This window comes from Aeromonas sp. R5-4, from assembly GCF_040908215.1.
Lineage (GTDB): Bacteria > Pseudomonadota > Gammaproteobacteria > Enterobacterales > Aeromonadaceae > Aeromonas > Aeromonas veronii.
Genome location: NZ_JBFODG010000014.1, coordinates 56,223 through 113,893 on the forward strand (window position 1 = coordinate 56,223; position 57,671 = coordinate 113,893).

Sequence of the window (57,671 nt, forward strand, 5' to 3'; positions counted from 1 at the left end):
CCGCTATCGCTCACCGGCACCGGCCAGCAAGGGGCTGCCAATCTCACCTTGCGGGCACTGGCCACTCCCGAGCTGCTGCCAAGCTGGGGGGAGATCAGCCGTCGGGATGGTGAGCGGGTCAATGTGCTGGAGGCCTATCTGGCGGTCGGCGTATTGCCGCAAACCGTGCTGGAGCAGGTCCAAGAGAGGCTGGCCGCCAAGGCGCTGGCATTGCCGCCGGGCTATCGGCTGGAGTTTGGCGGGGAAGCCGCCAAGCGGGATGAATCGGTGGGAAATCTGATGGCCCATGTCAGCCTGGTCGCCGTGCTGCTGGTGGCCGTGCTGGTGCTCAGCTTCAACTCGTTCCGGCTGGCGGGCATCGTCACCCTGGTGGCGATCCAGTCGGCGGGGCTCGGGCTGCTGTGGGTCTGGCTGCTGGGCTACCCCTTCGGGTTTACGGTGATCATCGCCCTGCTGGGACTGATGGGGCTGGCCATCAACGCCGCCATCGTCATTCTGGCCGAGCTGAGGGCAGACCCGTTGGCACAACAGGGCAATCTGCCGCAGATCCGTGATCTGGTGGCCGGTTGCAGCCGCCACATCATCTCGACCACCATCACCACGGTAGGCGGCTTCATCCCGCTATTGCTGGGGGGCGGCGGCTTCTGGCCACCCTTTGCCATCGCCATCGCCGGTGGCACAGCGCTGGCGACCCTGCTCTCGTTCTACTTTGTGCCGGTGGCCTTTGTGCTGTTCAACCGCCGCCGTCCTGACCCGGTACAGGAGAGCTGCAACGCGCAAGATCAGTTGTCGGGCTGACCCAGCATGGCTTTGAGCCGCTCTTCCAGAGTGGGCTCGGGGGCCTTGAGGGTCGCCATAAAGAGCTGCTCGATACCGGCCTTGTCCTGACTTTTCACGATAAACACCAGTCGGGACTGGGCCTTGCCCTCCGGCCAGTCGCCCAGCGCCTGCAGCGGATAGAGCTGGCCGTGGACACCGTGGATCACCACCGGCTGGCTCTCCCCTTCCAGCTGCAAGATCCCCTTGAGCCGCAGCAGGGCATCGCCATATTGGGCCTGCACCGCATCGATGGCGGCCAGCAAGCGAGAGGGCTTGAGCGGCTCGCCGATACGCAGGGAGAAACTCTCGATGTTGCCGTGCTCGAAGTGGGTGGGCGCAGCTGTGCCCACCTTGGCGGCGAACGGTTGCATCTTCGGCTGCATGGGTGACGCCAGCCCCTGCTTGGGGGATTCGGTGCGCAGCCAGGCCAGCAGCTGGCGCACATCGCGCCCGGCCGCTTCGTTGTAGGCGCCCAACTTCTCCAGCACCGCTGGCGACAGCTCGCCATTGGTCACCTGCTGGATCGGGGCCGCCGGGTTGAGTGCCGCCAGCTGGGCTTCGACCCGCGCCAGCTGCTCGCCATCCACCAGATCGCCCTTGCTCACCACCAGCAGATCCGCCAGCGCCACCTGTTTCACCGCTTCATATTGAGCCGCCAGCTGCTGCTCGATATGGCCAGCATCTACCACGGTGACGGTACCATCGAAGCGGTAGCGCTGGGCGATAAAGCCCTCTTCGCGCAGGGTAAACAGAACGGGGGCTGGGTCAGCCAGACCTGTGGTCTCGATAATCAGCCGCTTGAACGGTTTGATCTTGCGCTGGATGGCCTTCATAAAGAGCCCCTGCAACGCCTCCACCAAAGAGCCCTGCACCGAGCAACAGATGCAGCCGGAGTCGAGCAGCATCACCTGCTCATCCACCTGTTGCACCAGATGGTGATCCAGCCCCACCGAGCCGAACTCGTTGATCAGCACGGCGCACTCACCAAGCTCCGGCTGCTTGACCCAGTGATTGAGCAGAGTTGTCTTGCCGCTACCGAGAAAGCCGGTCAGCAGGGTCACTGGGATACGGGTATCTTGCATATCAGTCATGTCAGATCCTTACCGGTTGGCAAACAGGTCGCTGAGCCAGCGGTTTTCAAAGCGGCCGTGGGGGTCGAGCTCGGCTTTCAACGCCACGAAGTCGTTCCAGCGCGGCAGCAGGGCCGGAAAGTCGTAGAGATCCATCGCCAGATGTTTGCCGAAGTGGGGAATGCCGCCGAGCGGCGCCAGCAGTTGTTGCAGCTCGCGCATCTGCTCCATGGAGCCGTTGACGAAGGTGCCGTCCGCCGCCAGATAGACCAGAAAACCGATCCAGCAGACCGACTGGCCATAAGCGGCGCTGAGCCAGGCTTCGGAGGGGCCGGTGCAGCGCAGGATAAAGGGGTAGTGCAGCACGCCCGGGTTGGCCTGCTGCCAGGCTTGCAGGGTCTCCAGCGCCTCGTTCATCCGATGCAGCGGCACCGCCACCTCGCAGTTGATCTGGGGGGCCGGGATCCCCTTGCAGAGGATCTGGTAGACGTTGCCCACCAGATCGGAGGCATCCTTGAAGCGGCGCACCGTCTCGAAGTGCTCGCCAGCCAGCGCCTCATCCTTGGTGTCTTTCGCCATCTTCTGCAAAGTGGCATCAATGGTGGCATTCATGCGGGCGTCGATATCGCCATCCAGCAGCAGCGGCTCGCTGCCGCCGGCGCGATAGCGGGCAACCTCCTCCTCGGAGGCGGGATCCACCAGCCAGATGTGGCTCTCACCGGTCCAGGCAAACCACCAGCTCTTCACAAAACCGTGCTCGCGGTTGAGCCGTTCGTTGTGCTCCAGCAGGAAGGGGTAATCGGTGGTGAACTTGGTGCAGCGCATAATGCGGTTCGGTACGGTGCGCAGGGTGACGTCGAGCAGGATGCCGAGCATCCCCATCCCCATCACGAAGGCACCGAAGCGCGGATCGGTGCGATCCACCCGGATGATCTCGCCACTGGCCAGCATCACCGTCATCGCCTCTACCGCATCGCACAGGGCTGACTGGTGCAGCCCCTGACCGTGGGTGCCGGTGCTGAGGGCACCGCCCAGGGTCTGGATGCCGATAACGCCCGGGGATGCGGGCAGCATCCGCTCCATGGCGATCAGCTCGGCATAGACGGTATCGAGGGGCGTCCCCGCCTGATAGGTCACGGTATCGTCAGTTTTTGCCAGCTGGCCGCGCAGGTGGAGCAAGTCCACCAGCAGCGCCTGACGGCCCTCGGCATAGACGCTGTGGATGGGTTCGAAGGAGAGGCCGGAGCCGATAAGGCGCAGCTTGCGCTCGGGGTGTTCCCGCAGCAGCATTTGCAACTCGTCGCGGGTTTTCGGGCGCCACACCTGATCCAGCGCCCCGAGGGGATTGGTTCTAGACCAGTTGAACAGCACCTCCCGATTACCGATCGCCTTGATGCTGTGAAATGCCTGGAACTGAACCGTCATACCGCGCCTCATCTTTTACTGACGTCAAAATGAGCGCTGATTCTACCGAAAAGCGAGCCGCAAGGCATGAAAAACAAGCCCCTGCACTCGAGGGGGGATAGGGAGAGAGCACTCCCCTACCCTGCCAGAGGGGAGCGTGGCCGCCCGTCTGTCACCGATAAATCAGGTGGCATTCGGGATGCCTCGCACCCCATCTGGCTGGCGGGTTTGTGCTTCTTCCGGCAGCAGCTCCTCGCAGAACTGGCGCAGCGGCATGGGGCGGGCAAACAGGTATCCCTGTAGATAGTCGACCCCTTTGGCCCTGAGGTAGTCAGCCTGACGCTCGCTCTCCACCCCTTCCGCCACCAGCGCCAGACCGAGGCGAGTAGCCAGATCGATCACGTTATCCACGATATGCTCCGAGAGCGACTCGGTACCGATGCGGGCAATAAAGGATTTGTCGATCTTGAGGTAATCCACATGAAACTGCTGCAGGTAAGCCAGGCTGGAGTGGCCGGTGCCAAAATCGTCGATGGCGAGTTTGACCCCCATCTCGTCCAGCTGGCGGAACAGGGAGAGTGTCTGGGGATCTGACATCAGCAACTCCCGCTCAGTCAGCTCCAGCACCAGTACCACCTTGCCGGGGAGGAAATGCCCGAGGAAGGCGCGACACTCGGCCAGCAGGGCAAAATCGTGGCAATGGGCGGCGCTGATGTTGAAACTGATATGAAACCCATCGGGCAACTGCTCCTGAGAGCGGTTCAACCTGGTCGCCACCTGCTTCATGATATGGGTGGTCATGGGGACGATCAGTCCCGACTCCTCCGCTTGCGGGATAAAGAGATCGGGCCGGATCACCCCTTCATTGACATGCTCCCAGCGCATCAGCACCTCGGCGCCCATCATCTTGCCGTCGTGGCTGGCAATCAGCGGCTGCAGGTAGGGAACAAACTCCCTGGCCCGCAGGGCACGTCGCAACTCATCTGTTGGCGAGCCGGGACGCCCCAGCACCCACCACACCAGCCAGGCCAGCAAAAGCGAGGAAAACGCCAGCCACGACAACGCCACATGCCGCGCGGCCCACAGCGACTTCCAGTAGACCGGCATGGCATAACCGGCATGGATGGTGAAAGGATAATGGGATGAGGTGAGGGCCTGACTGATCCCGCGATGGAGAGTGGGCGCCTCGCTCAGATAGCGGCCAGACTCATTGAGCCAGGCCGATCCCACCTGCAGATAGAGCGCACTGGATTTTCCGCTCATGGAGAGCATGAAGCTGAGCTGGGTACTGTCGATGGCGCTCAAGGCGGCATCCTTGCCCTGTTCGGTGCGCACCACCAGCAGCGGGTGATTTTGCCGCACCCGGTTGCCACTCATCAGCAGCAGCTTGCGGCCGGTGTAGATGGAACCATCATCGGCATCATTGGCCTCACCAAACAGCGAGGTGCAATTGATGATGCCGTTTCGCACCAGATTGACCGAACGCAGGAAGGGCTCGATGGCGACCTTCTTGCGCAGCACCAGCAGGTTGTCGCGACAGGGAGCATTCACCAGAGGCAGCACAGAGCGATTGGCCTGCTCCGCATGATCCAGCATCGACTCCATCAGGGTTCTGGCCTTGTGGGCCGAGGCGCTGGATTCCGCTTTCAGCTCCTGCACATAATTGCTGTGGATGAGCCAAGCTCCCACCAGCAGCGGCAGGGTAAAGACCAGCAAGGCACCGCCGAAGCGTAACCCGGTTCGGGAGAGATCGATCCTGAACAGAAACATAAAGAACCACGCCGCAATTCGTCAGGCCTGCCAACGCAAGCACCCAGTGAACAGATATCCACTTTCCCTCGATAACGATGCCTCATCATTACCGCACATAACCGAACAACATAACCCAAAGCGTTTATAAAACGAACCACCAAACAGGTGGTTGGATCTCTCTAGCAAGGATCGTGCAAACAATCTTCAAAAAAGACCGTGAATAACACACAAATAAATAATGCCGCGTAAATACGCGGCATTATTGGCTTCTTATCGCGCAAATCGCGCAAGAACTCAGTTAAACGGCTTGCTGCAGGATCACCGCATCGGCCTTCTTGGTGTAGGAGGCGATCTCGTTGAAGTTGAGGTAGCGGTAAGTATCTGCCGCAGTGGCATCAAGCGCCTTGGCGTACTGCAGGTACTCCGCCACGGTCGGGATCTTGCCGAGGATGGCGGCAACGGCGGCCAGCTCCGCAGAGGCCAGATAGACGTTGGCACCTTTACCCAGACGGTTCGGGAAGTTACGGGTGGAGGTGGAGACCACCGAGGCCCCTTCCGCAACCCGCGCCTGGTTACCCATGCACAGGGAGCAGCCCGGGATCTCGATGCGGGCACCGACGCGACCAAAGATGCCGTAGTAGCCCTCTTCGGTCAGCTGATCCTTGTCCATCTTGGTGGGCGGGGCGATCCACATGCGGGTCGGCAGCTCGCCCTGATACTTCTCGAGCAGTTTGCCGGCGGCGCGGAAGTGACCGATGTTGGTCATGCAGGAACCGATGAACACCTCGTCGATCTTGTCGCCAGCCACGTCGCTCAGCAGACGGGCGTCGTCCGGATCGTTCGGCGCACAGAGGATCGGCTCCTTGATGGTGGTCAGATCGATCTCGATGATTTCGGCGTACTCGGCATCCTTGTCCGCTTCCATCAGGGTCGGGTTGGCCAGCCACTCTTCCATCCCCTTGATGCGACGGGTGATGGTGCGCGGGTCGCCGTAGCCTTCGGAGAGCATCCATTTCAGCATCACGATGTTGGACTTCAGGTACTCGATGATCGGCTCTTTATCCAGCTTGATGGTGCAACCGGCAGCGGAGCGCTCGGCGCTGGCGTCCGCCAGCTCAAAGGCTTGCTCCACTTTCAGGGTCGGCAAACCTTCGATCTCGAGGATGCGGCCGGAGAAGATGTTCTTCTTGCCCGCTTTCTCGACGGTCAGCAGCCCCTTCTGGATGGCGGCGTAGGGGATGGCATGAACCAGATCACGCAGGGTGATACCCGGTTGCAGCTCGCCCTTGAAGCGCACCAGCACGGACTCAGGCATATCCAGCGGCATCACGCCGGTGGCGGCGGCGAAGGCCACCAGACCGGAGCCCGCCGGGAAGGAGATACCGATGGGGAAACGGGTGTGGGAGTCACCACCGGTACCCACGGTATCCGGCAGCAGCATGCGGTTCAGCCAGGAGTGGATGACGCCGTCACCCGGGCGCAGAGACACACCGCCGCGATTCATGATGAAGTCCGGCAGGGTGTGGTGGGTCTGTACGTCGATGGGCTTCGGATAGGCGGCAGTGTGGCAGAAGGACTGCATGGTCAGATCGGCGGAGAAGCCGAGGCAGGCCAGATCTTTGAGCTCGTCGCGGGTCATCGGGCCCGTGGTGTCCTGAGAGCCGACCGTGGTCATCTTGGGCTCGCAGTAAGTGCCCGGGCGAATGCCCTTCACGCCGCACGCCTTGCCCACCATCTTCTGGGCCAGGGTGAAGCCTTTACCGGTATCGGCCACCGGCTGCGGGCGACGGAATACGGTAGAGAACGGCAGACCCAGCGCTTCGCGGGCCTTGTCAGTGAGGCCGCGACCGATGATCAGCGGAATACGGCCACCGGCGCGCACTTCGTCGATCAGCACGTCGGTTTTCAGTTCAAACTGCGCCAGCACCTGTTCGGTGCCGTGTTTGCAGATCTTGCCGGCAAACGGGTAGATGTCGATCACATCGCCCATTTCCAGCTTGGAGACATCCACTTCGATAGGCAGGGCGCCGGCATCTTCCATGGTGTTGAAGAAGATCGGGGCAATCTTGCCACCCAGACAGACACCGCCAGCGCGCTTGTTCGGCACGAACGGAATGTCGTCGCCCATAAACCAGAGCACCGAGTTGGTGGCGGATTTACGGGAAGAGCCAGTACCGACCACGTCACCCACATAGGCCAGCGGGAAGCCTTTCTCTTTCAGGGCATCGATGGTCTTGATGGGGCCGACGGCGCCATCCTTGTCCGGGCTAATGCCAGGACGGGCGTTTTTCAGCATCGCCAGCGCGTGCAGCGGAATGTCCGGGCGGGACCAGGCGTCCGGTGCCGGCGAGAGGTCGTCGGTGTTGGTTTCGCCGGTCACCTTGAACACGGTGACGGTGATCTTCTCGGCCAGCTCCGGGCGGGAGAGGAACCACTCGGCATCAGCCCAGGATTGCATCACTTGCTTGGCGTGAGCATTGCCCGCCTTGGCCTTCTCCTCCACGTCGTGGAAGGAGTCGAACATCAGCAGGGTGTGGGAGAGCCCCTTGGCGGCAAGCGGCGCCAGAGTGGCGTGATCTAGCAGGTCGATCAGCGGTTGAATGTTGTAACCACCCTGCATGGTGCCCAGCAGCTCAACGGCTTCGGCGGCAGTCAGGATGGGAGAGTGGGCTTCGCCCTTGGCGACGGCGGTGAGGAAACCGGCTTTGACATAGGCCGCTTCATCAACACCGGGGGGAATACGGGAGGACAACAGCTCTTTCAGAAAGTCTTCTTCGCCAGCGGGCGGGTTCTTGAGAAGCGTTACCAGGGCGGCGACCTGCTCTGCATCCAGAGGTTTGGCAACCACGCCCTCGGCGGCACGTTCTGCGACGTGTTTACGGTATGTTTCAAGCACGACTAATTCCTCTTTGGTCTTTTTTTGGGGTTCGCCCACGCTCGCGGCGATCGTCCTTGCGGGACACCCCGTAGGGTGCTCCCCACTATATAAGTTTTAACGACTAATTAAAATCCAAACCCTGTTTACTTATTCACCACAAAATCGTAACCAATTAAACAGATTGGTTTTTTTTGAAAATTAATTGAACGCCATCAACCAGAGTTAACAAATTGGCATCATTTCGGCATTATTCGAACGTACTGCCCAATTGCAGATAGAAGACGTCATTGCCCCCCTCCGCCATGCCATAGCCGAGGAACACAGGGCCGAGGAAGCTCTCCACCCCGACATAAAGCGAACCGGCGGTGAAGGAGCTCTCCAGACTGATATCCTCACCCTTGTTCCAGACCCCGCCCTGCTCCAGAGATCCACCCAGATAGAGCGGCATCTTGAGGGCACCGAAGTCATTGTCTGCCACCCGATAGATGTAGCGCAGGCCGCCAAACAGGCTGTAGCGACCGCTCAACTGGTAGCGCTGGAAACCCGAGAGGCGGAACAGCCCGCCCAGATCCTGAATATGCAGCGGCACCACCTCTTCACTGCCCGAGCCACCCCCTTCGAGGATCAGGTTGAGGCTGTGCCTGTCCCATGACCAGGGCTTGATCATCGAGAGCTGATAATTCCAGCCTTCACTGCGCCCATCTGCCGACTCGAGCCCATCCACACTGACGTGGGAGTGGCCCAGTTTCATGTCCCATTTCATCCCCTGATAGGGGAAATAGAGGCTATCCAGATTGTCGTGTTCAAAGCGGACATAGGGGCCCCACGCCGTGGCATCCATCTCCAGCCCCTTGAAGTTCTTCACATCAATCGTGCCCAGTTGTCCCTCCAGCCCCATCGACAACCGGCTCCAGGGCTGGCGGTTCCAGCCCACCGCCAGATCACCGCTGAAGAAGGAGTATTCGGAGTCGAGATAGCTTATCGAAACCATCTCGGGATCCGGATTGGGGAAAAACAGGCGGCGCAGGGTCTGGTCATAGGCCAGGCTCGCCTCACCATAGAAGGTCTGGGAGGGTTCGAGCGGGGTATAGAAGTCGGTCTTGATATGTTTGGCCGTGCCCAGCGACGCCTCGGTCAGCCACTCGGCACCCCACTCGTTGACGTTGGTGAGGGTATAGGACATGCCGACGTTGTAGTTGGAGGTGTTCTCGAAGTCATCGGTGAAACCGAACTGGAAGTTGAGGTAGCCCGGCCCCCAGTTCTTCTCGCTGGCGTCCACCAGCAGCACATTCTCCCCGTCACGCTCCTCCACCTCGTAGGTGATGCGATCGAACGACTCAAGGGCATAGAGGCGGCGAATGCCCGCTTCCAGACTCTCGTTGGTCTGTACCTTGTCCGGCCGCACTTTCAGCATGGCGCGCACCGTCTCATCCGAGAGGCGCGACTTGTTGATGATCTCCACCTTGTCGATGAAGTAGGCGGGCTGACCGCTACGCTCGGCACGACGGCTCAGCTTCTGGTTGCGATAGGCGTTGTACTGCGCCTTGGTGAGCGACAGCTTATCGAGTTGCAACGACACCTTGTCAGCCGCCGTCTCACCGACCTTGATCCCCTCCGGCATCCGGGCAAAGTCGGCGATCCCCATATCGCCAAACTCGGGGGCAATCAAAATATCCTTCGGTCCCATCAGCGCCTTCTGCTTGTCGGTGCCCACCTGGGTCATGTAGGTGGTGAGCTGGTCGATCATGGCCAACCCTGACTTGAGGGACTCCCGGGTACGCAGCTTGGCACCGATATCCACCGCGATCACCACATCGGCCCCCATCGCCTTGGCGACATCCACCGGCATGTTGTTGACGCTGCCGCCGTCCGCCAGGATGTGCCCCTCCCACTCCACCGGCTTGAGGGCACCGGGAATGGACATGGAGGCCTGCATCGCCTTGGCAAGGCTGCCGTGATCCAGCACAAAGGGGGTGACCGTCTCCATGTCGGTCGCCATGGCGCGATAGGGAATGGGGAGATCATCGAAGCTCTCCTGCACCGGCAGGTTGGAGGTGGCCCCCCGCAGCAGGCTGGCCATGGATTGGCCCTGGAAGAAACCGTCCGGCAGCTGGGTGGTGTCGCCATTCACCCCGATGTCGGTGCGCAGCTGATACTGCTCGTTCTGCTGCTTTTTGCGCAGCGACAGCTCGTCGCGGCCCACCTTGTCCTGATACCCCTTGTTCCAGTCGATGGCCAAAGTGGTGCGCTCCACCTCCTCGGCACTGAGCCCCATGGCATACATCCCCGCCACATAAGAGCCCATGCTGGTGCCGACTATGATGTCGACCGGAATCCGTTTCTGCTCCAGCACCTTGAGGATGCCGATATGGGCAGAACCCTTGGCACCGCCGCCGCTGAGCACCACCGCAATTTTTGGGCGCTCCCCCTGTGCCGCCACAGCCAGCAGCGGCATCGCCGCCAGCATCACCAAAAGCAGACGGGTCCATCCCGCACCTAAGCTACGCATCATATTTTCCATATTATTCAGAGGGTCAGTCACCAAGGATGGCCTCTACTATAAGGGGCCCGGCAGTTAGCGCAACCGTCAATCCGCCTCCCGCGAGTGCAGCATGGCAAAGGGGCAAGCCGCCGCCCCTGTGAGCGCAAACGTAATCCGCAAATAAAGGGCTGCAAGCCTCATGGGTAGCGCCGCGCTGCCGCTAATATGAGGGTCGTCAATCTCAACCTTTTGAGCACCTTTATGCTGGCAACCCTCACTCTTAAACAGAAAATACTGGCCACGGTCACCCTGGCCGTGGTCGTCTCCTGCCTGCTGGTAGGCTACTTCAGTCAACGCTCGGCCCAGCAACTGATCGAAAACCGGATGTTCGAACAGGAGCTCCCCAACCTGACCCAGCGGATCAGCAAGGAGATTGAACAGGATCTCCACGGCATCGCCCAGGCCGCCCGCCAACTGGCCACCGACCGCTTCATCCTCGACTGGGTGGATCGGGGCATGCCCAAAGAGCAGGAGCCAATCCTCATCAACCAGCTCAAGGATGTGGCCAACCAGTATGGTCTGGTGACCGCCTCCTTCGCCGATCGCCAGACCGCCGCCTACTACAACCAGGATGGCTTTCTGCGCAACCTGACCCCCACGCAAGATGCCTGGTTCTATGACTACACCAAGAGCCAGAAGGAGATGACCCTCAGCATCTTCCGCGAGAGCAACGGCGAGGTGAAGCTGTTCGTCAACTTCCAGCAGCTCAACGGGCGCGGGCTGGCCGGCTTTGCCAAATCCCTCGACACCATGGTGACCATGGTCTCCAACTTCCGGCTGGAAGAGAGTGGCATCGTCTTTATGGTCGATGGCAGCGGCAAAGTGAAACTGCACCCCGAGGCCAACCGCATCGAGCGTGACACCCTTGGCAACATTGCCAGCGGAGATACCGGCAGCCTGCTGGCCAAACGCCCCTTTGCCGTTATCAACGCCGAGGTAAATGGTGAGCCCATGGTACTGGCCAGCAGCTATATCCCGCTGCTCGACTGGTATCTGGTGGCCCAGGTGCCAGAAGCCGAGATCTATGCCGAGCTGGATCAGACCCGCAACGAGATCCTGATGATCTCGCTGGTGATTGCGCTGGCTATGGGTCTGATTGGGATGCTGCTGGCAGGCTCGGTCAGCCGCCCGCTTAACGAGTTGGCCCGCCTGTTCAAAGAGCTGGGCAGCGGCGATGGGGATCTCACCCAGCGCCTGAAAGTGGAAGGACGTGACGAACTGAGTCAGGTCGCCACCGGCTTCAACAACTTCGTCGCCAAGATCCACGGCTCCATCGAGCAGGTGGCGGAGAACTCCCGCCAGCTCGCCGCCACCGCCAACGAGGTGGCCAACAAGGCGCAGCTGACCCAGCACAACTGTACTGCCCAACGTGACCGCACTGTGCAGGTGGCCACCGCCATCCACGAAATGGGGGCCACGGTGAGCGAGATCGCCGGTAACGCTTCGCTGGCAGCCGAAGTAGCCAGACAAGCCAACGACCAGGCCGATGCAGGGGCAGTAGTGGTAGCGCAGGCGCGCCACGGCATCGTCGACCTCTCCGGTGAGATTGAGCAGGTGGCAGGGGTTATCGAGTCGCTGGCGAGCCAGACCGACTCCATCGGCAGCATCCTCGAAACCATCCGCAGTATCTCGGAGCAGACCAACCTGCTGGCATTGAACGCCGCCATCGAGGCCGCTCGCGCCGGTGAACAGGGTCGCGGTTTCGCCGTGGTGGCAGATGAAGTGCGCAATCTGGCCAACCGCTCCGCCGCCTCGACTGCCGAGATCCAGGGGATGATCAACCGCTTGCAGGAGCAGAGTGCCCGCGCCGTCAGCGCCATGGCGCAGGGGCGTAACCAGAGTCTGGAGGTGGTGAGCCAGGCCGATGAGGCCAACGCCGCCCTCGGCCAGATCACCGCCCACATTACCCAGATCAACGACATGAATATCCAGGTCGCCACCGCCACCGAGGAGCAGTCGAGCGTGGTCGGCGAGATCAACCGCAACGTGGAAGATATCAACCAGCTCACCATGGAGACCGCCGATATCGCCCACCAGCTGACCGAATCAAGCCGCAGCCTGCAGCAGCTCTCCGGTCAGCTGGACAAGCTGGTTGGCAACTTCCGACTCTGACCCCGACCTTGACCTTGACCTTGACCTAAGCCATCAACAACAGAGAGCGCCGTGGCGCTCTCTGTTGTTTTGGTGGCGACTAATCCGGCATAGCCGTCAGCCCTTGCCATCCCGTTTGCGCTGATACATCAGCTCATCCGCGCGGGTGAGCAGCTCGGCCAGGGAGACACAGCCGTGCCCGTCATAGCAGACAATCCCGGTGCTGCAGGTCAGCGCATAGCCGCAACCACTGTGCTGATTGTGCTCGGCCAAGATGGCATTGAAACGCTCATAGGCCAGTTGCGCCTGCGCCTCCACCACATTGGGCAACAGGACGGCGAACTCATCGCCGCCCATACGGGCAAACACGTCTGCGCCACGAAAAGCCTGCTTGAGCAGAGCGGCAAAGGCGATCAGAGCCCGATCCCCTTCTGCATGCCCCCACCGATCGTTGATCCCCTTGAAGCCATTGAGATCCAGATAGAGCAGCGCCAGTGGCATCTGCAAGCGACTGGCCAGCGAGAGGCTCTTCTCCGCCAGCATCACGAACCCGCGCCGATTGGAGATCAAGGTCAACTCATCAATGGTGGCCAGCTGCACCGCTTCGAGCTCCCGCACCACCATCGCCGCCAGATCCTTGAGCAGCCCCACATCCTCCTCACTCAATTCCCGTGGCACCGTATCGATGATGCAGAGCGTCCCCAGTTTGCAACCGTTGGCGATCCGCAGTGGCTGTCCGGCATAGAAGCGGATGCCGGGCCCCCCCACCACCAGCGGATTGTCGGCAAAGCGGGGATCCTGCGAAGCATCCGGCACGATGAAGGTCTCATTGCCCATGATGGCGTGGCCACAGAACGAAATGTCCCGGGCAGTCTCACGGACCTCCAGACCGATACAGGATTTGAACCACTGGCGATCTTCATCCACCAGACTCACCAGCGCGATGGGGACATTGAACACCCGTCGGGCCATGCGGGTCAGCCGATCAAACCGCTCCTCGGCCTCGGAATCCAGCAAAGAGAGCCGCCGCAGGGTCTCCAACCGCAATACCTCATCGGGTGGAATGGGTGCTTCTAGCATCGTGCCTCTCTCATCAGTGCCAAAACCTATCTTTAGCATATTGGGCTTTGTCGAAGTCGGGGCAGCAAGGAGAAAACAAAAAGCCGCTCATTCGAGCGGCTTTTTAGACAAGCGGGGAAGAAAATTACTTTTTCTTCTTGGCCTTGGCGTTCGGCAGGTCGGTGATGGAGCCTTCGAACACTTCGGCAGCCAGACCCACGGACTCGTGCAGAGTCGGGTGAGCGTGGATGGTCAGCGCGATATCTTCGGCGTCAGCCCCCATCTCTATGGCCAGACCGATTTCACCCAGCAGTTCACCACCGTTGGTACCGACGATGGCACCACCGATGACTCGGCCGCTCTCCTTGTCGAAGATCAGCTTGGTCATACCGTCGGAGCAGTCGGACGCGATGGCGCGACCGGAAGCAGCCCACGGGAAGGTAGCGACTTCGAAGTTCAGGCCCTGTTGCTTGGCTTCCTTCTCGGTCAGACCAACCCAGGCCATCTCTGGCTCGGTGTAGGCGATGGACGGGATCACTTTCGGGTCGAAGTAGTGCTTCTTGCCGGCGATCACTTCAGCGGCAACGTGACCTTCGTGAACACCTTTGTGTGCCAGCATCGGCTGGCCCACGATGTCACCGATGGCGTGGATGTGCGCCACGTTGGTACGCAGCTGCTTGTCCACCTCGATGAAACCGCGTTCGGTCACGGCAACGCCAGCTTTCTCGGCATCCAGCATCTTGCCGTTCGGCACACGGCCTACGGCAACCAGCACGTTGTCGTAACGAACCGGCTCGGCCGGGGCGTGTTTGCCTTCGTAGGAGACGTACAGGCCGTCTTCGCGCGCTTCAACTGCGGTGACCTTGGTCTCCAGCATGATGTTGAATTTCTTGGCCACACGCTTGGTGTAGATCTTGACGATGTCTTTGTCGGCAGCCGGAACCAGCTGGTCGGCAAATTCCACCACATCGATCTCGGAACCCAGAGAGGAGTAAACGGTACCCATCTCCAGACCGATGATGCCGCCACCGATAACCAGCAGTTTGCCGGGAACGGTTTTCAGCTCCAGCGCATCGGTAGAGTCCCATACGCGCGGGTCATCGTGGGGGATGAACGGCAGCTTCACCGGACGGGAACCGGCCGCGATGATGGCGTTGTCGAAGGTCACGGTAGTCTTGCCGTCGGCACCTTCCACTTCCAGGGTGTTCGGGCCGGTAAATTTACCCAAGCCGTTAACAACCTGAACTTTACGCATCTTGGCCATGCCAGCCAGACCGCCGGTCAGCTGGTTGATAACCTTCTCTTTCCACAGACGGATCTTGTCGATGTCGGTCTGCGGTGCACCGAAGACGATGCCGTGCTCGGCCAGCGCCTTGGCTTCTTCAATCACTTTAGCAACGTGCAGCAGCGCCTTGGAGGGGATGCAGCCCACGTTCAGGCAGACGCCACCCAGGGTGGAGTAACGCTCGACGATAATAGTATCCAGACCCAGATCGGCTGCACGGAAAGCAGCGGAATAACCGGCAGGGCCAGCACCCAGTACTACGACCTGGGTTTTGATTTCTTTACTCATCATGACCTCTTTGTCGTTCTTATATCCCCGGACAGCGCAGTCTTATACCGAAACGGGTGGCTGCAGCCGTGAAAAAAACGGGGCAAGTTTACGATCATGTTAATGAAATGAGAAGTAAAAAGGGCAGGCTCTGGGCCCGCCCTCTCACTTACAGGACCAGTCGACGAATGTCGGACAGCACGCCGTTCATGGTGGTGATGAAGCGAGCCCCATCGGCACCATCGATCACGCGGTGGTCGTAGCTCAGAGCCAGCGGCAGCATCAGGCGCGGCGCGAACTCTTTACCGTTCCACTTCGGCTTCATCTCGGACTTGGAAACACCGAGGATGGCCACTTCCGGCGCGTTGACGATCGGGGTAAAGCTGGTACCGCCGATGCCACCCAAGCTGGAGATGGTGAAGCAACCGCCCTGCATGTCGGCAGCGGTCAGCTTGCCGGCACGGGCCTTCTTGGAGATCTCGGCCAGATCGCGAGACAGCTCCATGATGCCCTTCTTGTTAACATCGCGCACCACGGGCACAACCAGACCGTTGGGGGTATCTACCGCCACACCGATGTGGATGTACTTCTTCATGATCAGCTTGCTGCCATCTTCGGACAGGGAGCTGCAGAAGCGCGGGTGAGCTTCCAGCGCCTTGGCGGCGGCTTTCAGGATGAACACCAGCGGGGTGATCTTCACGTCTGCCTTCTGCTTCTCGAGCATCGCGTTCTGCTCTTTGCGGAACGCTTCCAGCTCGGTGGTATCGGCTTCGTCGAACTGGGTGACATGAGGGATCATGACCCAGTTGCGGTGCAGGTTCGGACCGGAGATCTTCTGGATGCGGGTCAGCTCGACCTCTTCCACATCACCGAACTTGCTGAAGTCTACCTTCGGCCACGGCAGTACGCCCAGACCGTTGCCACCGGCTACGCCGGCAGAGGCAGGAGCGGACTCGGCACGCTTGATGGCATCCTTCACGTAGGCTTGCACGTCTTCTTTGACGATACGGCCCTTGCGACCGGAGGCTTTCACCTTGGCCAGGTTGACGCCAAACTCGCGCGCCAGACGGCGTACCGCCGGAGAAGCGTGCACGTAGGCGTCGTTGGCAACAAAATCGGTCGCAGCGGCAGCAGCCTGGGCAACCGGAGCCGGAGCAGCGGCAACAGGGGCTGCAGCGACCGGAGCGGCAGCTTGAGCAACCGGCGCGGCAGCAGGAGCAGCGCCAGCCACTTCGAATACCATGATCAGGGAACCGGTGGAGACCTTGTCACCCGCCTTCACCTTGATCTCTTTGACCACACCGGCGAACGGCGCAGGCACTTCCATGGAGGCCTTGTCACCTTCCACGGCGATCAGGGACTGGTCGGCTTCAACCTTGTCACCCACCGCAACCATGATCTCGGTGACTTCCACTTCGTCGCCACCGATATCCGGTACGTTGACCTCTTTGGCAGCGGCGGCAACCGGGGCAGCAGCCACGGGCGCGGCAGCTTGAGCCGGAGCAGCAACGGCAGCAGGCGCAGCGCCAGCCACTTCAAATACCATCACCAGAGAACCGGTAGAGACCTTGGCGCCAGCGGCAACCTTGATCTCGACCACGCGACCTGCGAACGGAGCCGGCACTTCCATGGAGGCCTTGTCACCTTCCACGGCGATGATGGATTGGTCGGCTTCAACCATGTCGCCCACAGCAACCATGATTTCAGTCACGTCCACTTCGTCATCACCGATGTCCGGTACGTGCACATCTTTGCGCACGGCAGCGGCAGGTGCGGTGGCAGGTGCGGCGGCCGGAGCAGCAGCAACCGGTGCAGCCACTTCAGCAGGGGCGGCAGCGCCTTCGGCTTCGAAGATCATGATCTGGGAGCCGGTGGCAACCTTGTCGCCCACCTTGATCAGGATCTCTTTAACGATACCGGCAGACGGGGCCGGTACTTCCATGGAGGCCTTGTCGCCTTCTACCGCGATGATGGACTGGTCCAGCTCGACCTTGTCACCCACGGCCACCATGATCTCGGTGACTTCAACCTCATCGGCGCCGATATCCGGCACCATAATCTGTTTGGACATTGTGCTTTATCCTCTTGCGTCGATCCGCGTGGCTGGCTGATGCCGCCACGCACATCTCGCGTTAACCGTTTTAAATCCTGGCAAGGTCGCGCCGCATGACGGCGCGACCCTTGATCCACTTACGCGTACAGCGGGTTGACCTTGTCGGCATCGATGCCGTACTTGGCGATGGCGTCGGCCACAACCTGCTTGTCTACCTCGCCGCGCTTGGCCAGTTCGGTCAGAGCAGCAACCACCACGTAGAACTCGTTCACTTCGAAGTGACGACGCAGGTTGGCACGACTGTCGGAACGGCCGTAACCGTCGGTACCCAGCACGCGGTAGTTCTCGGTCGGAACGAAGGCACGAACCTGATCGGCGAAGGACTTCATGTAGTCGGTCGCAGCGATGGTGGCTTCGGAACCCAGTACCTGAGCGATGTAGGGAACACGCGCTTCAGAGGTCGGGTGCAGCATGTTCCAGCGATCCGCGTCCTGACCGTCACGAGCCAGCTCGTTGAAGGAGGTGACGCTGAACACATCGGAACCGATGCCATACTCGCTGGCCAGGATTTGGGCAGCCTTGCGCACGTGACCCAGGATGGAACCACAACCCAGCAGCTGAACTTTCGCCTTGGCGCCGGCGACGGATTCCAGCTTGTAGATACCCTTGCGGATCCCTTCCTCGGCGCCTTCCGGCATGGCCGGCATGGCGTAGTTCTCGTTCAGGGTGGTGATGTAGTAGAACACGTTCTCCGGGTTCTCACCGTACATGCGGCGCAGGCCGTCCTGTACGATCACCGCCACTTCATAGGCGTAGGACGGGTCGTAGGAGATGCAGTTCGGGATGGTGTTCGCCAGGATGTGGCTGTGACCATCTTCGTGCTGCAAACCTTCGCCGTTCAGGGTAGTACGACCGGAGGTCGCACCCAGCAGGAAGCCACGGGCTTGCTGGTCACCGGCTGCCCACGCCATGTCGCCGATCCGCTGGAAGCCGAACATGGAGTAGTAGATGTAGAACGGGATCATTGGGCAGTCGTTGGTGCTGTAAGAGGTCGCAGCTGCCAGCCAGGAGGACATGGCGCCCAGCTCGTTGATACCGTCTTGCAGAACCTGACCCTGCTTGTCTTCCTTGTAGTAGGAGACGATGTCGCGGTCTTGCGGGGTGTACTGCTGACCGTGCGGGCTGTAGATACCGATCTGGCGGAACAGACCTTCCATACCGAAGGTACGGGCTTCGTCAGCCAGGATCGGAACGATGCGCTTGCCGATGGACTTGTCTTTCAGCATCACGTTCAGGGAACGCACGAACGCCATGGTGGTGGAGATTTCGCGCGCCTGCTCACCCAGCAGCGGGCCGAAGGCATCCAGTGCCGGAATTTCCAGCTTGGTGGTGCTTTCGCGCAGACGGGTCGGCACATAGCCTTTCAGGGCAGTGCGACGGTCGTGCAGATATTTGTGCTCGGCAGAACCGGCTTCAATCTTCAGGTACGGCAGATCGGCCAGCTGCTCGTCGGCCACCGGCAGGTTGAAGCGGTCACGCAGGTGACGCACGGAGTCCAGCTCCATCTTCTTGACCTGGTGAGCGATATTCTTGCCTTCGGCCGCTTCACCCATGCCGTAACCCTTGATGGTCTTGGCCAGAATAACGGTCGGCTTGCCCTTGGTCTGGGTCGCCTTGTTGAATGCGGCGAACAGTTTGCGAGGATCGTGACCACCGCGGTTCAGGGCGAAGATCTCCTCGTCGGTCATGTCTTTGACCAGCGCGGCAGTTTCCGGATAACGGTTGAAGAAGTGCTCGCGGATGTAGCCACCGTCGCGGGACTTCATGGTCTGGTAGTCACCGTCCACGGTCTCGTTCATCAGCTGGATCAGCTTGCCGGAAGTGTCTTTCTTCAGCAGCTCATCCCACTTGCGACCCCAGATAACCTTGGTCACGTCCCAACCGGCGCCAGCGAACAGGCCTTCCAGCTCGTTGATGACCTTGCCGTTACCGACAACCGGACCATCCAGACGCTGCAGGTTGCAGTTAACCACGAACACCAGGTTGTCGAGCTTTTCACGCACGGCAACAGTCAGGGCCCCCTTGGCTTCCGGCTCGTCCATCTCGCCGTCACCCAGGAAGGCGTAAACGGTCTGCTCGGAGCAATCCTTGATGCCACGGTCGGTCAGGTACTTCAGGAAGCGAGCCTGATAGATGGCGGCGATGGGGCCCAGACCCATGGAGACGGTCGGGAACTGCCAGAAGTCCGGCATCAGTTTCGGGTGCGGATAGGAAGGGATACCCTTGCCGTCCACTTCCTGACGGAAGTTGTCCAGCTGCTCTTCGGTCAGACGACCTTCAGCAAAGGCGCGAGCATAGATGCCCGGGGAGATGTGACCCTGGAAGTAAACCAGATCGCCACCATCCTTCTCGTTGCGAGCACGGAAGAAGTGGTTGAAGCAGACATCATAGATGGTCGCAGAAGAAGCGAAGGAAGACATGTGACCACCCAGGTCCAGGTCTTTCTTGGACGCGCGCAGCACGATCATCATGGCGTTCCAGCGGATGATGGCGCGAATGCGGCGTTCCATCTCCAGGTCACCCGGGTAGTCCGGCTCGTCGCTGGACGGGATGGTGTTGATGTAATCGCGATTTGCCTTGGCAGCCACGTCCACACCGCTTACGCGGGCTTTCTCGGCCAACTGTTCAAGGATGAACTGAGCGCGTTGCGGACCCTCTTCACGCAGCAGGGATTCCAGAGAGGCAAGCCACTCCAGCGTTTCTATCGGGTCCACATCGTTCTTCAGGATATCAGACATGGCTGGTTCCTATGTTGTTGTGATTGCACGGCATTGCACGGCGAAGGGCGCAAGCATTCGACAATAGAGCCTTGTGGGATTAGTTTTCCTGCTGACGGATCCGACGCATGGATCGCTGGATCCGGCTGTCTTCCCTCTGCATATCCAACAAGGTGTCCTCGATAAAGGCCAGATGCTCATGACAAGCTGTTCTGGCCCGCTCCGGAGCCCCCGAAAGAATAGCCTCGATCAGATTCGCGCGATGGCGACGTATCTTGGCTACCACTCCCGGGCGGCGATTCAAAATCTCGTTATTCTGCAGAATGTTCTGTTCGAGCATCGGGCTCATGGCCCGCAGCAGGTGCAGCAGCACCACGTTGTGGGACGCCTCGGCCACCGCCAGATAGAACTGGGTCACGGCTGCCGACTCGGCCACCAGCGAGCCCAGCTGGCCCGCCTCTTCGATGGTGGTTTGCACCTGACGAATGCGCTCGAAATCAGACCCGGTTCCCCGCAAGGCCGCGTAGTAGGCACAGATGCCTTCCAGCGCGTGGCGAAACTCCAGCAGGTCATACTGGGCTTCCGGGTGGGTACTGAGCAGTTCGAACAGAGGATCGGCGATCCCCTTGCTCAGGGCATTCTGCACATAAGTGCCGCCGCCCTGACGGCGATAAAGCAATCCGCGCGCTTCCAGTCGCTGGATGGCTTCGCGCAAGGAGGGGCGCGATACCTGAAACTGGATGGCGAGTTCCCGCTCGGGAGGCAATTTTTGCCCCGGTTGCAGGCTGCCTTCCAGAATCATCTGTTCCAGCTCGGCGACAATGGAGTCGGCCAACTTGGGTTGCGTAATCTTGCGATAGGGCATGAGGCTACTTTGTTAAATTGGTATTACCAATTTTATGGATGGGGCGAAAATTAGCAGAGGCCTTTTGAAAAGTCCACTCAAAAGATGATCTGAGTCAAGAATCGGCCCCACCACTTAAGAGGTAAAGCAGGTGAAACATGATTTAGCTCATAGAAAATGGTCTGACCAATATTCTTGACCGCGCTCACAAATAACATTTGCGCAACCAGAGACAAAAATGGCCTGCCAGATAGGCAAGCCATTGATTTTAAAATCCAAACTAAATTTGAATATTTACTTTAGCTGTTTAGTAACTGACGGTAGTAATCCCACTGGAAACTGGCACCGGGATCCGTCTTGCGCCCTGGTGCGATATCGCAATGGCCGACAATTTTTTCGTGGGTAATCGCCGGATAGCGCTCCGAGATAGCTCGAGTGAGCCCTGCCAATGCCCGGTATTGAGCCTCGGTATAGGGGGTTTCGTCAGTCCCTTCCAGCTCGATGCCGATGGAGAAGTCATTGCATGCCTCCCTCCCCTGCCAGCTCGAGATACCTGCATGCCAGGCGCGCGCGCCAAACGGCACATACTGCACCAGCTCGCCATCACGGCGGATCAGGCAATGAGCCGAGACTCGCAGCTGATGGATACCGGCAAAATAGGGGTGAGCCTCAGGGTCGAGTCGTCCCATAAAGAGATCGTCGATAAAGGGACCGCCAAACTCCCCCGGCGGCAGGCTGATGCCATGCACCACCAGCAGGGAGATATCGTCCGGCACGGCCCGTTCGTTGTGATGGGGAGAAGGCACCCGGCGCGCCTGCTGGCACCAGCCAGCGGCATCGATAGAGAAACAAGGTTGCGAAGCGAGTTGAGTCATCGGCTACTCGAGTTGGCTGATAAATGGCGAGACAACGAAGATACCTGATAGGCAACCCGACACCAACTCACTGAATCAAAGGGAAATGGTATGTTAGGCTGAGTCATCTTCCGCTCGATATGGATGGGGTATGCAGCACACGGCACGCTGGATGTGGTTACTGGCCTGGCTCTCTTTGATGGGCCTGCTGACCCTCTATTTTCACTCCCGCAACCAACCAAGCGTCACCGCCAGCGGCGAGCTGTTGCTGCGGGCCGACCAGAGCGGCCACTATCGTCTGGAGGGTGCCATCAACGGCCAGCCGGTGCAACTGCTGCTCGATACCGGCGCCACCCGTATCACCATCCCGCAGCAGGTTGCAGAGCGGCTCGGCCTGACCGCTCATGGCAGCAGCCAGGTCAATACCGCCGCGGGGCAGATCCGGGTCGGCAACGGCACCATCGAAACGCTGGCGATGGGGCCATTGACCTTGTACGATCTGGCCATCTTTATCAATCCGGCGGCAGACGGTGACGAAGTGCTGGTTGGCATGAACGCCCTCGGTCGGCTGGAGCTGGTTCAAAAGGAGCGGCAACTGCTGCTCAGACCCTTGCAGGAATAAGGCATGTTTCAACAGGATGTCAGCCGCGCCGTGCGCGCCGCACTACTCGAAGATCTGGGCGATGCCCTCACCACACTGGACCAACCGGACACCAGCGCCGATATCACCGCCCAGCTGATCCCGGCCGATCGGATGGCCACTGCTCGGGTGATCACCCGTGAAGCAGGAGTATTCTGCGGCCAGCCCTGGGTCGACGAGGTGTTCGTACAACTCGGCAGCGAGGTGAAGGTGGAGTGGAAGGTGCAGGATGGGGAAGTGCTCTCCCCCAATCAGGAGCTTTTCCGCCTCCACGGCCCTGCCCGCCTGCTGCTGACCGGCGAGCGCAATGCGCTGAACTTTGTCCAGACCCTATCCGGCGTCGCCACCCTCACCGCCCGCTATGTGGCAGAGCTGGAGGGCACCGACTGCCGTCTGCTCGACACCCGCAAGACCATCCCCGGGCTGCGCACCGCCCAGAAGTACGCGGTCACCTGCGGCGGTGGCAAGAACCACCGCATCGGCCTCTACGACGCTTACCTCATCAAAGAGAACCATATCCTCGCCTGTGGCGGCATTGTCGAGGCAATTAGCGAGGCTCGTCATCTCAATCCGGGCAAACCGGTAGAGGTAGAAGTCGAAACGCTGGCTGAGCTGGAACAGGCGCTGGCGGCAAAGGCCGATATCGTGATGCTGGACAACTTCGACGTGACCATGATGCGGGAAGCGGTCGCCATCAATCAGGGCCGCGCCAAGCTCGAAGTCTCGGGCAATGTCACCCTCGACACTCTGGCCGAGTTTGCGGCCACCGGCGTCGATTTTATCTCGGTCGGGGCGCTCACCAAGCATGTGCGGGCGCTCGATCTCTCCATGCGCTTTATCCAGCAGTGAGATTCACCCCTCAGGCCTGAGCAAATACTCGACCTAACCGGATAAACAACTTGCAAAAGGCGCCATGGGCGCCTTTTCTTTATGCAGGATCCCTCAGCAAAGGAGTGTAATGACGGACCCGCTTCGCCTCATAAAAAAGAGTCGTTAGAAGCCTCTTATTTTATGATTTATATCATGTTTTTGGTAAATCATAGAAAAGTGGTTAACAAAGGCGGCAATCTCTGTTGCCACCCCTCACAGCTCGGATAAGATACTGACGTGCGGATGATTTTCCACCGACACTTCCCAGGAACCAAGGATAAAAGGATATTTTCCATGAACAGCGAAATGAAGAAACAATCGGGTTTTACCCTTATCGAACTGATGATCGTGGTCGCGATCGTGGCCATTCTGGCGGCGGTAGCGCTGCCGGCTTATCAGAGTTACACCCTAAAAGCGAAGGCCACCGAATTAACCACTGCAATGGGACAGGTTAAAACAGAGCTGGAAATATGCTCTCAAACAAGTACTCTTCCATGCAACGCGTCGGGTGCGGCTTCAACATACGTAACGAGTGTAGCTGGCTCAATTACCAGCGCAGGGACAGCCACAGTGACAGGAACCGGCACCGCAGCTCTCAACAACATGGTCTGTTCTCTTTCTGGCACTAGAGACGCTAATAACGGCAAAGTTTCGTGGGGTTCCATCTCTGGGGCAAATTGCTCCTAATTTATGACATCTAGCCCTAATAGCGGCCTGGCGTTAAGCTTGGCCGCCTCTTCACTGATCAGTGAAGAGGACTCCCAGCGCTATCTGAGCCAGGCCAAGGCCCAGCGCAAACCCTTTGTGACATTTCTGATAGAGAACGAGATCCTCGACAGCAAGGCGCTCGCCGACTTTTGCGAGCTGGAGTATGGGGTACCTCTGCTGGATCTTGCCGCCTTCGACTTGGCCGAGATCCCGCAGAAATACCTCAATCAGAAGCTGATTGAGAAACACCACGTCCTGCCCATCTACACCCAGGGCCACACCCTCTATATCGCCATGTCGGATCCGACCAATGTCTCGGCGTTGGAGGACTTTGGCTTCAGCTTCGGTCTTCATACCGAGGCGCTGCTGGTGGAGGAGAACAAGCTCACCGCCGCCATCGGCAAGCTGCTGGAGAGCGAAAATGACGCCCTCGGCATGGAGGATATCGACGAGTCCGAGATTTCGGATCTCGAGGTCTCCGATGATAACAGCCGGCTGGACGAGAGCGTCAATACCGCCGATGACGATGCCCCCATCGTCAAGTACATCAACAAGATTCTGATGGATGCCATCAAGCGCGGCGCCTCCGACCTGCACTTCGAGCCTTACGAGTTCAAGTATCGGGTGCGCTTTCGCATCGATGGCATTCTGCACGAGATCGCCACACCGCCGGTCAATCTCTCCAACCGCTTCTCAGCACGCCTAAAAGTCATGGCGCGACTCGATATCGCCGAGCGGCGGCTGCCACAGGATGGCCGCATCAAGCTGAAGCTGTCGCGCAACAAGTCGATGGATATGCGGGTCAATACCTTGCCCACCATGTGGGGGGAGAAGATCGTGATCCGTCTGCTCGACTCCTCGGCGGCACGCCTCAATATCGAGCAACTCGGCTTTGATGATCGGCAGAAGGCGCAGTACCTGCGCGCCCTCTCCAAGCCACAAGGGATGATCCTGGTGACCGGCCCCACCGGCTCGGGCAAAACGGTCTCGCTCTATACCGGCCTCAATATTCTCAACACCACCGAGGTGAATATCTCCACCGCAGAAGACCCGGTGGAGATCAACCTGCCCGGCGTCAACCAGGTGCAGGTCAACCCCAAGGCGGGGCTCACCTTCGCCAGCGCCCTGCGCTCCTTCTTGCGGCAAGATCCGGATGTGGTGATGGTGGGGGAAATTCGCGATCTCGAAACCGCCGAAATCGCTATCAAGGCGGCCCAGACTGGTCACCTGGTGCTATCCACCCTGCACACAAACTCCGCCGCCGAGACCCTGACCCGGATGATGAACATGGGGGTTCCGGCCTTTAACATCGCCTCCTCGGTGACCCTGATCATGGCCCAGCGGCTGGCCCGTAAACTGTGCGACCACTGCAAGGCACCGGAAGTGGTGCCGGAAGCAGAACTGCTGGAGCTGGGCTTTACGCCGCAGCAACTGGCGGCCGGGCTGCGACTGTTCAAACCGGTCGGCTGCAAGGAGTGTTCCGGCGGCTACAAGGGGCGGGTCGGCATCTACGAAATCATGCTGATGTCGGAGAACATCGCCAAATTGATCATGCAAGGGGCCAACTCCCTGCAAATCGCCGCTATCGCGCAGAAGGAGGGTATGCGCACCCTGCGCACCTCGGGACTGGAGAAGGCCCGGCTCGGGGTCACCAGTCTGGCCGAGGTCAACAGGGTCACCACCAACTGATCCGTATGACGGAACGACCCGCCGGTTTGGTTGGCAGAGCGAATTCGGCGTTCACGAACACGGAATGGATGACAGCCAGAATGACAGAATAATCAGGCATTAAAGTGACCGGGCTGGCGCCAAGAAGGCCCCCCTATCAGTACCCCGCCGGCATCAAGCCAGTCGGACACCTTGACCAGGTTGGTAACGTGCAGAGCCCGGCTCTGACAACCAACCCCATTGCAGGATGCAAAGATGGCAACCCTAACGAAAAAGAACAATGCCCCCAAGAAAGTCTTCGCCTTCCGCTGGCACGGGGTAAACCGCAAGGGGCAGAAGGTCTCCGGCGAGCTGCAGGCCGACAGCATCAACACCGTCAAGGCCGAACTGCGTAAACAGGGGGTCAACGTCACCAAGGTAGCCAAGAAATCCCAGGGGCTCTTCTCCAAGGGCGGTGCCAAGATCAAACCGATGGATATCGCCATCGTCTCACGCCAAATAACTACCATGCTCTCCGCCGGTGTACCGCTGGTGCAGAGCCTGCAGATCATCGCCCGCAGCCACGAGAAAGCCTCGATGCGCGAGCTGATGGGGCAGATTGCCGCCGATGTGGAGACTGGCACCCCCATGTCGGAGGCGCTGCGCCGCCATCCCCTCTACTTTGATGATCTCTATTGCGATCTTGTGGAAGCCGGTGAGCAATCCGGTGCGCTGGAGACCATCTACGACCGTATCGCCACCTATCGGGAAAAGTCGGAAGCGCTCAAATCGAAGATCAAGAAGGCGATGTTCTACCCCACCATGGTCATTCTGGTCGCCATCGTGGTCACCTCCATCCTGCTGCTGTTCGTCATTCCGCAGTTCGAGGATATCTTCAAGAGCTTTGGTGCCGAGTTGCCGGTGTTCACCCAGTTTGTTATCGGCATCTCGCGCTTTATGCAGAACTGGTGGTATGTCTTCTTTGGTGGCACGGCCCTTGGCATCTTCCTTTACGTGCGGGCCTGGCGGGCCTCCCAGAAGGTGAAAGACAATACCGACAAGTTCGTCCTCACCATTCCGGTGGTCGGGATGATCCTGCACAAGGCGGCGATGGCCCGCTTTGCCCGCACCCTGTCGACCACCTTCTCCGCCGGTATCCCGCTGGTAGATGCGCTGATTTCGGCGGCTGGGGCATCGGGTAACTATGTCTATCGCACCGCGGTCATGGCGATCCGCAACGAGGTGGTGGCCGGTATGCAGATCAACGTGGCGATGCGCACCGTCGATCTCTTCCCCGACATGGTGATCCAGATGGTGATGATCGGTGAGGAGTCCGGCGCCATCGATGATATGCTCTCCAAGGTCGCCACCATCTTCGAACAGGAGGTGGATGACTTGGTTGATGGCCTCACCAGCCTGCTGGAACCCCTCATCATGGTGGTGCTCGGGGTGCTGGTCGGCGGTATGGTTATTGCCATGTACCTGCCCATCTTCAAGCTGGGCGACGTGGTAGGCTGATTTATCAGGGCATGGCTCCACAACCATGCCCTCCCCCTCATTTTATGACTGACGGTTGGTTATGACACTTCTTCTCGAGCTGGCTGACAGCTTGCCCTGGCTCTACTTTTCGCTGGTTTTTCTTTTCTCCCTGATGATCGGCAGCTTCCTTAACGTGGTCATCCACCGCTTGCCCATTATGTTGGAGCGGGAGTGGCAGGCCGAGTATCGCGGCTACTTTTCCCCCGATAAGGAGGCCACTGCGCCAGAGCGCTACAACCTGATGGTGCCGCGCTCCGCATGCCCTCACTGTGGTCACGCCATCACTGCGCTGGAGAACATCCCGCTGCTGAGCTGGCTCTGGCTCAAAGGGCGTTGCCGCGACTGCCAGGCCCCCATCTCGGCCCGCTATCCGCTGGTAGAGCTGCTGACAGCCCTGCTCTCGGTGGCCGTTGCCATGGTCATAACACCGGGCTGGGGGACGCTGGCCGCCCTATTGCTGACCTGGGTGCTGGTCGCCCTTACCTTCATCGATCTCGACAAGATGTTGCTGCCCGACCAGCTCACCCTGCCACTGCTGTGGGGCGGGCTGCTGTTCAATCTGGCAAGTGGCTTCGTCCCCTTGGCTGATGCAGTGAGCGGCGCCATGGCGGGCTATCTGGTGCTCTGGAGCCTCTACTGGGCTTTCAAGCTGCTAACCGGCAAGGAGGGGATGGGCTATGGCGACTTCAAGCTGCTGGCGGCGCTGGGCGCATGGCTCGGCTGGCAGGCGCTGCCCATAATTCTGCTGCTCTCATCCCTGGTCGGCGCCGTGATCGGCATCAGTCTGATCGCCTTGCACAAACACCATCAGGGCAAGCCCATTCCCTTCGGCCCCTACCTCGCCATCGCGGGCTGGATCGCCCTGCTGTGGGGCGATACCATCACCCGCTGGTATCTCTCTACCCTGCTTTGAGCAAGAGGCCCCCATGTATGTAGTTGCTATCACAGGTGGTATCGGCAGCGGCAAGACCACTATCGCCAATCAGTTTGCCGCGCTGGGTATCGAGGTGGTGGATGCCGATGTGATCGCCCGCGAAGTGGTCGAGCCGGGCACCCCGGCCCTTGCCGCCATCGCCGACCATTTTGGCCCGAATGTGATTGATTCGAACGGTCAACTCGACCGTCGCGCCCTGCGCGACCGGGTCTTCAGCGACCCGCAGGCCAAGGGGTGGCTCAATGCCCTGCTCCACCCGCTGATTCGCAGCGAAATGCTGCGCCAGTGTGCCGCAGCCAGTTCACCTTACTGCCTGCTGGTGGTGCCACTGCTGGTGGAGAACAAACTCACCGGCCTCGCCAACCGGGTGCTGGTGATCGATGTAGACGAAGCCACCCAGGTTGAGCGCACCTGCCGCCGGGATGGTGTATCGGCCGAGCAGGCCCGAGCCATCATCGCCGCTCAGGCGAGCCGGTCGGAACGTCTCGCTGCGGCGGATGATGTCATCGAAAACCACAATGGTAGCGAAATGGCGATTAAAACGCGGATTTTGGCGCTGCACGAGACATATCTGGCAATTGCCTCTCAACAAGCCCGCTAAGTGTGAGTACACTAGGCCGGTTTATGGCTGGCCAGGATTAGGCATGATTTACGATTTCCCCCTCAATGAAAAAAGCCGGACCTATCTTCGTCTGGAGTCCCTGTTTTCCCAGATCCGCGACAATCTGGAGAGTGAACAATCCTGGGCACATATCGCCTTCTTCAAAGGGCTGTTCGATCTGCAGGAGTTGCTGGAGCGTGGTGACCTGCGCGCCGACCTCATCAAGGATCTGGAGCGTCTCGGCCAGCGTCTGAGTCACTGGGCCAGCCTGCCCGATGTCGATCTGGAGCAGATCAAACTGATGCAGCAAGAGAGCAGCCAGCTCTCCCGCAACCTGCTCAACTCGCCACGCCCGGGTGCCCGCCTGAAAGAGGATCGTCTGCTCGGCTCCATCCGCCAGCGCTTCTCCATCCCGGGTGGTCTGTGTGCCTTCGATGTGCCGCAGCTGCACCACTGGCTCGGTACCCCGGCCATCACCCGTCACCAGCAGATGCAAGGCTGGCTGAGCGACATTAACCTGCTGATGAATGCCATCACCCTGCTGCTGCGCCTGTGGCGCGAATCAGGCAGCTTCAGTGAACAGGTTGCCAGCAACGGTTTCTTCCAGGACACCGCCGAGAGCGCCGAGCTGATCCGCATCAAGCTGCCGGGCAATCTGTTCTGCTACCCGACCCTGAGCGGCCACAAGAACCGCTTCGCCCTGCGCTTTCTGCCTACAGCAGAACAGCCGATTGGCGACGTGCCGTTCCAGCTCGCCTGCTGCTAAGGAGGGCTTATGGTCACCAAGGTAAAGTGTCCGACCTGTCAGAGCGAAGTGGAATGGGGCCCGCAGAGTCCGTTCCGCCCCTTCTGCAGCAAGCGCTGCCAGCTGATCGATCTCGGCGAATGGGCTGATGAAGAGAAGCGGATCCCGGGGGAGATCAACCCGGATCTGCTGCCGGAGCCGGAAGAGGGCGATCAGTGGCTATAAGCCTCAGATCTCTCACCTCCGCAATATGAAAAAAGGGCCGATTGGCCCTTTTTTCATACTTGTTGATTGCTACCGGCTCACGCCAGCAGACCCTGTAGCCGCGCTACAATAGGGCCATTGGCATCGGGGAAGTGGTAGTTGTTCAGCTCGGCCACCGGCACCCACAGGCACTCCTGCCCCTCTTTGCCGAACGGCTCACCGCTGAAACGAGTCACCTTCCAGATATCCAGCAATACCTGCTTCTCGGGGTAGTCGTGCTGCAGTTCCATAAAGGGGGCACAATCCAATACCCGGATGCCGATCTCTTCCCACAGCTCCCGATCCAGCGCGGTGAGCAGATCCTCGCCCGACTCCACCTTGCCACCGGGAAACTCCCAGCGATCCCCCTGATGGCGATCGGAGGAGCGTCTGGCGATGAAGATATCGCCCCGTTCATTCTCGATGACGCCAACCGCCACCCAGATCCGTTTTTTCTGTTCCATCAATTACCTCTGTTCGCTTGTTGCCACCAATAACAAGGCGGGCACTTGGCCCGCCTGTTATGGCATAGCGTCGATCAGGTCAACTGACCGTGGCAGTGCTTGTACTTCTTGCCGGAGCCGCACGGGCAGGGATCGTTACGACCGACCTTCTGCTCGTCACGTACGAAGGTGGTGTGGCCCTCTTCGCCTGCGGCCTGTTCATCGGCCAGCTGGCTCTCGGCTGCGGCGTGGGTATAGGTGCGGGGAGCGGCTTCCGCCTGCTGGCGCTGCTGCTCTTCCATCGCTTCCACATCGCGCTCCTGCACCTGAACACGGCTCAGGATGCTGACCACGTCGCGCTTGAGGGTTTCCAGCATCTGGGTGAACAGATCGAAGGATTCGCGCTTGTACTCCTGCTTGGGGTTCTTCTGGGCGTAACCGCGCAGATGGATACCCTGACGCAGGTGATCCATGGCCGCCAGATGCTCTTTCCACAGACCATCCAGAGTTTGCAGCATCACCGCTTTCTCGAAGTTGCGCAGCACCTCTTTGCCGACCAGCTCCTCCTTGTGGGCATAGAGCTTGGTGGCTTCGTCCAGAATGCGCTCGCGCAGCTTCTCTTCATACAGCTTGTCATCTTCCGCCAGCCACTGTTGCAGCGGCAGATCCAGCGCGAAGTCCGCCTTCAGGCGTGCTTCCAGACCCGGCACGTCCCACATCTCTTCCAGAGACTGGGGCGGGATGTACTCGTCGATCACCGCGCCGTAGACGTCGTCACGGATAACGTGGATGGTCTCGGAAATGTCGTTGGTATCCAGCAGCTCGTTGCGCTGCTCGTAGACCACCTTGCGCTGGTCGTTGGCAACGTCATCAAACTCCAGCAAGCTCTTGCGGATGTCGAAGTTGCGGCCTTCCACCTTGCGCTGGGCATTTTCGATCGCCTTGGTGACCCACGGGTGCTCGATGGCTTCGCCCTCTTCCATGCCCAGCTTCTTCATCATGCCGGTCACGCGGTCGGAGGCGAAGATCCGCATCAGGGTATCTTCCATGGAGAGGTAGAAACGGGAGGAGCCCGGGTCACCTTGACGACCGGAACGGCCGCGCAGCTGGTTGTCGATACGACGGGATTCGTGACGCTCGGTGCCGATAATGTGCAGACCACCGGCGGCCAGCACCGCATCGTGACGCACCTGCCAGGCGGCCTTCAGCTCGGCAATCTGCTCGCTGGTCGGGTTCTCCAGCTTGGCAATCTCTGCCTGCCAGTTGCCACCCAACACGATGTCGGTACCACGACCGGCCATGTTGGTGGCGATGGTAACCGCACCTGTCTGACCGGCCTGGGCGACGATCTCCGCTTCCATGGCGTGGAACTTGGCGTTCAGCACCTTGTGCGGGATCTTCTCCTTGGTCAGGATGCCGGAGAGCAGCTCGGAGTTCTCGATAGAGACTGTACCAACCAGTACAGGCTGGCCCTTGGCCACGCACTGACGGATATCTTCGATGATGGCGGCATACTTCTCGTTGGCGGTCAGGTAGACCAGATCGCCCATGTCCTTGCGCACCATCGGCTTGTTGGTCGGGATAACCACGGTATCCAGACCATAAATCTGCTGGAATTCAAAGGCTTCGGTATCTGCAGTACCGGTCATCCCCGCCAGCTTGTTGTAGAGACGGAAGTAGTTCTGGAAGGTGATGGATGCCAGCGTCTGGTTCTCGTTCTGGATCTTCACCCCTTCCTTCGCTTCAACGGCCTGATGCAGACCATCGGACCAGCGACGACCCGGCATGGTACGGCCGGTGTGCTCGTCGACGATGACGATTTCGTCTTTCTGGACGATGTAGTCGACGTTGCGCTCGAACAGGGTGTGAGCACGCAGACCCGCATTGACGTGGTGCAGCAGGCTGATGTTGGAGGCGGAGAACAGGGAGTCGTTCTCATCCAGCAGCCCCTCTTTCTTGAGCAGCTCTTCCACGAAGATCTGACCGTTTTCGGTCAGCAGTGCCTGACGGTTCTTCTCGTCTACTGTGTAGTGACCGTCACCGGTGTACTCTTCGGTGTCTTCCTTGTCCTGCTTGACCAGCAGCGGGATCAGCTTGTTGACGCGGATATAGAGCTCTGAGCTGTCTTCGGCCGGACCGGAGATGATGAGCGGAGTACGGGCTTCATCGATAAGCACCGAGTCCACCTCATCCACCAGCGCGTAGTTGAGCGGACGCTGCACGCGCTGCTCCGGCGAGAACGCCATGTTGTCGCGCAGGTAGTCGAAACCGAATTCATTGTTGGTACCGTAGGTGATGTCGGCGGCGTAGGCGTCACGCTTCTGGGACGCATCCATACCGGGCACGTTGCAATCAACGGTCATGCCGAGGAAGGCAAACAGCGGACGGTTCGCTTCCGCATCACGCTTGGCCAGGTAGTCGTTCACCGTCACCACGTGCACACCACGGCCACTCAGGGCGTTCAGGTAAGCTGGCAAAGTCGCAGTAAGAGTCTTACCTTCACCGGTTTTCATTTCCGCGATGCGGTTGGAGTTCAGCACCATGCCGCCGATCAGCTGCACGTCGAAGTGGCGCATGCCAAACACCCGCTTGGAGGCTTCACGCACGGTCGCGAACGCTTCCGGCAGCAACTGTTCCAGGGTCTCACCCTGCTCGATACGCTGACGATATTCAGCCGTTTTGGCCTGCAACTCGGCATCGGAGAGAGCCTCGAACTGCGGCTCCATGGCATTGATCTGTTTTACAATTTTGCGCAAAGCCTTGAGCGTTCTGTCGTTCCGGCTGCCGATAATCTTGGTAAGCAGTGTGCTAATCATGGGTACCAACTATTTCTGGTTATAAAAGCGTTCCGTCACTGGAACCTGAAGAAAAAAACCTAACCCCGTCTGGCACTGAGAAAGCGTGCGGGGTTGACCTGACGACCATCTTTCAACACTTCGTAATGCAGATGGACCCCGGTCGCGCGACCGGTGCGTCCCATCAAGGCAATCTTCTGACCCTGATCAACCAGGGTGCCCACCTCGACCAGCAACTTGGAGTTGTGGGCATAGCGGGTGACCAGGCCATTGCCGTGATTAATCTCCACCATATTGCCAAATTCCGGATGACGGCCCGCCCAGCTGACAATGCCGGGCCCGGTGGCCAGAATCGGGGTTCCGGGTTTGCCACGGAAATCGACCCCTTTGTGCATCTTGGCACGCCCGTTGAACGGATCGACCCGTCCACCAAACCCGGACGAGACCCAAACTCGCTCCTGTTTGACTGGCGTGCCGGAAATAAAACCGGCATCGGTGATATGGTGATTCATGATGAAAGATTCAAGTACCGACAGCTGCTCTTCACGGCTGCTGAGCTGCTGGCTGAGGTGCTTCATCGAGGCTTGCAGCTCGTTGAGGCTCACTTCCAGCTCTTCATCATAAGAAGGGCCGCCCATGGGGGGCAGCTCTTTGAAATTGAACTCGTCGGGATCGAGATCGGCCTGCTCGGTCAATCGTTCACCGAGGGCATTGAGACGGCCAAGCTGACCCTGCATGGTGCCCACCTGAGCAGCCAGCATCGCCAACTGTTCACGGGCTTCGTCACCACTCTGGTCAACGGACTGTTGCTCGGCAACGGCAAGCGCCACTTCCAGCGCCTCCATTTTCTGGTGCCAGCTCTGCCAGAGCCAACCACCACCAAGGGCCAACAGGGAGAAGAGAATACCGCCGACCCAGGCCAGACGTTGTTTGGGCAGGTGCAACTTGCGTCGCTGCTTGCCGTGGAGGATCAGGGTAATGCTCATAGAAATCAGTCTGCTCGGTCAGGTGCGGCCAAGAGCCTGCACGGGAAATAAAACCGGGAGATAATCGGTATTAAAGGATGGAGTAAACAAATGACGGAACGTCGGTGCGGAGAGAGGACCGACGTTCCGTTGCACAGCTATCAGGCCAGAACCAGACCGTTATCGTAGTAAGCGATAGGCGCTTTGTCGCCCTCACCCTCGAAGGTCACCAGTTCCCAAGCCTCCTGCTCGGCCAGCAAGGCACGCAGCAGCTTGTTGTTCAGGGCATGTCCGGTCTTGTAGGCACAGAACTCACCGATGATGCTGCGGTTACACATGTAGAGGTCACCGATCGCGTCCAGCATCTTGTGCTTGACGAACTCGTCCTCATAACGCAAACCGTCTTCGTTCAGCACCCGATAGTCGTCCAGTACCACGGCGTTTTCCAGGCTTCCGCCCAGCGCCAGGTTCTGGGAACGCAGGTACTCGATATCACGCATGAACCCGAAGGTACGGGCACGGCTGATCTCTTTCACGAAGGAGGCACCGGAGAAGTCCAGTACGCAACGCTGATTGCGCCCTTCAAAGACCGGATGCTGGAAATCGATCTCGAGATCCATCTTGAAGCCGTTGCGATAAGGGTGGAATTCCGCCCACTTGTCGCCGTCTTCAACCCGGATGCTCTTCTTGATCCGCACAAACTGCTTGGCCGCATTCTGCTCACGGATCCCGACTTCCTGCAGCAGGTAGATAAAGGGATGCGCACTGCCATCCATCACCGGGATCTCGGGCGCGTCGACCTCAACGTAGAGGTTATCGATCCCCATCCCGGCCAGTGCGGCGGAGAGGTGCTCAATGGTAGAGACACGGACACCGGCTTCGTTGACCAGAGCGGTACAGAGCACGGTATCGCGCACCTGATCGGCATTGGCTGGCAGCTCCACCACAGGATTCAGGTCGGTACGCAAGTAAACGATTCCTGTGTTCACAGGCGCCGGACGGAACGTCATGGTGACTTTCCGGCCCGAATGCAGGCCGACACCAGTCGCCTGTACACTCGTTTTCAAGGTTCTTTGTCTAATCATGGGTGTACCCTAAACAGCTTAAAATCCGGACCAGATGGTCGTTGGCAGGCCATCTTAGCACATTCCTTGAACAACAAACAAACGAGAGCCATAAGAGGCTTAGTCAGCTTGCTTGCGCAGGAACGCCGGAATATCCAGGTAATCCGGTTCACGACGAGCTTGCGGCTCGGCGTTGACCACCTTGGCCGGGGCTTCGTCCATCACGCGGCCTTGCATCATGTCGCTAACCAGCGGCTGACGCACCGGGCGCTCTTGCACCTGGCTGCTCTTGACCAAAGTGATGTCCGGCTTGCGCTCGGCACCGATACCGGTAGCAACCACGGTCACACGCAGTTCGTCGTGCATTTCCGGATCGATTACGGTACCCACAACTACAGTGGCGTTCTCGGAAGCGAAGGCCTTGACCGCGTTACCCACGGTTTCGAACTCTTCGATGGTCATGTCCATACCGGCGGTGATGTTGACCAGGATGCCACGGGCACCGGCCAGATCCACGTCTTCCAGCAGCGGGCTGGAGATGGCTTTCTCGGCCGCTTCTTCGGCACGGTCATCACCAGAGGCGGAACCGGTACCCATCATGGCGGTACCCATTTCACGCATCACTGTACGCACGTCCGCGAAGTCGACGTTGATCAAACCCGGACGGGTGATCAGCTCGGCAATGCCCTGTACCGCGCCAAGCAGTACATCGTTGGCCGCCTTGAAGGCATCCAGCAGGGAGATACCGCGACCCAGCACCTTCAGCAACTTGTCGTTGGGGATGGTGATCAGGGAGTCGACGTTCTTGGAGAGCTCTTCGATACCGTGCGCGGCGAAGCCCATCCGCTTCTTCCCTTCGAAGGAGAACGGCTTGGTCACTACAGCAACGGTCAGGATGCCCATCTCGCGCGCCACTTCGGCCACGATCGGCGCGGCACCGGTACCGGTACCACCACCCATACCGGCGGCGATGAACACCATGTCGGAACCGGTCAGCAGCTCACGCAGTGCTTCGCGATCTTCCATGGCCGCATCACGACCCACTTCCGGATTGGCTCCGGCACCCAGCCCCTTGGTGATGCCACCGCCGATCTGCAGGGTAGTGTTGGCGCTAGAGTTACGCAGTGCCTGGGCATCGGTGTTGACGGTAATGAACTCAACACCCTCAATATTTTGACGAACCATGTGCTCGACAGCGTTACCGCCGCCGCCACCTACACCGATCACTTTAATGACGGCTTCGTCAGTGTGGCTATCCATAAATTCAAACATGTTGTCTCTCCGCTTTATTTGCCTGACTCAGCAAAATTCTTAGAACTCGCCACGCAGCCAGTTACTAACCCGTTTGACCAGGCCACCGACGCTTGCCTTGGCGGCATATTCTTTGTTGCTACCTGTGGCTTGATGGGTGCGGCCATATTGCAGCAACCCGACCGCAGTCGAGTACACCGGTGCCTGCACGTAATCACTCAAACCACGTATGTTCATGGGCTCTCCCACCCGGACCTGGCTCTGGAAGATCTGCTCTGCACACTCCACAATGCCTTCAATCTGGGCAGCGCCGCCGGTCAAGACCACACCGGCTGCCAGCTGATGCTTGACCCCCTGCGCTTTCAACTCGCTTTGTACCCGCACCAGCTCATCATTCACCATGGAGAGCAACTCGGTGTAACGGGGCTCAATCACTTCAGCCAGTGTCTGCCGTTGCAGGCTGCGCGCCGGACGACCGCCGACACTGGGTACTTCAATATTGTCTTCCTTGCTGACCAGACGGCCGAGGGCGCAACCGTAGCGCACCTTGATCGCTTCCGCGTCGAGCGGCGGCGTGCCGAAGGCGTAGGCGATGTCGCTGGTCACAGTGCTGCCAGCGTACGGGATCACCTTGGTGTGGCGCAGGGCACCGCCAGTAAACAGCGACATATCCATGGTGCCGCCACCGATGTCCACCACGCAGACACCCAGCTCTTTCTCGTCTTCGGTCAACACCGCATAACTGGAGGCCAGCGCGGAGAAGATCAGTTGATCCACGCGCAAGCCGACCTTCTCCACGCATTTCTCAATGTTGCGGGCCATGTCGTTGTGGCAGGTGATCAGGTGAACCTTGGCCGCCATCCGCACACCGGAGAGGCCGACCGGATTCTTGATCCCTTCCTGATAATCGATGGCAAACTCCTGAGGCAGCACATGCAGCACCCGCAGCTCGTCGGAGAGGCGAACCGACTTGGCGGTGTGGATCACGTTGTCCACATCCTCCTGAGTCACCTCTTCATCGGAGATGGGCACCATACCGGTCTCGTTGCGGCAATCGATATGCTTGCCGGACAACCCCAGATAGACCGAGCTGATCTGGCAATCCGCCATCATCTCGGCCTCTTCCACCGCGCGGCGCAGTGACTTGACCACGGAGTCGAGGTCATTGACCCCGCCCTTCTCCATTCCGCGAGAAGCGTGACTGCCCATACCGATGACGTTCAGTTCACCGTCCGGCAATACTTCCCCGACCAGAACCGCCACCTTGGTTGTGCCGATATCCAGTCCGACAATCAAATTCCTATCTGCGGTGTTGGTCATGCACTTTCTCTTCGCTCTTCTTCCAGCCAACTGCCATTCCGGTGTCGTATCGAAGATCCACGTAAGCGACTTGCGCACGGGGTTCGATAACCGGGAAGGCATCGATAAACCGCTGCAACCGGAGCGCAATGTCATTGCGTCCCAGGAACAGCTTGATATTGCCATCCAGGGTCAGTTCCCAGGCATGGCGGGGGGTCAGATTCACCCCCAGCAACTTGTATCCCTTGGCAGCCAGTTGCGACTCGTACTGCCGACTCTCTTTCAACACCCAGGCGGCCTGGTCATCCGGCCCTGACAGCTGCAACAGCGGCGTCTTGACCCGATCCGGGGCACTGAATACCTTGCCCTTGGTGTTGACGAAGCGGTTGCCATTCCAGCGCGCCGCCACATCTTGTTCCGTGAGGTAGATCTTGATCTTGTTCGGCCACTTCTTTCGTACCGAGACCGAGGCCACCCATGGCAGGGCATTGAGCCTTGCCTGCAATTCGTTGACGTCCAATTCGAAGAAGTTGCGCAGCTCGGCGCCATCCAGCACGGCCATCCGCAGCTCTTCGGTTTGCAAATACTGGTGTTGCCCCTGCAGCAACAGCTCGCTCATGGGCAACCGGTTGGCATCTGTCAGCCAACCTTTAACATCCAGCGCCGTCCGGTAGCAGCCCCATATCACCAGCAGGAAAAATGCTACCCCTGCGATGAAGCCACCCTTGGTGCGCCCCTGTGCCCTTGCCTCCACCCGATCGATCCCCGTGTAACGCGCTAAACCGGCCTTTGACAGACCGGTTCGCCATTATATAGGCCCCGGCTTGGCGGTCAAAATACTCATTGGGCCCTCAGGCGCCAGATTTCATGCTATCTATGCTCAATTTCATCTCTCCGAGACGACGGGCCAGCGCCCCGACGTTCCCGGCTCCTTGAGTCAGCACCAAATCTCCCTCGCCAATCAGGTCGGCCAGCACGGCTGGCACGTCATCTGGCGTGGCGACGAAGATGGGTTCCAGGTTGCCACGCGAGCGAATGGAGCGGCACAGTGCCCGTCCATCAGCGCCCGGGATCGGATCCTCACCGGCAGCATAAACCTCCAGCATCACCAGCACGTCTACCTTGGAGAGCACATCGGCGAAGTCCTCGTAGAGGTCGCGGGTGCGGGTATAACGGTGCGGCTGGAACACCATCACCAGACGCTTCTCGGGCCAACCGGCACGGGCGGCGTTGATGGTGACCTTCACTTCGCTCGGGTGGTGACCATAATCGTCCACCAGCATCGCCTTGCCGCGACCGGTTTCAAACTCGCCATACTGCTGGAAGCGACGACCAACCCCTTCAAATTTGGCCAGAGCAGAGATGATGGCCTCATCGCTGACACCGTCCTCTGTCGCGACAGCTATCGCCGCTGCGGCGTTCAATGCATTGTGAATACCCGGCAAATTGAGGGTCACCTGCAGCTCACCCGCCTCTTTGCGGCGAACACGGAAGCAGCTGTGGTTGGTGGTCTGGACAAAATCCAGCACCTGCACGTCGGCATCATCAGAGAGACCGTAGGTCAAGGTCGGACGGGCAATCTCGGGCAACATGCCACGGATCACCGGATCATCGATGCAGACCACCGCCAGTCCGTAGAAGGGCAGATTGTGCAGAAACTCGATGAAGGTGGCCTTCAGCTTGGAGAAATCACCGCCGTAGGTATCCATGTGATCCGCTTCGATGTTGGTCACGATAGAGACCATCGGCTGCAGATGCAGGAAAGAGGCGTCGCTCTCGTCCGCCTCGGCAATCAGGTAACGGCTGCTACCCAGACGGGCATTGGTACCGGCACTGTTGAGCAGGCCACCGATGACGAAGGTCGGATCGCGGTCGGCTTCGGCATAGATGCTCGCCACCAGACTGGTGGTGGTGGTCTTGCCGTGGGTACCGGCGATGGCGATACCGTGGCGGAAACGCATCAGCTCGGCCAGCATCTCGGCACGGCGCACGACCGGGATCCGCAGTTCGCGGGCAGCCAGCAGTTCCGGGTTGTCCTGCTTGATGGCGGTAGATACCACTACCACGCTGGCACCCTCAACGTGTTCGGCACTGTGGCCGACGAAGATGTGAGCACCCAGTCCAGCCAACCGCTCGGTCACGGCGTTGCGAGCCAGATCAGAACCCGTTACCTGATACCCTTCGTTGGCAAGCACTTCGGCGATCCCGCCCATACCGGCACCACCGATGCCGATAAAGTGGATGCGACGCACGCGGCGCATTTCGGGGATCACAGTACGCAGTTTTGCCAGTTCAACCTTGGTCATAATCGTCTCTTTAGTCTGCCGCAGGCCGTGTGCCGTCAAAGCGCGGCTGCACGGCGGCATCAATACATACAGGTACAAGGCTGCACGGTGTCACCGCTGCAACCTTGCTCATCAATCTTTACCACGCTGCCCGGTTGCGAGCTGTTTGCACTCATCCGCAACCCGCTCGGCCGCATCCGTGATGGCGACGCGGCGAGCCGCTTTCGCCATGTTAAACAGGGTCTCCCGGCGACCTGCCAACCAGGTCAAGCGTGCCGCCAGTGAGGCTGTGTTCAGCTCGGACTGGGGCAGAAACTCGGCTGCACCGCCGTCGACCAGGGTCAGGGCGTTACGGGTCTGGTGATCATCCACCGCATGGGGCAGCGGCACGAAAATGGCAGCCACACCGGCGGCAGCCACTTCGGAAACGGTCAGGGCACCAGCACGGCAGACCACCAGGTCGGCCCAGGCGTAGGCGCTGGCCATATCCTTGATAAATTCGCTCACCTCGGCATTGATGCCGTGCTGGGCATAGGCAGCAGAGACGGCCTCAGCATTGCCCTTGCCACACTGGTGACGCACTTCAATGGGCACACCGGATGCCGCCACCGCAGCAGGTACCTGCTCGTTGAGCACCCGCGCCCCCAGACTGCCACCCACGATCAGCAGATGCAGTGGCTCGTCCCCGCTGCGCAGTTGCGGATCCGGCAGGGCGACCACTTCGGGACGCACCGGATTACCCACCACGGCGGTGCGACGGCTTGGCGCGAAGGCGCCCGGAAATGCCATCAATACCCGCCTGGCGATACGGGCCAGCAGCTTGTTGGTCATGCCGGCAGCAGCATTTTGCTCATGGAGCAGCAGCGGGATACCGGAGAACCAGGCCGCCACGCCACCCGGGCCGGAAGCAAAACCGCCCATGCCGAGCACCACATCAGGGCGAACGGTCTTGAGCACCTGACGCGCCTGCAGGATCGATTTGACGATGCGATAGGGCGCCACCAGCAGTCGTTTGATGCCGTTGCCACGCACCCCCTGAATATCGATGAAGGAGATGGGATAACCGTGGGCGGGCACCAGCTCCGCCTCCATCCGGTCGGCAGTGCCGAGCCAGTGGACAGTCCAGCCCTGGGCCTTCAGGCGATCGGCCACGGCCAGACCGGGGAACACATGCCCACCGGTACCACCCGCCATCACCAACAGAGTCTTGCTCACTAAACCTCCCGCACGCGCGCCTGGGCTGTCGCCTGACGCAACTCAAAATCGATTCGAATCAACATGCTCACCGCCACCGACATGATGATGAGACTGGAACCACCGTAACTCACCAGCGGCAGGGTCAAGCCCTTGGTTGGCATCATGCCGCTGGCCGCGCCGACGTTAACGAAGGTCTGGAAGCTGAACCAGATGCCGATGCCGATGGCCAGATAACCGTCATAGAGCCGCTCTGCCACAAGCGCGCGATGCCCCAGCTTGAGCGCCTTGACCGCCAGCGCAAAAATCAGGAACAGGGCGCCCAGCACCCCGACGTAACCCAGCTCTTCACCAAGGATCGCAAACACGAAGTCAGTGTGCGCTTCCGGCAGGTACTCCATCTTCTGGATAGAGTTGCCAAGCCCTTCGCCAAACCAGCTGCCACGACCAAACGCCATCAGCGACTGGGTCAACTGGTAGCCGCTGCCGAACGGGTCGGCCCAGGGATCCATAAAGGAGGTCACTCGCCGCATCCGGTAGGGCTCGACGATAATCAGCATCACCACAGAGCCGAGGCCTGCGCCGATCAGGGTCAAAAACTGTCCCAGTCGGGCACCGGCCAGAAACAGCATGCCGAACGAGGTAACGAACATCACCACGGTAGAACCCAGGTCCGGCTGCAACAGCAGCAAGACCGCCAGCACCCCGAACACCGCCAGCGGTTTCAGGAAGCCGATCCAGGCTTCACGCACTTCGCTCTGGCGCCGCACCAGATAACCGGCCAGATAGACAAACAGCGCCAGCTTGCCAAACTCGGCAGGCTGCAGGTTGAAGGGGCCGAGCGGCAACCAGCGCACCGCACCGTTAACGTTTCGGCCCACCAGCAGCACCAGCACCAGCATCAAGATCGCCAGCAGCAGCATGGGGCCGTTGTGCTGTTGCCAGCGCGCCATCGGCACCTGCAACACAAACCAGGAGATACCGAGCGCCATCACCAGAAACAGGGCGTGACGCTTCACAAACATGAAGGGGTCATCCCCCAGCGCAATCCCTTCGGGGATCGACGCCGAGGCCACGATGACCACCCCGACCGCCATCAGGGAGAGCGCCAGCAGTACCAGCTGCCGATCGTAGAGACCGGCAGGACGCGCCGGTAACAGCCAGCGTTGGAACAGACCTGCTGCTGCGCGAAGGGCGTTCATAGCGCCAGCACCATCTCGGTGAAGCGATCGCCGCGCACCTCGAACGACTTGAACTGATCGAGGCTGGCACAGGCCGGCGCCAGCAGCACCCAGTCACCGGGCTTCGCATCGGCCGCTGCTTTGGCAACCGCAGCGGCCAGGTCGGCCACCCGTTCGGTCTGCTCGCCCAGTGCCAGCAGCACCTCTGCATCCTGACCGAAGCAGTACATGTGATCGATCTGGTTGCCCAACAGCGCCTGGATCGGGCCAAAATCCTGCCCCTTGCCCTGACCACCGGCCAGCAGCAGCAGGCGCCCCTTGACCGACTCGCGCACACCGGCAACGGCAGCCAGCGTGGCTCCCACGTTGGTGGCCTTGGAGTCGTTGATCCAGCGCACCCCGTTCACCTCGCGCACGAAGCGAGCACGGTGCGGCAAGCCCTCGAAACGACGCAGCACGGTAAGCTGAGCCGCTCGGGGAATGCCGACCGCATCGCACAGCGCCATGGCGGCCAGCGCGTTGGCCTGATTGTGGGCACCGACGATCTTCATCTCGTCTACCGCCAGCAGCGGTTCGCCGTGCAACGTCAACCAGTAGCGGCCATCCAGCAGGCAGCGGCCATAACCATTGCAGTCGAGACCAAAGCTCTGCCACACCTGACCCACATCCGGCAGGGTCTGGGCATCGTCACGATTGACCAGAATGTGTTTGGAGTGCTGATGGATCTCCATCTTGGCGGCGCGATAGTCGGCCATGCCCTGATAACGATCCATGTGATCTTCGGAGAGGTTCAGCACCACGGAGGCGGCAGCACGCAAACTGTGAGTAGTTTCCAGCTGGAAGCTGGAGAGCTCCAGCACACAAAGATCCATCGGCTGCTTGAGCAGCTCCAGCGCAGGCGTGCCGATATTGCCGCCCACGCCGACATTGAGACCGGCTTCGGCAATCATCTCACCCACCAAGGTAGTGACGGTGCTCTTGCCGTTGGAGCCGGTAATGGCGATGACCGGCGTCTGGGTCTCGCGAACAAACAGTTCGATGTCGCCGACGATCTGCACGCCACACTCGGCAGCCGCTTTCAGTTCGGGGGTCGCCAGCGCGATACCCGGGCTCGCGACAATCATGTGCGCCTGCTTGAGCAGCGCCTCGTCGAGACCGTGAATGAGCTCAACCTCAGACGGCAGTTGATCCTTGCCGGGCGGGTTGGCACGGGTATCCATCACCAGTGGCGTCACGCCACGGCCGAGGAAGTAATCGACACAGGAGAGCCCGGTTTTGCCCAATCCGATGATGATGACCATGGCCTTACCTCACCTTCAGGGTGGCAAGACCCAGCAGCACCAGCACGAGGGTGATAATCCAGAAGCGCACGATGACGCGCGGCTCCGGCCAACCCTTCTTCTCGTAGTGGTGATGGATCGGCGCCATGCGGAAGATCCGCACGCCGCGCAGTTTGTATGAACCCACCTGCAGGATCACCGAGACGGTCTCCATCACGAAGACGCCGCCCATGATCACCAGCAGGAACTCCTGACGGACCAACACGGCGATGGTACCGAGCGCGCCACCGAGGGCTAGGGAACCAACGTCGCCCATGAAGACCTGCGCCGGATAGGTGTTGAACCAGAGGAAACCCAGACCCGCCCCGACAATGGCGGTACAGACGATCACCAGCTCGGAGGTATAGGGCACGTAGGGAATGTGCAGGTAGTTGGCAAAGTTGACGTTACCGGTAGCCCAGGCGATCAGGGCAAAGCCCCCCGCTACCATCACGGTCGGCATGATGGCCAGGCCATCGAGACCGTCGGTCAGGTTGACCGCATTGGAGGTACCGACGATGACAAAGTAGGTCAGCACGATAAACATCAGGCCAAGCTGCGGCATCACATCCTTGAGGAAAGGCACCACCAGCTGGGTCTGCCCCTCATGGGTTGCAGTCGCATAGAGGAACACCGCCACCGCCAGCGCTACCGCGGATTGCCAGAAATACTTCCAGCGTGCGATCAGGCCGTCGGTATTCTTGCGCACCACCTTGAGGTAGTCGTCGGCAAAGCCGATGGCACCATAGGCACCCAGCACAAACAGCACCAGCCAGACATAGGGGTTGTCGAGGCGGCACCAGAGCAGCACAGACGTGAAAATCGCAGCAATGATCATCAGGCCACCCATGGTCGGGGTGCCCCGCTTGCTGAGGTGGGACTCGGGACCATCGTTGCGAATCACCTGACCGAATTTCAGGATCTGCAGGCGACGGATCAGTCGTGGCCCCATCCAGAGGGCAACCCCCAGTCCGGTGATGATCGACAGGATGGCGCGAAACGTCAGGTAGGAGAAGACGTTGAAGAAGGTGAAGTGCGGGGTGAGCAGTTCGGCCAGCCAGACTAGCATGTGGCTGACTCCTGATGGCCTTTGACCATCTCGACGATATCTTCCATGCGGGAGCCACGGGCCCCCTTGACCAGAATCGAAATTTCCTGATGTGTATTTATCATTTGCGCAAGCACTTCAAACAACGACGCCTTGTTATCGAAATGTCGGCCCGCCGCGGCATCTGCGGTGTGGCGACTCTCTTCCCCCACTGTCAGCACGGCATCCAGACCGCGCTCGCGGGCATGACGGCCAACCCGGGCGTGTTGCTCGGCAGACTCCTCACCCAGTTCCCGCATATCACCAAACACCAGCACCTTGAAGCCGCCCATGGCGGTCAGGGCATCGATGCCCGCCAGCACGGATTCCACGCTGGCATTGTAGGTATCATCTACCAGGGTCAAACCGCCCCAGCGCTGCACGCAGAAGCGCCCCTTGACCGGAGCCATCTGCTCCAGCCCCGCCTTGACACAGGCGAGGGATGCGCCGAGGGCCAGACAGCCCGCGGCGGCAGCCAACGCATTGGCCACGTTGTGGCGACCCGGGATCGCCAGAGTCAGGCTCAGCTCCCCTTGCGGGGTCACCATCACGAACTCGGCGCAGCCTAGCTCATTGAGCACAACGTTGCGCGCGTGGAACGGCTGGCTCTGATCGTCGATGGAGAAGGCGCACTGAATGCCGCGTTCCCGCCACTTTGGCCAGAATTCGTTGTCGGCATTGACGATAGCGGTGCCACCCTCGCTCAAGCCCTCAAAGATTTCACTCTTGGCGTGGAACACCCCTTCCAGCGAGCCGAAGCCCTCCAGATGGGCCGCCGCCACGTTGTTGATGATGGCGGCATCGGGTTTGGCCAGTGAAGTAGTCCAGGCGATCTCGCCCGGATGGTTGGCCCCCAGCTCCATCACCGCAAACTTGTGTTGCGGTTCGAGGCGCAGCAGGGTGAGCGGCACGCCCACCTCGTTGTTGAAGTTGCCAGCGGTGGCCAGCACTTCCCCTTCGTTGCGCAGTATGGCGGTTGCCATCTCCTTCACCGTGGTCTTGCCGCAGCTGCCGGTAATGGCCAGCACTTTCGGGTTGATGCGCTCACGCACCAGTTGGCCGAGACGGCCCAGCCCCTTCAGACTGTCGGTCACCACCAGCTGGGGGATGGCCAGCGGCAGCTCACGCTCGACCAGCAGGGCAGAGGCCCCTGCCTGAACGGCCTGCTCGCAAAAATCGTGGGCATCGAAGCGCTCGCCGCGCAGAGCAACGAACAGGGCACCCGCGCCCAGAGTGCGGGTGTCGGTACTGACGACGGTGATCTCGCCGTCGTCACCAATCAGACGGGCATCGAGTACCTGCGCCAGCTCGGCAAGCCTGAGGGTCATCATTTGAATGACTCCAATAATGTGTGCAAGGCGGCCGCGACGGTTTCCCGGTCGCTGTAGTGCCGCTTGTCGGTTCCAATGATCTGATAATCCTCGTGACCCTTACCGGCCACCAGGATGATGTCCTGTTTGCTCGCCTGACCGATGGCCAGCGCAATCGCCTTGACCCGGTCGTGCTCCACCTGCACCGCAGCAGGATCGCGAAGACCCGCCACCATGTCGGCCATGATCCGGGCCGGCTCCTCGGTACGGGGATTGTCGTCGGTCAGGATCACGCGATCCGCATACTGCTCGGCCATGGCGGCCATCATGGGGCGCTTGCCGCGATCGCGGTCGCCACCACAACCGACCAGGCACCAGAGCTGGCCTGTGCAGTGCACCCGCAGGGCCTGCAATGCCTTCTCCAGTGCATCCGGGGTGTGGGCGTAATCGACCACCGCCAGCGGCGTATCGCCACCGCCAAAACACTCCATGCGACCGGTCACCGGCTGCAATTGAGGCGCTGTAGCCAGCAGTTCGTTGAAGTCGTAACCGAGCACCAGCATCACGCCCATCGCGGCCAGCACATTGCTGACGTTGAAGCGCCCGAGCAAGGGGGCGGATAATACACCATTCCCCCAGCTGGAGTTAATCTGCGCACGAAAACCTTGCTGGTGAAAATCGAGCTGCTGCGCCGCTAATTGACGGCCAGAATGGTGTTCAATCGGGCCATTAACGCTGAACGCCACCGCTGCCGGGTATTTTTCGAGCCACTTGGCACCCAGCCCGTCATCGCGGTTGATCACCGCATTCGACTCATCGACCAGCTGCAACAGCTGCTCCTTGGCGGCGCCATAGGCTTCCATGGTGCCGTGATAATCGAGGTGATCCCGGCTCAGGTTGGTGAAAACGGCAGCGGCAAACGGCAGTGCGGCAACACGATGCTGCACCAGACCATGGCTGGAGACCTCCATCGCCACCAGATCCGCGCCCTGTTCTTGCAGCGCAGCCAGATTGGCTTGCACCTGCACGGCGCTGCCGGTGGTGTTTTCCGCTTCGATCAGATGGCCAAACAGGCCGTTGCCGATGGTGCCCATCACTCCGGCCTTGCCACCCAGCAGGGTGCGCCAGTTGGCGACCAGCAGCGCCGTGGTGCTCTTGCCATTGGTGCCGGTGATCCCGACCAGATCCAATTTTTGGGCTGGCTGATCGTAGAAATAGCCCGCAAGAGCAGAGAGGTGAGCGGGCAGATCCCGCATCCCGATACAGGGAACCGGAGTCGATGGTGGGATAAATTCACCATCCTCCTCAAACACAACAGCGGTCGCTCCTTGAGCCACCGCCTGTTCGATAAACCGTCTGCCATCCACCTGATGACCGCGAATGGCCACGAAGAGCGAGCCGGGGCCAACCCGCCGACTATCCAGCTGGATATCGGTCAAGGTGAGCGCCGGCGCCTGGATACCGAAGGGGCGCAGTAATGCATCAAGTGCGCGGGACAAGAGAAGCCTCCGTACGGGCAAGTTTGGTGGGCACCGCTGGCGGCACCGCATCGGGACGAATATTGAAGAGCTGCAGCACCCCGCCCATGGCCTCTGCAAACGGTGGGGTCGCCACGGCGCCGCCATAATAGGCGCTGCCTTTTGGCTCGTTGATCACCACCACCATGACGAAACGGGGATCACTGGCGGGTGCGAAACCGGCAAACCAGGCCATGTAATCCTTGCCATAGCCACCGGCGACGGCGACCTTGGCGGTACCACTCTTGCCGCCAACCCGATAGCCCGGAATCTTGGCTTTTGGAATGGCGTTGTCGACCACATACTCCAGCGCCTGCAACATGGCAGCGGCGTTGTTGTGATCAATAACTTGCTCACCCTTGGGCGGCGTAGTCACCTTGACGATGGAAAGCGGCACCCGTTTGCCCTTGTTAGCCAGGGTGGCGTAGGCGGAAGCCAGTTGCAGCGGGGTGACTCGCAGACCATAACCGAACGAGAGGGTTGCCCGCTCGATATCGGACCAGCGACGACGCTGGGGCAACATGCCGCTACTCTCGCCCATCAGCCCGCTGCCGGTATCCATGCCGAAACCGAACATGCTGAGGGTGTTGATCATCTCCTGCGCCGGCATCCGCAGCGCGATGCGCGACATACCAATGTTGGAGGAGTAACGCAGGATATCGTAGAGGTTGGTCGCCTTGTGGATACTGACGTCCTTGATCTGCTTGGCACCGATAAAGAGCGGACCACCGGGAATGAAATCTTTCCAGCTGGTGACACCTGCCTGCAAGGCACTGAGCAAAATCAATGGCTTGACGGTCGAACCCGGCTCGTAGGTATCAGTCACCACCCGGTTGCGTACCCGGAAGCTCTGATACTGGCCGCGGTTGTTCGGGTTATAGGAGGGGGTATTGACCATGGCGAGTACTTCACCGGTCTTGATATCCAGCATCACCATGGAGCCGGAGGTCGCCTTGTTCTCGTCGGTTGCCCGCTTGAGGGCACGGTAGGCCAGAGCCTGCACCCGCTGATCGATACTGAGCTGCAGATCGTTGGCGTTCTTGCCCTCTTTGACGATGCCAAGCCGCTCGATGACGCGCCCCTGACGATCCTTGCGCACCCGCATTTCGCCGGGTGTCGCCGTCAACCACTCGTTGTAGCTGCGCTCGATCCCTTCAATACCGCTGCCATCGATGTTGGTTACCCCCACCAGATGGGCGCTGATCTCGCCGGTCGGGTAGAAGCGGCGTGCTTCGGGGCGCAGGTAGACGCCACCCAGCTTGAGCCCCTTGATATATTCCGCTACCGCAGGAGTAACCTGACGCTGCAGATAGACGAAGCGCTTGCTGGGGTTGGCGATGCGGTGTTTGAGGGTATTGATGTCGAGCTTGAGCACGGCGGAGAGCGCCAGCCAAGCGCGCTCATTATTGATGGCCCCGGATTCGTGTACGGTCTTGGGATCGGCCCAGACCGCTTCGACCGGTACCGATACTGCCAGTTGCTCACCGTTGCGATCGGTGATCATGCCGCGCACTGCCTGGGTAGAGGTGGTACGCAGGGAGCGCATGTCCCCTTCCTGACGCAGGCGATCCGGATTGATCACCTGGATCCAGGCCAGACGCAGGATCAGACCCACAAACGCGATGCCGATAAACACCGCAAGCGTGCGAAAGCGCCACGGATAGATCGATGGCGCTTTGACATTCGCTTTGGCAGCTTTGGCTGTAGCCTTGCGTTTCATGGTTGGGTAATTACCTTCTCGGTGGTCACCAGCGGACGACCCATCTGCAACTTGTCCATCGCCAGACTCGCCACCCGGGAGTGTTCAGCAAGGGTGCCCTGTTCCAGCAGCAGGTGGCGCCATTCGATATTGAGGCGATCCTCTTCCGCCATCAGATCGTTCTGCTTGGCCGTCAGACCACGGGTCATGTTGGTCACCAGGATCACGGCAAACGCGGTCACCAGCACGGCGACCGACAGAAAAATCTGCAGCTTGTGCCGCCAGAGATCGGCAACGATCTCCTTGGCCAGATGCACACGCACTTCGCTCATCGCTTACTCCGCCAGCCGTTCGGCAACCCGCAGCACCGAGCTGCGTGACCGGCTGTTTTCAGATACTTCATGATCAGAAGGCTTGAGTGCCTTGCCGACCGACTTCAATTTGCGACCGCCAGCCAGCTGGGCCTCGGTCAACGGAATACCGTAAGGCACTTCCGGCCCCTTCTCGTGCTTGCGGATGAAATGCTTTACCAACCGGTCTTCCAGCGAATGGAAGCTGATCACTGACAAACGGCCATTTGGTGCCAGCACTTCCAGTGCACCGTTGAGCGCGGTTTCGATCTCGTCCAGCTCGCTGTTGATATAGATGCGAATGGCCTGGAAGCTGCGGGTTGCCGCATGCTTCCCCTTCTCCTTGCTCGGATTGACCCGGGCAATCATCTCCGCCAGTTGACGGGTACGCACATAAGGTTCGGTCACGCGGTCGTGCACGATGGCACGGGCGATCTTCTTGGCAAAACGCTCCTCACCGAAGGTCTTCAGCACCCAGGCGATGTCATCCACATCGGCCTTGGCCAGCCACTCGGCAGCGCTCTGACCGGAAGTGGGGTCCATCCGCATATCGAGCGGACCATCTTTCATAAAGCTGAACCCGCGCTCGGCATCATCCAGCTGGGGTGAAGAGACCCCCAGATCCAGCAGGAAGCCATCCACCTTGCCCAGCAAACCGCGCTCATCCAGATAGGAGGCGATGCCGGAGAAGGGGCCGTGCACGATTTCGAAACGGGGATCCTGGATCTTGGCGGCCTCGGCGATCGCCTGGGGATCGCGGTCGATGGCGATCAGGCGGCCATTGGGGCCAAGGTGCTGCAGGATCAGACGAGAATGACCACCACGGCCAAAAGTACCGTCGACGTAGACACCGTCCGGCTTGATGGCCAGACCTTCAACGGCTTCGTGCAGCAGCACTGTGATGTGTTCAGCGGCTTGGGTCATTTATAAAGAGAAATCCTGTAGTCGTGGTGAGCTTGCCCAATCGTCCCCGGGCAGACCCAAGATGTCGTCATTGACCTGTTGTTGCCAGCGGGCTTCATCCCACAGCTCAAACTTGTTGAGCTGGCCCACCAGCATGATTTTCTTGTCCAGCCCCGCATGGTTGCGCAGTGGCTGACTGAGCAGCAGACGGCCACTGCCATCCAGCTCGCATTCGGTTGCATGTCCCAGCAGCAGTCGCTGCAAACGGCGCTCTTGCGGATTCATGCTGGAGAGAGTCTTGAGCTTGCGCTCGACCTCTTCCCATTCATTCAGGGGATAAAGCAGCAGACAGGGATGGGCAATATCGATGGTGCAGACCAGCTGGCCGTCGCTTTCATCGCGCAGCCAATCACGAAATTTGGTCGGAATTGCCAGCCGCCCTTTACTGTCCAGGCTGATGGCATGAGCGCCACGCAACAAATTGCAGTCCCTGAAGGTGAGTGAGCAGGCAGATTGCCCCTCTAAAAACCACTTTGATCCACTTTTCCCCACCTTGAAGTTTAAGGACGAGCAGGGGGCTTTTCAAGCAAGGAGATGGGACAGAGGGAACATATTGACGCAGCAATTGCATGCTGCGGATTGAGTAGGTTGATTTTCCAAGAGTTATTGCTGAAAAAACAGAAAGTGATTAATAAGCAGCAAGTCGGTGAGCGGTCACTATCTGGGCGATATGATGAAACGGAACAATACCACTGCACAGAGCAAAATACTGACACATATCACTGGATAGATGATGTAACCATCTTTCGAACGGCGAGCACGCAGAGACACCAGCTGACAAAGCAACAGATTGTAAATAATCAGCAGGGATGTCAGCAGAATATTGGTGGCAAATGTCAGCTCTTGAGCGTAACCAATGTACAAGCCCATCAGAATGAAATTGGCGAGTATCAGATACAGCAAAAACTTCTGAATCGCTTTACCCGAATTTGGGCTCTTTTTTACTCGTGTTATCATGCTTGCTACGTCCTGGATTACACATGATCAGACGACCTTAAATTCAAAAAACTGTTGAGATATATCATGTTTTTATTATTGCGCGATCCTTGCTCAACAATTGCCCCATGACCCGGCTCATTTCTTTACTAATGTGCGGGATGTTAATGATATCAACATCTTGCCATGCTTATCACAATTATCAGTGGCAAGCTGGTTTCCCTGTCCCGATTCAGGGTAAAGGGGCAGATTTGGTCGGTCAGCAGCAGCAATTCTTGCTGAAGCAGCGCCCTTATCTTCAACAACGTCTTGCGGAGACACAGCCCGTTATTCGCTGGGTCGCGGAACAGGTTCACGAACGCAAACTGCCGCCCTTGCTTGCCTTTGTTCCTTTACTGGAAAGCAGTTACCGATTGGATGTGGTCTCTTCTGCTGGCGCCGCAGGCCCTTGGCAGCTGATGCCAGATACCGCCACCCGATTTGCCATTCCCATCACCAGCGAATTTGATGGGCGCTATTCACTGCCATTGGCGACAGAGGCTGCCCTTTCATATCTGGCATGGCTGTATCGCTTCTTTGGCAATGACTGGCTGCTTGCTTTGGCCGCCTACAACGCAGGAGAAGGGCGGGTACTCAATGCGGTTTTAAAAGCGGGGACACGTAATATATGGGAACTGGAGCTTCCGACTGAAACACGCTTTTATGTCGCGCGCTTTGTTGCGCTGGCAAGACTGCTTGATATGGCTGACAGCTATCAGTTTCAACTTCCGCCATGGCACAGCGGCAATGACTTGCAAATATTCCGTCATCCGAACGGCTGCTCACTGCCCGCGTGGGCTCAGGCAAAAGGCGTATCAATGAATGAAGCCAGCCGCTGGAATCCGGCCTGGCAACTCCCTGTCGCGCAAGGGATAACCCATTGCCCTATCGTCTACAGCAAGGGCAAAGCCCCCACCGCCAACCAGAAGAAAGGGGCGACCGCCATTGTCAAAGCGGTCTCACTGGACAGTCTGCATGATCCCCTGTTGCTGAAAGCTGCCAGGGGGCTTGATATGAGTCGAGGCGAGATCAGACTGGAACGCTTACCTGATCCTCTTGGGATTCAGCAGAAGCGGCCGCTGATTGCGGCACCATGAAACAGTGGCGCCAATGGCTCAGTACCGGAGCCAAATCAACCTCTTCCGGATATGACCAGCGAGCCCCGTAAAAGCAGAGCTGCCGGCCAATGGCGCGACGATGAGTGATGTTGCAATCCAGCGCAATTCGCGGCAACAGGGAGAGCGTCACCGTTTCGGGTAATTCAAATCGAGCCGGAGCAAGGAAACCGACCCCGCCCGGGCCAATATCTTTGATCACTGCGCGGCCGATACTCTTGTCAAACAGCAATCCCGAAATCAGCAATCTGGCCGCAATCCCGCAACTCTGTGACTCGAAAGGCGTTGTTCCATCGTGCAAATACCAGCGAGGCACCTTTCTGCGTGGATCATTGTGCGAGGAATGCAGCGGAAACTCGATCTCAGGGTCGTCCATGGGAAATCATCTCCTTGGCATGACTAGCTGCCGCTTGCGTTTGGGAGCTGAAAAGTTGCTCCAGATTGGTTTCTGCCTGAGTTGTCATGACCAACAATTCAATGCGCCGATTACGGCTGCTTTGTGGATTCCGGGTATCTTCCAGCATGGTATCGGCCATCGCGACAACCTGCCCGACCCGTTCAGGTGGCATGCCGCCTGTCAGCAACACCCGTCTTGCCATCATGGCGCGGTCTGACGAGAGTTCCCAGTTGCTGTAGTTGTCACTAGCAAACGGTGTGCTGTCGGTATGGCCAGAAATCATGACCCGATTCTCGATACGCTGGAATATGGGGGCCAATGCCATCAACATATGGCGAAAGAAAGGGCTGATGCGGGCACTGCCGCGGCTATACATTTCCCGATCCGCGTCATCACGGATCAGGATCCGCAATCCTTGGGGAACAATTTGAATCTCGAGGTTATTCTTCGCCTGCATCTGCTCAGCAAGATGGTCGATAAAGCTGGCCAGCTGCTTCATCTGGGCTTCCCCCTCAAGTTTACCTATCAACAGCTTTTCATACCCGCCGCCCGGACCGTCAGAAAAAATGCTCTGATTACGATCCATATGCTTGGGCATCAGCTGACCCTGCTGATCGAACTTGGGGTTAAGCTCATCCATCACTGAGGGATTGCCACCGAGATCGACAGGATAGGGGCTATTGCGAATATCAAACGGGTTTGCCTCACTGTCCATGATGCTGTAGTCCCGCAGGCGGCTGGCAACGACTTCCCGCTCCTCCTGATTGGACACAGCCAGGATCCACAGCACCATGAAGAACGCCATCATGGCCAACGTGAAGTCGGCAAATGCCACCTTCCAGGCGCCGCCCCCTTTGGGACCGCTGTTACGACGCTGCTGGCGCTTGACGATAATCTGTTCGTGATTGCGCATTACATCGCCCTGTTGGTCACCCAATCTTCCAGCTCAAGGAAGCTTGGTTTGACTTCAGGCTCCAGGATCTTGCGACCCGAATCGACGGCAAGCAGCGGTGTCTTGCCACGCAACTGGGCAATCAGGATCGACTTGATGCACATCAACAGGCCGATACGGCGCTTGACCATCTCTTCCATGGCATTGCTGATTGGCTCCAGCAAGCAGTAGCAGAGGAAAATACCGATAAAGGTGCCCACCAGAGCAGCCGCCACATGGACACCGATATTGCTCAGAGGGCCATCCAGTTGCTGCATGGTGATGATGATCCCCATCACCGCAGCAAGAATGCCGAAGCCCGGGCAGGCCTCGCCGGTTTTGTGCAAGGCATGAGCAGGCTTGAGCATGTCCTCTTCAATGGCCATGATCTCCTGCTCCAGCACGGTATCCAGTTCATGGGGGGTGATCTTGCCCATTCCGAGCAGACGCAGGTTATCGATAATGAAACCAAGCAGTTGGGGATCTTCCGAAATCTGGGGATACATCAAGAAAACCGAGCTCTGCTGGGGATTTTCAATATGCTCGTCGAGCGCCTTCATCCCCTTATTGCGTGTCTCTTCAAGCAGTTGATGCATCAGAGTCAGCAGCTCACGATAGACCTCTTTCTCTTCTTTATTCGCTTTGAAGCACATCTTTATCTGCCGCCACATTTCATGCATCACCTCTTTCGAGTTGCCCAGAAACATGGAGCCTACCGCTGCGCCGATGATGATGATGAGCTCGGCTGGCTGCCACAAGGCTGCGAGGTTTCCCCCGGCCATCATGAAGCCACCCAGCACGCACACTAATATGACGCCGATGCCAATCTGTTTTTGCATGAATGTTCCCGCACGATACAAGAAGGGTCACCAGTAAAGGTGAAGCACTACTATATGGAGTCGACCAATCGCTGCTTTAGCTGAAGTACACATTGTTTGTGCAGCTGACAAACCCGGGATTCGGTTAATCCCAGCACCAACGCGATCTCTTTCATGTTGAGCTCTTGCTGGTAATAGAGGGAAAGCAATAACTGCTCGCGTTTATCCAGAGTGGCCAACACCTTGCTGATGGTCATCGCCATATCGACATCATCAGATTCGGTAGTCGGGGCTTTACCGCCATTCTCCAGCCACTCTTCCAGACTCTGCAGCGCTTCAGCCTGGCTGGCGTAGGACAACTGACGCACCTCATCCACCGAACAGTCGAGCGCAGTAGCAAGTTCTTGCTCTGAGGGGGGGCGCCCCAAACGATTGTGCAGTTCACGCTGCGCCTGATTATGGCCGTGTACCTGCTGTCGCAGTTGGCGGGGTCGCCAGTCCAGACGGCGCAACTCATCGAGCATGGCGCCACGAATCCGTTTGAAGGCATAACTTTCAAACTGGGCATCGGGCTCGCTGCCATAACGGCGCCACGCCTCCAGCAATCCCATCATTCCCACCTGCTCCATGTCCTCCTGATCAAAACAGGCACTGACCTGGCTGCGCAGATGGCTGGCGGCTCGCTTCACCAAGGGTAGATAGCGAGCAAGAATAGCGGGCTCTCCCGTGCGAGGAAGTTGCGGAGTATCGGCAAACTCTTGTTGAGCATCCCAAACGGAATCTGTCATATCGTGGCTACTGTACCAGTACCTTGGTGATCAGCACTTCATCAAGATAGGGCTTATAGCCATATCCCTGTACCGTAGTGACCAGCTTGTCGCGCAGAGAGACTTGCAACTTGGAAATATTCTGCAGCTCGACTTTTACGTCATCATGGGAGCGGTGGCTGAAATACTGCACCATGGCATTGCGGATCAGTGGCGTCAGTTCATCCAGCTTGGCAACCTGCGCCGGGTTGTAGGTCACCAGTGCCAGCTCCAGCACCAGATAATGAGACTGCTCACCCCCTTCCAGACTGATAACAAAGCGCTCCATCGGCTTGAACAGCGGAGTGCTGCTCAGCTCGGGCTTTGGCTCTGCCAATCCGAGCCAGACTTCGACCACATCGCGCTTAAGCCATGCGCCATAGGCCAGTATGGCCAACAGACACAGAGCCATGACGAATATCATCAACCACTTCATGACACGCCGCATAATGTAAAACCACTCTCGTTATTACGGGTTAAAAATCAGACCAGTGTATTGAGCCAGTCGTGCACCGTATCCCATTGGGAATCCGGATCATCCTGCCACTGGCGGCGGCCAGCCAGGATCTTCTCCTGTTGCCACCGCTCCTGCTGTCCCTGTTCGCCACCCTGCCCCACATTGACCTCGACCCCACCGGCATGATGGGGAGCCAAGCTCATGCGCAAGCGCTCCATCGACTGGATCATCGCATCGCGCACAGCCGGATTGGTCACGTTCAACTGGACATTGAGCCGGTCACCATCGAGCTTGACGGTCAACTCCAGTCGCCCCAGCTCTGGCGGGTCCAGCCGGATATGAGCCTGTTTCACCTGTTGATTGACCTGCAGTTCAACCTTGTCCTGAAGCAGGCTAACCAGCTGCTGTCCCCACTGGCTCTGGTTGTCTGGCAACCGGACAGGAGCCCATTGATAGTCGACCGGACGCAGCGGTGCAGCGGCGAGTTGTCCGACTGCCAGCTGGCGAGCATCTGGCAACCTGTTTTCTACCGCAGCGGTGTCAGGCACACTTCCCATATCCAAACCGGCAGCCATAACCGGCAAGGTGAAGCGGCCGGGCAATACACCGGTTTGCCCATTCGATTTGACAAGCAACGTAGAGAGCGCCTGTTCTGCAGCGGCAGAGACCGTTTCACGACGCGGCATCACCTCTTGCTCGGGCAGCGCGGTCGCACTCCCCATCAAGGTACGAAGAGAGGGTGGCAATTTGTTATCCACCACCACCTGCTGGCCACCGGTGCTACCTTCAGCTCGGGAAAAAGTACGGCTCACACGAAAACCATCAAGATCGGCATCACTTACTCTGACAAAGAGAGGAGGCATATTGGTAAACGCTGGCAGCTGTTCAGCCGGGTCGCCTTCCGCCCCCGGCTGTTCTCTCTCTTTTTCCTCTACCGCAACATCGCTAGCAGCCAGCTCGGGCAAGGGCAATGCAAGCAGAGGGTCAACCGCCTCATCCAGCGGTTGATACAGCTCACCTTCACTGCCGGCTTGGCCGGACAAACGGTTCAAGGCCGTGACATCAGGCGAATACGCAGCGTCAAAACCGCTAAATTGAATCAATCCCATTGCTCTGTCTCACCGTAGGCGGTCAAGCCTTCACGAATCGAAGAAAGCTGCTGCCACTCCTGTTTACGAACCAGGGTTTCCTGCTCGCAGAGTTGCAATGCCTGTCGATACAAAATTCGGGCTTTATCTCTTGCTGGTTGCAACGCAGCCCAGAGTTGGGGATTCCGGCTAACTTGAGAGACAAATTGTGCGAAACGTCCATCGGTTAGCCTGACTGCATCCCACTGGCCAGCTTGCGCTTGTTGCAGCAAGAGCGTACCCAACCCCAATAACTGACGCTGGCGAGTCTGCAATTCGGTCTCACGCAACACGGGAGCAATACCTGACATGACGAGCCCCAAAAAGAAGATAAACCAGCCCACAAGCAAGGAGTGGGCCAGACCGAGAACCAAGAAATTTCAATATGTTGGGCGTGAGGAAGAACGGAGAGGAAGGAAGTACTACTTCCGTATTAACGAGGATGACGCGCCATTGCTTCCCAACCCTCTTTCAGCTCTTGCAGGATTTTGCGCACTTCGGCAAATCCCTCAACATTGTTGGAGACGCTGATCTCGAACAATTTCTGACCGCAGTAGTCATAAAGACGATGCAGATTGGCTGCCAGCTCGCCACCTTTATCCATATCAAGTGCGCTGTCCAACCCGCCAAGAATCTGCAAACACTTGCTGATTGCCTGACCCTTTCGTTCAAACTGGCGGGCAAGAATATGTCCTTCGGCT

General features: G+C 59.1%; 49 protein-coding genes (2 of these 49 cut by a window edge). 12 read left to right on the forward strand and 37 right to left on the reverse strand.

Annotated elements, in window-relative coordinates:
* Nucleotides 1-798, forward strand: partial view of an efflux RND transporter permease subunit gene (locus tag AB5Y83_RS05815; protein WP_368174841.1) — the 3' end only. 2,310 nt of this gene lie to the left of the window's left edge; the window shows 798 of its 3,108 coding nt (coding positions 2,311-3,108); the start codon falls outside the window, past its left edge; the stop codon is at nt 796-798.
* Here AB5Y83_RS05815 and AB5Y83_RS05820 read toward each other — a convergent pair.
* The 5 genes from AB5Y83_RS05820 to AB5Y83_RS05840 all read right to left on the reverse strand — a co-directional run bounded on the left by AB5Y83_RS05820 (nt 783) and on the right by AB5Y83_RS05840 (nt 10,432).
* Nucleotides 783-1,910 (reverse strand): GTP-binding protein, encoded by a 1,128-nt coding sequence (locus tag AB5Y83_RS05820; protein WP_005355076.1) that lies wholly within the window; start codon nt 1,908-1,910, stop codon nt 783-785. The two genes, AB5Y83_RS05815 and AB5Y83_RS05820, sit on opposite strands and share 16 nt — an antisense overlap.
* A 9-nt stretch (nt 1,911-1,919) precedes the next feature.
* Nucleotides 1,920-3,314: a D-arabinono-1,4-lactone oxidase gene (locus AB5Y83_RS05825; protein ID WP_368174842.1), complete on the reverse strand. Its 1,395-nt coding sequence runs from the start codon at nt 3,312-3,314 to the stop codon at nt 1,920-1,922.
* A gap of 162 nt (nt 3,315-3,476) precedes the next feature.
* Nucleotides 3,477-5,063, reverse strand: coding sequence for an EAL domain-containing protein (locus AB5Y83_RS05830; RefSeq protein ID WP_151286539.1), 1,587 nt, complete (start codon nt 5,061-5,063; stop codon nt 3,477-3,479).
* A gap of 280 nt (nt 5,064-5,343) precedes the next feature.
* Nucleotides 5,344-7,941: a bifunctional aconitate hydratase 2/2-methylisocitrate dehydratase gene (acnB, locus tag AB5Y83_RS05835; protein ID WP_368174843.1), complete on the reverse strand. Its 2,598-nt coding sequence runs from the start codon at nt 7,939-7,941 to the stop codon at nt 5,344-5,346.
* 229 nt (nt 7,942-8,170) lie between these two features.
* Nucleotides 8,171-10,432, reverse strand: coding sequence for a patatin-like phospholipase family protein (locus AB5Y83_RS05840; RefSeq protein WP_368174896.1), 2,262 nt, complete (start codon nt 10,430-10,432; stop codon nt 8,171-8,173).
* Nucleotides 10,433-10,666: 234 nt separating this feature from the next.
* On the opposite strand from AB5Y83_RS05840, the gene AB5Y83_RS05845 reads away from it, so the two are divergent.
* Nucleotides 10,667-12,577 (forward strand): methyl-accepting chemotaxis protein, encoded by a 1,911-nt coding sequence (locus tag AB5Y83_RS05845; RefSeq protein ID WP_100654743.1) that lies wholly within the window; start codon nt 10,667-10,669, stop codon nt 12,575-12,577.
* A gap of 96 nt (nt 12,578-12,673) precedes the next feature.
* On the opposite strand, the gene AB5Y83_RS05850 is transcribed toward AB5Y83_RS05845, so the two are convergent.
* The 6 genes from AB5Y83_RS05850 to ampD all read right to left on the reverse strand — a co-directional run bounded on the left by AB5Y83_RS05850 (nt 12,674) and on the right by ampD (nt 21,716).
* Nucleotides 12,674-13,636, reverse strand: coding sequence for a sensor domain-containing diguanylate cyclase (locus AB5Y83_RS05850; RefSeq protein WP_368174844.1), 963 nt, complete (start codon nt 13,634-13,636; stop codon nt 12,674-12,676).
* A 124-nt stretch (nt 13,637-13,760) separates the two neighbouring features.
* Nucleotides 13,761-15,188: a dihydrolipoyl dehydrogenase gene (gene lpdA, locus AB5Y83_RS05855; protein ID WP_005336123.1), complete on the reverse strand. Its 1,428-nt coding sequence runs from the start codon at nt 15,186-15,188 to the stop codon at nt 13,761-13,763.
* A 148-nt stretch (nt 15,189-15,336) separates the two neighbouring features.
* Nucleotides 15,337-17,238 carry a pyruvate dehydrogenase complex dihydrolipoyllysine-residue acetyltransferase gene (gene aceF, locus AB5Y83_RS05860; RefSeq protein WP_110304009.1) on the reverse strand — a complete coding sequence of 634 codons (1,902 nt, stop codon included), beginning with the start codon at nt 17,236-17,238 and terminating at the stop codon, nt 15,337-15,339.
* Nucleotides 17,239-17,357: 119 nt separating this feature from the next.
* Complete coding sequence (gene aceE, locus AB5Y83_RS05865; protein WP_040068936.1) at nt 17,358-20,018, reverse strand: pyruvate dehydrogenase (acetyl-transferring), homodimeric type; 2,661 nt, start codon at nt 20,016-20,018, stop codon at nt 17,358-17,360.
* A 79-nt stretch (nt 20,019-20,097) separates the two neighbouring features.
* Nucleotides 20,098-20,862: a pyruvate dehydrogenase complex transcriptional repressor PdhR gene (gene pdhR / locus AB5Y83_RS05870; RefSeq protein WP_005336127.1), complete on the reverse strand. Its 765-nt coding sequence runs from the start codon at nt 20,860-20,862 to the stop codon at nt 20,098-20,100.
* A gap of 278 nt (nt 20,863-21,140) precedes the next feature.
* A complete protein-coding gene (gene ampD, locus AB5Y83_RS05875; RefSeq protein WP_058057550.1) occupies nt 21,141-21,716 on the reverse strand; it encodes a 1,6-anhydro-N-acetylmuramyl-L-alanine amidase AmpD in 576 nt (191 codons plus the stop codon).
* 130 nt (nt 21,717-21,846) lie between these two features.
* On the opposite strand from ampD, the gene AB5Y83_RS05880 reads away from it, so the two are divergent.
* The 9 genes from AB5Y83_RS05880 (at nt 21,847) to yacG (ending at nt 29,604) form a co-directional block, all read left to right on the forward strand.
* Entirely contained in the window at nt 21,847-22,317 is a 471-nt protein-coding gene (locus tag AB5Y83_RS05880; RefSeq protein ID WP_040068932.1) for a TIGR02281 family clan AA aspartic protease, read from the forward strand.
* A 3-nt stretch (nt 22,318-22,320) separates the two neighbouring features.
* Nucleotides 22,321-23,184: a carboxylating nicotinate-nucleotide diphosphorylase gene (nadC, locus tag AB5Y83_RS05885; protein ID WP_368174845.1), complete on the forward strand. Its 864-nt coding sequence runs from the start codon at nt 22,321-22,323 to the stop codon at nt 23,182-23,184.
* A 327-nt stretch (nt 23,185-23,511) separates the two neighbouring features.
* On the forward strand, nt 23,512-23,892 hold the full coding sequence (locus tag AB5Y83_RS05890; RefSeq protein WP_193860550.1) for a prepilin-type N-terminal cleavage/methylation domain-containing protein: 381 nt from the start codon (nt 23,512-23,514) through the stop codon (nt 23,890-23,892).
* 3 nt (nt 23,893-23,895) lie between these two features.
* Nucleotides 23,896-25,602 carry a PilB family type IVa pilus assembly ATPase TapB gene (gene tapB / locus AB5Y83_RS05895; RefSeq protein ID WP_139463613.1) on the forward strand — a complete coding sequence of 569 codons (1,707 nt, stop codon included), beginning with the start codon at nt 23,896-23,898 and terminating at the stop codon, nt 25,600-25,602.
* Nucleotides 25,603-25,836: 234 nt separating this feature from the next.
* Nucleotides 25,837-27,078 (forward strand): type II secretion system F family protein, encoded by a 1,242-nt coding sequence (locus AB5Y83_RS05900; protein ID WP_111806478.1) that lies wholly within the window; start codon nt 25,837-25,839, stop codon nt 27,076-27,078.
* Nucleotides 27,079-27,139: 61 nt separating this feature from the next.
* Nucleotides 27,140-28,012 carry an A24 family peptidase gene (locus tag AB5Y83_RS05905; protein WP_368174846.1) on the forward strand — a complete coding sequence of 291 codons (873 nt, stop codon included), beginning with the start codon at nt 27,140-27,142 and terminating at the stop codon, nt 28,010-28,012.
* Nucleotides 28,013-28,025: 13 nt separating this feature from the next.
* On the forward strand, nt 28,026-28,634 hold the full coding sequence (gene coaE / locus AB5Y83_RS05910) for a dephospho-CoA kinase (protein ID WP_368174847.1): 609 nt from the start codon (nt 28,026-28,028) through the stop codon (nt 28,632-28,634).
* Nucleotides 28,635-28,677: 43 nt separating this feature from the next.
* Complete coding sequence (gene zapD, locus AB5Y83_RS05915; protein WP_005336141.1) at nt 28,678-29,400, forward strand: cell division protein ZapD; 723 nt, start codon at nt 28,678-28,680, stop codon at nt 29,398-29,400.
* A 9-nt stretch (nt 29,401-29,409) separates the two neighbouring features.
* Complete coding sequence (gene yacG / locus AB5Y83_RS05920) at nt 29,410-29,604, forward strand: DNA gyrase inhibitor YacG (RefSeq protein ID WP_005336142.1); 195 nt, start codon at nt 29,410-29,412, stop codon at nt 29,602-29,604.
* Nucleotides 29,605-29,681: 77 nt separating this feature from the next.
* Here the strand turns inward: yacG and mutT are convergent, their stop codons facing one another.
* From mutT to mraZ, 18 genes are all read right to left on the reverse strand, one after another.
* Nucleotides 29,682-30,086: an 8-oxo-dGTP diphosphatase MutT gene (mutT, locus tag AB5Y83_RS05925; protein WP_042053534.1), complete on the reverse strand. Its 405-nt coding sequence runs from the start codon at nt 30,084-30,086 to the stop codon at nt 29,682-29,684.
* A gap of 74 nt (nt 30,087-30,160) precedes the next feature.
* Nucleotides 30,161-32,881, reverse strand: coding sequence for a preprotein translocase subunit SecA (gene secA, locus AB5Y83_RS05930; protein ID WP_005336144.1), 2,721 nt, complete (start codon nt 32,879-32,881; stop codon nt 30,161-30,163).
* Nucleotides 32,882-32,940: 59 nt separating this feature from the next.
* On the reverse strand, nt 32,941-33,846 hold the full coding sequence (locus AB5Y83_RS05935) for a M23 family metallopeptidase (protein ID WP_005355107.1): 906 nt from the start codon (nt 33,844-33,846) through the stop codon (nt 32,941-32,943).
* Between the two features lie 140 nt (nt 33,847-33,986).
* Nucleotides 33,987-34,910 (reverse strand): UDP-3-O-acyl-N-acetylglucosamine deacetylase, encoded by a 924-nt coding sequence (gene lpxC / locus AB5Y83_RS05940; RefSeq protein ID WP_368174848.1) that lies wholly within the window; start codon nt 34,908-34,910, stop codon nt 33,987-33,989.
* A gap of 99 nt (nt 34,911-35,009) precedes the next feature.
* A complete protein-coding gene (gene ftsZ / locus AB5Y83_RS05945; protein ID WP_005336147.1) occupies nt 35,010-36,161 on the reverse strand; it encodes a cell division protein FtsZ in 1,152 nt (383 codons plus the stop codon).
* Between the two features lie 39 nt (nt 36,162-36,200).
* The gene (gene ftsA / locus AB5Y83_RS05950) at nt 36,201-37,460 is read right to left on the reverse strand and encodes a cell division protein FtsA (RefSeq protein ID WP_005336148.1); all 1,260 of its coding nucleotides are present in this window, start codon (nt 37,458-37,460) and stop codon (nt 36,201-36,203) included.
* The gene (locus AB5Y83_RS05955; protein WP_368174849.1) at nt 37,441-38,193 is read right to left on the reverse strand and encodes a cell division protein FtsQ/DivIB; all 753 of its coding nucleotides are present in this window, start codon (nt 38,191-38,193) and stop codon (nt 37,441-37,443) included. The genes ftsA and AB5Y83_RS05955 overlap by 20 nt, the downstream gene beginning before the upstream one ends.
* Nucleotides 38,194-38,290: 97 nt before the next feature.
* A complete protein-coding gene (gene murC / locus AB5Y83_RS05960; RefSeq protein ID WP_139463616.1) occupies nt 38,291-39,745 on the reverse strand; it encodes a UDP-N-acetylmuramate--L-alanine ligase in 1,455 nt (484 codons plus the stop codon).
* 111 nt (nt 39,746-39,856) lie between these two features.
* Entirely contained in the window at nt 39,857-40,939 is a 1,083-nt protein-coding gene (gene murG / locus AB5Y83_RS05965) for an undecaprenyldiphospho-muramoylpentapeptide beta-N-acetylglucosaminyltransferase (protein WP_005355117.1), read from the reverse strand.
* On the reverse strand, nt 40,939-42,120 hold the full coding sequence (gene ftsW, locus AB5Y83_RS05970; RefSeq protein WP_005336154.1) for a cell division protein FtsW: 1,182 nt from the start codon (nt 42,118-42,120) through the stop codon (nt 40,939-40,941). Before ftsW ends, murG begins: the two co-directional genes overlap by 1 nt.
* Nucleotides 42,117-43,400: a UDP-N-acetylmuramoyl-L-alanine--D-glutamate ligase gene (murD, locus tag AB5Y83_RS05975; protein ID WP_227272922.1), complete on the reverse strand. Its 1,284-nt coding sequence runs from the start codon at nt 43,398-43,400 to the stop codon at nt 42,117-42,119. Before murD ends, ftsW begins: the two co-directional genes overlap by 4 nt.
* 4 nt (nt 43,401-43,404) lie before the next feature.
* A complete protein-coding gene (mraY, locus tag AB5Y83_RS05980) occupies nt 43,405-44,487 on the reverse strand; it encodes a phospho-N-acetylmuramoyl-pentapeptide-transferase (RefSeq protein ID WP_005355120.1) in 1,083 nt (360 codons plus the stop codon).
* Complete coding sequence (gene murF / locus AB5Y83_RS05985; protein WP_368174850.1) at nt 44,481-45,836, reverse strand: UDP-N-acetylmuramoyl-tripeptide--D-alanyl-D-alanine ligase; 1,356 nt, start codon at nt 45,834-45,836, stop codon at nt 44,481-44,483. Before murF ends, mraY begins: the two co-directional genes overlap by 7 nt.
* On the reverse strand, nt 45,833-47,365 hold the full coding sequence (gene murE, locus AB5Y83_RS05990; protein WP_279488483.1) for a UDP-N-acetylmuramoyl-L-alanyl-D-glutamate--2,6-diaminopimelate ligase: 1,533 nt from the start codon (nt 47,363-47,365) through the stop codon (nt 45,833-45,835). Before murE ends, murF begins: the two co-directional genes overlap by 4 nt.
* Entirely contained in the window at nt 47,298-49,052 is a 1,755-nt protein-coding gene (locus AB5Y83_RS05995) for a peptidoglycan glycosyltransferase FtsI (protein ID WP_005336163.1), read from the reverse strand. Before AB5Y83_RS05995 ends, murE begins: the two co-directional genes overlap by 68 nt.
* Nucleotides 49,049-49,363 (reverse strand): cell division protein FtsL, encoded by a 315-nt coding sequence (ftsL, locus tag AB5Y83_RS06000; protein WP_005336166.1) that lies wholly within the window; start codon nt 49,361-49,363, stop codon nt 49,049-49,051. The genes AB5Y83_RS05995 and ftsL overlap by 4 nt, the downstream gene beginning before the upstream one ends.
* A 3-nt stretch (nt 49,364-49,366) precedes the next feature.
* Complete coding sequence (gene rsmH / locus AB5Y83_RS06005) at nt 49,367-50,305, reverse strand: 16S rRNA (cytosine(1402)-N(4))-methyltransferase RsmH (protein ID WP_194495598.1); 939 nt, start codon at nt 50,303-50,305, stop codon at nt 49,367-49,369.
* Nucleotides 50,306-50,764, reverse strand: coding sequence for a division/cell wall cluster transcriptional repressor MraZ (gene mraZ, locus AB5Y83_RS06010; RefSeq protein WP_279488484.1), 459 nt, complete (start codon nt 50,762-50,764; stop codon nt 50,306-50,308).
* Between the two features lie 644 nt (nt 50,765-51,408).
* Between mraZ and AB5Y83_RS06015 the strand changes: the two genes are divergently transcribed.
* Nucleotides 51,409-52,416: a lytic transglycosylase domain-containing protein gene (locus tag AB5Y83_RS06015; RefSeq protein WP_234881615.1), complete on the forward strand. Its 1,008-nt coding sequence runs from the start codon at nt 51,409-51,411 to the stop codon at nt 52,414-52,416.
* Here AB5Y83_RS06015 and AB5Y83_RS06020 read toward each other — a convergent pair.
* The 8 genes from AB5Y83_RS06020 to lafC form a co-directional block, all read right to left on the reverse strand.
* Nucleotides 52,349-52,810, reverse strand: a complete 462-nt coding sequence (locus tag AB5Y83_RS06020) for a hypothetical protein (RefSeq protein ID WP_080660212.1) — start codon at nt 52,808-52,810, stop codon at nt 52,349-52,351. The genes AB5Y83_RS06015 and AB5Y83_RS06020 overlap by 68 nt on opposite strands.
* Nucleotides 52,797-53,744, reverse strand: a complete 948-nt coding sequence (gene lafU / locus AB5Y83_RS06025) for a lateral flagellar motor protein LafU (protein WP_368174851.1) — start codon at nt 53,742-53,744, stop codon at nt 52,797-52,799. Before lafU ends, AB5Y83_RS06020 begins: the two co-directional genes overlap by 14 nt.
* A complete protein-coding gene (gene lafT, locus AB5Y83_RS06030; protein WP_019444796.1) occupies nt 53,744-54,601 on the reverse strand; it encodes a lateral flagellar motor stator protein LafT in 858 nt (285 codons plus the stop codon). The genes lafU and lafT overlap by 1 nt, the downstream gene beginning before the upstream one ends.
* 50 nt (nt 54,602-54,651) lie before the next feature.
* Nucleotides 54,652-55,368: a lateral flagellar system RNA polymerase sigma factor LafS gene (gene lafS / locus AB5Y83_RS06035; protein ID WP_026034857.1), complete on the reverse strand. Its 717-nt coding sequence runs from the start codon at nt 55,366-55,368 to the stop codon at nt 54,652-54,654.
* A gap of 7 nt (nt 55,369-55,375) precedes the next feature.
* Nucleotides 55,376-55,798, reverse strand: a complete 423-nt coding sequence (gene lafF / locus AB5Y83_RS06040; protein WP_269428984.1) for a lateral flagellar basal body-associated protein LafF — start codon at nt 55,796-55,798, stop codon at nt 55,376-55,378.
* A 71-nt stretch (nt 55,799-55,869) separates the two neighbouring features.
* Nucleotides 55,870-56,895, reverse strand: coding sequence for a flagellar hook-length control protein FliK (locus AB5Y83_RS06045; protein WP_230848189.1), 1,026 nt, complete (start codon nt 56,893-56,895; stop codon nt 55,870-55,872).
* Between the two features lie 47 nt (nt 56,896-56,942).
* Nucleotides 56,943-57,344: a hypothetical protein gene (locus AB5Y83_RS06050; protein WP_019444800.1), complete on the reverse strand. Its 402-nt coding sequence runs from the start codon at nt 57,342-57,344 to the stop codon at nt 56,943-56,945.
* A gap of 59 nt (nt 57,345-57,403) precedes the next feature.
* Nucleotides 57,404-57,671, reverse strand: the 3' portion of a protein-coding gene (lafC, locus tag AB5Y83_RS06055; protein WP_019444801.1) for a lateral flagellar export chaperone LafC. 125 nt of this gene lie beyond the right edge of the window; the window shows 268 of its 393 coding nt (coding positions 126-393); the start codon falls outside the window, past its right edge — the gene reads right to left on this strand; the stop codon is at nt 57,404-57,406.

Bases quoted from the DNA above. Each gene is read 5' to 3' on its own strand.
- AB5Y83_RS05840 (WP_368174896.1), bottom strand. From the start codon at position 10,432: ATGCGTAGCTTAGGTGCGGGATGGACCCGTCTGCTTTTGGTGATGCTG.
- tapB (WP_139463613.1), top strand. From the start codon at position 23,896: ATGACATCTAGCCCTAATAGCGGCCTGGCGTTAAGCTTGGCCGCCTCT.
- mutT (WP_042053534.1), bottom strand. From the start codon at position 30,086: ATGGAACAGAAAAAACGGATCTGGGTGGCGGTTGGCGTCATCGAGAAT.
- lafF (WP_269428984.1), bottom strand. From the start codon at position 55,798: ATGGCTCTGTGTCTGTTGGCCATACTGGCCTATGGCGCATGGCTTAAG.
- lafU (WP_368174851.1), bottom strand. From the start codon at position 53,744: ATGCGCAATCACGAACAGATTATCGTCAAGCGCCAGCAGCGTCGTAAC.
- AB5Y83_RS05845 (WP_100654743.1), top strand. From the start codon at position 10,667: ATGCTGGCAACCCTCACTCTTAAACAGAAAATACTGGCCACGGTCACC.
- AB5Y83_RS05880 (WP_040068932.1), top strand. From the start codon at position 21,847: ATGCAGCACACGGCACGCTGGATGTGGTTACTGGCCTGGCTCTCTTTG.
- rsmH (WP_194495598.1), bottom strand. From the start codon at position 50,305: ATGACCCAAGCCGCTGAACACATCACAGTGCTGCTGCACGAAGCCGTT.
- aceF (WP_110304009.1), bottom strand. From the start codon at position 17,238: ATGTCCAAACAGATTATGGTGCCGGATATCGGCGCCGATGAGGTTGAA.
- AB5Y83_RS05935 (WP_005355107.1), bottom strand. From the start codon at position 33,846: ATGAGCATTACCCTGATCCTCCACGGCAAGCAGCGACGCAAGTTGCAC.
- murD (WP_227272922.1), bottom strand. From the start codon at position 43,400: ATGGTCATCATCATCGGATTGGGCAAAACCGGGCTCTCCTGTGTCGAT.
- ftsL (WP_005336166.1), bottom strand. From the start codon at position 49,363: ATGAGCGAAGTGCGTGTGCATCTGGCCAAGGAGATCGTTGCCGATCTC.
- nadC (WP_368174845.1), top strand. From the start codon at position 22,321: ATGTTTCAACAGGATGTCAGCCGCGCCGTGCGCGCCGCACTACTCGAA.
- AB5Y83_RS05995 (WP_005336163.1), bottom strand. From the start codon at position 49,052: ATGAAACGCAAGGCTACAGCCAAAGCTGCCAAAGCGAATGTCAAAGCG.
- AB5Y83_RS05905 (WP_368174846.1), top strand. From the start codon at position 27,140: ATGACACTTCTTCTCGAGCTGGCTGACAGCTTGCCCTGGCTCTACTTT.
- yacG (WP_005336142.1), top strand. From the start codon at position 29,410: ATGGTCACCAAGGTAAAGTGTCCGACCTGTCAGAGCGAAGTGGAATGG.
- AB5Y83_RS05820 (WP_005355076.1), bottom strand. From the start codon at position 1,910: ATGACTGATATGCAAGATACCCGTATCCCAGTGACCCTGCTGACCGGC.
- AB5Y83_RS05890 (WP_193860550.1), top strand. From the start codon at position 23,512: ATGAAGAAACAATCGGGTTTTACCCTTATCGAACTGATGATCGTGGTC.
- AB5Y83_RS05900 (WP_111806478.1), top strand. From the start codon at position 25,837: ATGGCAACCCTAACGAAAAAGAACAATGCCCCCAAGAAAGTCTTCGCC.
- aceE (WP_040068936.1), bottom strand. From the start codon at position 20,018: ATGTCTGATATCCTGAAGAACGATGTGGACCCGATAGAAACGCTGGAG.
- murE (WP_279488483.1), bottom strand. From the start codon at position 47,365: ATGCGGTGCCGCCAGCGGTGCCCACCAAACTTGCCCGTACGGAGGCTT.
- lpdA (WP_005336123.1), bottom strand. From the start codon at position 15,188: ATGAGTAAAGAAATCAAAACCCAGGTCGTAGTACTGGGTGCTGGCCCT.
- lpxC (WP_368174848.1), bottom strand. From the start codon at position 34,910: ATGATTAGACAAAGAACCTTGAAAACGAGTGTACAGGCGACTGGTGTC.
- ftsW (WP_005336154.1), bottom strand. From the start codon at position 42,120: ATGAACGCCCTTCGCGCAGCAGCAGGTCTGTTCCAACGCTGGCTGTTA.
- ampD (WP_058057550.1), bottom strand. From the start codon at position 21,716: ATGACTCAACTCGCTTCGCAACCTTGTTTCTCTATCGATGCCGCTGGC.
- murC (WP_139463616.1), bottom strand. From the start codon at position 39,745: ATGACCAAGGTTGAACTGGCAAAACTGCGTACTGTGATCCCCGAAATG.
- zapD (WP_005336141.1), top strand. From the start codon at position 28,678: ATGATTTACGATTTCCCCCTCAATGAAAAAAGCCGGACCTATCTTCGT.
- mraY (WP_005355120.1), bottom strand. From the start codon at position 44,487: ATGCTAGTCTGGCTGGCCGAACTGCTCACCCCGCACTTCACCTTCTTC.
- ftsA (WP_005336148.1), bottom strand. From the start codon at position 37,460: ATGACCAACACCGCAGATAGGAATTTGATTGTCGGACTGGATATCGGC.
- AB5Y83_RS05825 (WP_368174842.1), bottom strand. From the start codon at position 3,314: ATGACGGTTCAGTTCCAGGCATTTCACAGCATCAAGGCGATCGGTAAT.
- lafS (WP_026034857.1), bottom strand. From the start codon at position 55,368: ATGACAGATTCCGTTTGGGATGCTCAACAAGAGTTTGCCGATACTCCG.
- coaE (WP_368174847.1), top strand. From the start codon at position 28,026: ATGTATGTAGTTGCTATCACAGGTGGTATCGGCAGCGGCAAGACCACT.
- secA (WP_005336144.1), bottom strand. From the start codon at position 32,881: ATGATTAGCACACTGCTTACCAAGATTATCGGCAGCCGGAACGACAGA.
- AB5Y83_RS06020 (WP_080660212.1), bottom strand. From the start codon at position 52,810: ATGGACGACCCTGAGATCGAGTTTCCGCTGCATTCCTCGCACAATGAT.
- AB5Y83_RS06015 (WP_234881615.1), top strand. From the start codon at position 51,409: ATGACCCGGCTCATTTCTTTACTAATGTGCGGGATGTTAATGATATCA.
- lafT (WP_019444796.1), bottom strand. From the start codon at position 54,601: ATGCAAAAACAGATTGGCATCGGCGTCATATTAGTGTGCGTGCTGGGT.
- murF (WP_368174850.1), bottom strand. From the start codon at position 45,836: ATGATGACCCTCAGGCTTGCCGAGCTGGCGCAGGTACTCGATGCCCGT.
- AB5Y83_RS05830 (WP_151286539.1), bottom strand. From the start codon at position 5,063: ATGTTTCTGTTCAGGATCGATCTCTCCCGAACCGGGTTACGCTTCGGC.
- ftsZ (WP_005336147.1), bottom strand. From the start codon at position 36,161: ATGTTTGAATTTATGGATAGCCACACTGACGAAGCCGTCATTAAAGTG.
- pdhR (WP_005336127.1), bottom strand. From the start codon at position 20,862: ATGCCCTATCGCAAGATTACGCAACCCAAGTTGGCCGACTCCATTGTC.
- AB5Y83_RS05850 (WP_368174844.1), bottom strand. From the start codon at position 13,636: ATGCTAGAAGCACCCATTCCACCCGATGAGGTATTGCGGTTGGAGACC.